Annotated in this window: 57 protein-coding genes and 5 pseudogenes (2 of these 62 cut by a window edge); 27 read left to right on the forward strand and 35 right to left on the reverse strand. The window is 69.4% G+C overall.

From position 1 onward, the window contains the following. On the forward strand, window positions 1–187 hold the final stretch of the coding sequence (locus ACWIHY_RS24095) for a hypothetical protein (RefSeq protein ID WP_454377735.1). It extends 335 nt beyond the left edge of the window; the window shows 187 of its 522 coding nt (coding positions 336–522); the start codon falls outside the window, past its left edge; the stop codon is at window positions 185–187. A 120-nt stretch (window positions 188–307) separates the two neighbouring features. Then, the gene (locus ACWIHY_RS24100; protein ID WP_454377736.1) at window positions 308–505 is read left to right on the forward strand and encodes a hypothetical protein; all 198 of its coding nucleotides are present in this window, start codon (window positions 308–310) and stop codon (window positions 503–505) included. Between the two features lie 96 nt (window positions 506–601). On the opposite strand, the pseudogene ACWIHY_RS24105 reads toward ACWIHY_RS24100, so the two are convergent. Together ACWIHY_RS24105 and ACWIHY_RS24110 are read right to left on the reverse strand one after the other, a co-directional pair. Next, a pseudogene (locus ACWIHY_RS24105) lies at window positions 602–1,294 on the reverse strand (DUF2252 family protein); the annotation flags it as partial. Between the two features lie 46 nt (window positions 1,295–1,340). After that, on the reverse strand, window positions 1,341–1,913 hold the full coding sequence (locus ACWIHY_RS24110; RefSeq protein WP_454377737.1) for a potassium channel family protein: 573 nt from the start codon (window positions 1,911–1,913) through the stop codon (window positions 1,341–1,343). A 207-nt stretch (window positions 1,914–2,120) separates the two neighbouring features. Between ACWIHY_RS24110 and ACWIHY_RS24115 the strand changes: the two genes are divergently transcribed. The 6 genes from ACWIHY_RS24115 to ACWIHY_RS24140 all read left to right on the forward strand — a co-directional run bounded on the left by ACWIHY_RS24115 (window position 2,121) and on the right by ACWIHY_RS24140 (window position 6,684). Continuing rightward, the gene (locus tag ACWIHY_RS24115; protein ID WP_454377738.1) at window positions 2,121–2,780 is read left to right on the forward strand and encodes an HdeD family acid-resistance protein; all 660 of its coding nucleotides are present in this window, start codon (window positions 2,121–2,123) and stop codon (window positions 2,778–2,780) included. Between the two features lie 137 nt (window positions 2,781–2,917). After that, entirely contained in the window at window positions 2,918–3,379 is a 462-nt protein-coding gene (locus tag ACWIHY_RS24120; protein WP_454377739.1) for an SHOCT domain-containing protein, read from the forward strand. Between the two features lie 34 nt (window positions 3,380–3,413). Beyond that, complete coding sequence (locus tag ACWIHY_RS24125) at window positions 3,414–3,833, forward strand: DUF7144 family membrane protein (protein ID WP_454377740.1); 420 nt, start codon at window positions 3,414–3,416, stop codon at window positions 3,831–3,833. 174 nt (window positions 3,834–4,007) lie between these two features. After that, the gene (locus ACWIHY_RS24130) at window positions 4,008–4,415 is read left to right on the forward strand and encodes a DUF7144 family membrane protein (protein WP_454377741.1); all 408 of its coding nucleotides are present in this window, start codon (window positions 4,008–4,010) and stop codon (window positions 4,413–4,415) included. A 27-nt stretch (window positions 4,416–4,442) separates the two neighbouring features. Further along, complete coding sequence (locus tag ACWIHY_RS24135; protein WP_454377742.1) at window positions 4,443–5,276, forward strand: class II glutamine amidotransferase; 834 nt, start codon at window positions 4,443–4,445, stop codon at window positions 5,274–5,276. 520 nt (window positions 5,277–5,796) lie between these two features. Beyond that, on the forward strand, window positions 5,797–6,684 hold the full coding sequence (locus tag ACWIHY_RS24140; RefSeq protein ID WP_454377743.1) for a GNAT family N-acetyltransferase: 888 nt from the start codon (window positions 5,797–5,799) through the stop codon (window positions 6,682–6,684). 71 nt (window positions 6,685–6,755) lie between these two features. On the opposite strand, the gene ACWIHY_RS24145 is transcribed toward ACWIHY_RS24140, so the two are convergent. Then, window positions 6,756–7,046 carry a hypothetical protein gene (locus ACWIHY_RS24145; RefSeq protein WP_454377744.1) on the reverse strand — a complete coding sequence of 97 codons (291 nt, stop codon included), beginning with the start codon at window positions 7,044–7,046 and terminating at the stop codon, window positions 6,756–6,758. Window positions 7,047–7,506: 460 nt separating this feature from the next. After that, a complete protein-coding gene (locus tag ACWIHY_RS24150; RefSeq protein WP_454377745.1) occupies window positions 7,507–8,310 on the reverse strand; it encodes a maleylpyruvate isomerase family mycothiol-dependent enzyme in 804 nt (267 codons plus the stop codon). 342 nt (window positions 8,311–8,652) lie between these two features. Between ACWIHY_RS24150 and ACWIHY_RS24155 the strand changes: the two genes are divergently transcribed. Beyond that, window positions 8,653–9,180, forward strand: coding sequence for a DUF485 domain-containing protein (locus ACWIHY_RS24155; protein ID WP_454377746.1), 528 nt, complete (start codon window positions 8,653–8,655; stop codon window positions 9,178–9,180). Continuing rightward, a complete protein-coding gene (locus ACWIHY_RS24160; protein ID WP_454377747.1) occupies window positions 9,177–10,796 on the forward strand; it encodes a sodium/solute symporter in 1,620 nt (539 codons plus the stop codon). Before ACWIHY_RS24155 ends, ACWIHY_RS24160 begins: the two co-directional genes overlap by 4 nt. A 123-nt stretch (window positions 10,797–10,919) precedes the next feature. Here ACWIHY_RS24160 and ACWIHY_RS24165 read toward each other — a convergent pair whose 3' ends face one another. The 5 genes from ACWIHY_RS24165 to ACWIHY_RS24185 form a co-directional block, all read right to left on the reverse strand. Further along, entirely contained in the window at window positions 10,920–12,035 is a 1,116-nt protein-coding gene (locus ACWIHY_RS24165) for an AI-2E family transporter (RefSeq protein ID WP_454377748.1), read from the reverse strand. 92 nt (window positions 12,036–12,127) lie between these two features. After that, complete coding sequence (locus ACWIHY_RS24170) at window positions 12,128–12,394, reverse strand: DUF4235 domain-containing protein (protein WP_454377749.1); 267 nt, start codon at window positions 12,392–12,394, stop codon at window positions 12,128–12,130. Continuing rightward, complete coding sequence (locus ACWIHY_RS24175; RefSeq protein ID WP_454377750.1) at window positions 12,394–12,822, reverse strand: DUF3618 domain-containing protein; 429 nt, start codon at window positions 12,820–12,822, stop codon at window positions 12,394–12,396. Before ACWIHY_RS24175 ends, ACWIHY_RS24170 begins: the two co-directional genes overlap by 1 nt. Further along, window positions 12,819–13,226, reverse strand: coding sequence for a phage holin family protein (locus ACWIHY_RS24180; protein ID WP_454377751.1), 408 nt, complete (start codon window positions 13,224–13,226; stop codon window positions 12,819–12,821). Before ACWIHY_RS24180 ends, ACWIHY_RS24175 begins: the two co-directional genes overlap by 4 nt. Before the next feature lie 411 nt (window positions 13,227–13,637). After that, window positions 13,638–14,735 (reverse strand): YihY/virulence factor BrkB family protein, encoded by a 1,098-nt coding sequence (locus ACWIHY_RS24185; protein WP_454377752.1) that lies wholly within the window; start codon window positions 14,733–14,735, stop codon window positions 13,638–13,640. Between the two features lie 212 nt (window positions 14,736–14,947). Here ACWIHY_RS24185 and ACWIHY_RS24190 point away from each other — a divergent pair, with 212 nt between their 5' ends. The 5 genes and pseudogenes from ACWIHY_RS24190 to ACWIHY_RS24210 all read left to right on the forward strand — a co-directional run bounded on the left by ACWIHY_RS24190 (window position 14,948) and on the right by ACWIHY_RS24210 (window position 18,579). Then, window positions 14,948–15,346 (forward strand): DUF3662 domain-containing protein, encoded by a 399-nt coding sequence (locus ACWIHY_RS24190; RefSeq protein WP_454377753.1) that lies wholly within the window; start codon window positions 14,948–14,950, stop codon window positions 15,344–15,346. A gap of 578 nt (window positions 15,347–15,924) precedes the next feature. Further along, window positions 15,925–16,149: a hypothetical protein gene (locus tag ACWIHY_RS24195; protein ID WP_454377754.1), complete on the forward strand. Its 225-nt coding sequence runs from the start codon at window positions 15,925–15,927 to the stop codon at window positions 16,147–16,149. Window positions 16,150–16,470: 321 nt separating this feature from the next. Further along, window positions 16,471–16,689, forward strand: coding sequence for a hypothetical protein (locus tag ACWIHY_RS24200; protein WP_454377755.1), 219 nt, complete (start codon window positions 16,471–16,473; stop codon window positions 16,687–16,689). A gap of 278 nt (window positions 16,690–16,967) precedes the next feature. Then, window positions 16,968–18,195 (forward strand): annotated as a pseudogene (locus ACWIHY_RS24205) (PP2C family protein-serine/threonine phosphatase). A gap of 249 nt (window positions 18,196–18,444) precedes the next feature. Then, the gene (locus ACWIHY_RS24210; protein ID WP_454377756.1) at window positions 18,445–18,579 is read left to right on the forward strand and encodes a hypothetical protein; all 135 of its coding nucleotides are present in this window, start codon (window positions 18,445–18,447) and stop codon (window positions 18,577–18,579) included. An 86-nt stretch (window positions 18,580–18,665) separates the two neighbouring features. Here the strand turns inward: ACWIHY_RS24210 and ACWIHY_RS24215 are convergent. Next, a pseudogene (locus tag ACWIHY_RS24215) lies at window positions 18,666–18,761 on the reverse strand (3-hydroxybutyryl-CoA dehydrogenase); the annotation flags it as partial. A gap of 13 nt (window positions 18,762–18,774) precedes the next feature. Between ACWIHY_RS24215 and ACWIHY_RS24220 the strand changes: the two are divergent. After that, window positions 18,775–18,882, forward strand: a pseudogene (locus ACWIHY_RS24220) (short-chain fatty acyl-CoA regulator family protein); the annotation flags it as partial. Window positions 18,883–19,077: 195 nt separating this feature from the next. Next, window positions 19,078–20,751: a hypothetical protein gene (locus ACWIHY_RS24225; RefSeq protein ID WP_454377757.1), complete on the forward strand. Its 1,674-nt coding sequence runs from the start codon at window positions 19,078–19,080 to the stop codon at window positions 20,749–20,751. A gap of 356 nt (window positions 20,752–21,107) precedes the next feature. On the opposite strand, the gene ACWIHY_RS24230 is transcribed toward ACWIHY_RS24225, so the two are convergent. The 12 genes from ACWIHY_RS24230 to ACWIHY_RS24285 form a co-directional block, all read right to left on the reverse strand. Then, on the reverse strand, window positions 21,108–21,860 hold the full coding sequence (locus tag ACWIHY_RS24230) for an SDR family oxidoreductase (protein WP_454377758.1): 753 nt from the start codon (window positions 21,858–21,860) through the stop codon (window positions 21,108–21,110). A gap of 276 nt (window positions 21,861–22,136) precedes the next feature. Next, complete coding sequence (locus tag ACWIHY_RS24235) at window positions 22,137–23,153, reverse strand: Rieske 2Fe-2S domain-containing protein (RefSeq protein ID WP_454377759.1); 1,017 nt, start codon at window positions 23,151–23,153, stop codon at window positions 22,137–22,139. A gap of 2 nt (window positions 23,154–23,155) precedes the next feature. Then, window positions 23,156–23,380 carry a recombinase-like helix-turn-helix domain-containing protein gene (locus ACWIHY_RS24240; protein ID WP_454377760.1) on the reverse strand — a complete coding sequence of 75 codons (225 nt, stop codon included), beginning with the start codon at window positions 23,378–23,380 and terminating at the stop codon, window positions 23,156–23,158. A 39-nt stretch (window positions 23,381–23,419) separates the two neighbouring features. Beyond that, the gene (locus tag ACWIHY_RS24245; RefSeq protein ID WP_454377761.1) at window positions 23,420–24,355 is read right to left on the reverse strand and encodes a PDR/VanB family oxidoreductase; all 936 of its coding nucleotides are present in this window, start codon (window positions 24,353–24,355) and stop codon (window positions 23,420–23,422) included. Between the two features lie 72 nt (window positions 24,356–24,427). Beyond that, on the reverse strand, window positions 24,428–26,053 hold the full coding sequence (locus ACWIHY_RS24250) for a thiamine pyrophosphate-binding protein (RefSeq protein ID WP_454377762.1): 1,626 nt from the start codon (window positions 26,051–26,053) through the stop codon (window positions 24,428–24,430). Between the two features lie 10 nt (window positions 26,054–26,063). Then, window positions 26,064–26,852 (reverse strand): SDR family oxidoreductase, encoded by a 789-nt coding sequence (locus ACWIHY_RS24255; RefSeq protein WP_454377763.1) that lies wholly within the window; start codon window positions 26,850–26,852, stop codon window positions 26,064–26,066. Between the two features lie 18 nt (window positions 26,853–26,870). After that, entirely contained in the window at window positions 26,871–27,626 is a 756-nt protein-coding gene (locus ACWIHY_RS24260; RefSeq protein ID WP_454377764.1) for an SDR family oxidoreductase, read from the reverse strand. Beyond that, window positions 27,619–28,140, reverse strand: a complete 522-nt coding sequence (locus ACWIHY_RS24265) for a cupin domain-containing protein (protein WP_454377765.1) — start codon at window positions 28,138–28,140, stop codon at window positions 27,619–27,621. The genes ACWIHY_RS24260 and ACWIHY_RS24265 overlap by 8 nt, the downstream gene beginning before the upstream one ends. A gap of 36 nt (window positions 28,141–28,176) precedes the next feature. Then, the gene (locus tag ACWIHY_RS24270; RefSeq protein WP_454377766.1) at window positions 28,177–28,965 is read right to left on the reverse strand and encodes an alpha/beta fold hydrolase; all 789 of its coding nucleotides are present in this window, start codon (window positions 28,963–28,965) and stop codon (window positions 28,177–28,179) included. Beyond that, window positions 28,962–29,759: an aspartate dehydrogenase domain-containing protein gene (locus tag ACWIHY_RS24275; protein WP_454377767.1), complete on the reverse strand. Its 798-nt coding sequence runs from the start codon at window positions 29,757–29,759 to the stop codon at window positions 28,962–28,964. The genes ACWIHY_RS24270 and ACWIHY_RS24275 overlap by 4 nt, the downstream gene beginning before the upstream one ends. Beyond that, window positions 29,756–30,730: a VOC family protein gene (locus ACWIHY_RS24280; RefSeq protein ID WP_454377768.1), complete on the reverse strand. Its 975-nt coding sequence runs from the start codon at window positions 30,728–30,730 to the stop codon at window positions 29,756–29,758. The genes ACWIHY_RS24275 and ACWIHY_RS24280 overlap by 4 nt, the downstream gene beginning before the upstream one ends. 30 nt (window positions 30,731–30,760) lie before the next feature. After that, window positions 30,761–32,245: an aldehyde dehydrogenase gene (locus ACWIHY_RS24285; RefSeq protein WP_454377769.1), complete on the reverse strand. Its 1,485-nt coding sequence runs from the start codon at window positions 32,243–32,245 to the stop codon at window positions 30,761–30,763. Window positions 32,246–32,547: 302 nt separating this feature from the next. Here ACWIHY_RS24285 and ACWIHY_RS24290 point away from each other — a divergent pair, with 302 nt between their 5' ends. Further along, the gene (locus ACWIHY_RS24290) at window positions 32,548–33,918 is read left to right on the forward strand and encodes an MFS transporter (protein WP_454377770.1); all 1,371 of its coding nucleotides are present in this window, start codon (window positions 32,548–32,550) and stop codon (window positions 33,916–33,918) included. A gap of 47 nt (window positions 33,919–33,965) precedes the next feature. Here ACWIHY_RS24290 and ACWIHY_RS24295 read toward each other — a convergent pair whose 3' ends face one another. After that, the gene (locus ACWIHY_RS24295; protein ID WP_454377771.1) at window positions 33,966–34,244 is read right to left on the reverse strand and encodes a hypothetical protein; all 279 of its coding nucleotides are present in this window, start codon (window positions 34,242–34,244) and stop codon (window positions 33,966–33,968) included. A 419-nt stretch (window positions 34,245–34,663) separates the two neighbouring features. On the opposite strand from ACWIHY_RS24295, the gene ACWIHY_RS24300 reads away from it, so the two are divergent. Next, window positions 34,664–35,203, forward strand: a complete 540-nt coding sequence (locus ACWIHY_RS24300) for a MarR family winged helix-turn-helix transcriptional regulator (RefSeq protein WP_454377772.1) — start codon at window positions 34,664–34,666, stop codon at window positions 35,201–35,203. A gap of 81 nt (window positions 35,204–35,284) precedes the next feature. On the opposite strand, the gene ACWIHY_RS24305 is transcribed toward ACWIHY_RS24300, so the two are convergent. Both ACWIHY_RS24305 and ACWIHY_RS24310 read right to left on the reverse strand, forming a co-directional pair. Then, window positions 35,285–35,662 carry a VOC family protein gene (locus ACWIHY_RS24305; RefSeq protein ID WP_454377773.1) on the reverse strand — a complete coding sequence of 126 codons (378 nt, stop codon included), beginning with the start codon at window positions 35,660–35,662 and terminating at the stop codon, window positions 35,285–35,287. Window positions 35,663–35,784: 122 nt separating this feature from the next. Next, window positions 35,785–35,906 (reverse strand): annotated as a pseudogene (locus ACWIHY_RS24310) (branched-chain amino acid ABC transporter); the annotation flags it as partial. On the opposite strand from ACWIHY_RS24310, the gene ACWIHY_RS24315 reads away from it, so the two are divergent. Further along, complete coding sequence (locus ACWIHY_RS24315; RefSeq protein ID WP_454377774.1) at window positions 35,881–36,276, forward strand: Lrp/AsnC family transcriptional regulator; 396 nt, start codon at window positions 35,881–35,883, stop codon at window positions 36,274–36,276. The pseudogene ACWIHY_RS24310 and the gene ACWIHY_RS24315 sit on opposite strands and share 26 nt — an antisense overlap. Window positions 36,277–36,355: 79 nt before the next feature. Here the strand turns inward: ACWIHY_RS24315 and ACWIHY_RS24320 are convergent, their stop codons facing one another. Continuing rightward, window positions 36,356–36,829, reverse strand: coding sequence for an MSMEG_6728 family protein (locus ACWIHY_RS24320; protein ID WP_454377775.1), 474 nt, complete (start codon window positions 36,827–36,829; stop codon window positions 36,356–36,358). Between the two features lie 283 nt (window positions 36,830–37,112). Next, window positions 37,113–38,309 (reverse strand): epoxide hydrolase family protein, encoded by a 1,197-nt coding sequence (locus ACWIHY_RS24325; protein ID WP_454377776.1) that lies wholly within the window; start codon window positions 38,307–38,309, stop codon window positions 37,113–37,115. Window positions 38,310–38,372: 63 nt separating this feature from the next. Here ACWIHY_RS24325 and ACWIHY_RS24330 point away from each other — a divergent pair, with 63 nt between their 5' ends. Together ACWIHY_RS24330 and ACWIHY_RS24335 are read left to right on the forward strand one after the other, a co-directional pair. Then, window positions 38,373–39,380 (forward strand): helix-turn-helix transcriptional regulator, encoded by a 1,008-nt coding sequence (locus ACWIHY_RS24330; RefSeq protein WP_454377777.1) that lies wholly within the window; start codon window positions 38,373–38,375, stop codon window positions 39,378–39,380. 339 nt (window positions 39,381–39,719) lie between these two features. Then, the gene (locus tag ACWIHY_RS24335; protein WP_454377778.1) at window positions 39,720–41,936 is read left to right on the forward strand and encodes a hypothetical protein; all 2,217 of its coding nucleotides are present in this window, start codon (window positions 39,720–39,722) and stop codon (window positions 41,934–41,936) included. A gap of 177 nt (window positions 41,937–42,113) precedes the next feature. Here the strand turns inward: ACWIHY_RS24335 and ACWIHY_RS24340 are convergent, their stop codons facing one another. The 4 genes from ACWIHY_RS24340 to ACWIHY_RS24355 form a co-directional block, all read right to left on the reverse strand. Next, a complete protein-coding gene (locus ACWIHY_RS24340; protein ID WP_454377779.1) occupies window positions 42,114–42,971 on the reverse strand; it encodes a geranyl diphosphate 2-C-methyltransferase in 858 nt (285 codons plus the stop codon). Window positions 42,972–43,005: 34 nt separating this feature from the next. Beyond that, window positions 43,006–44,256: a family 2 encapsulin nanocompartment cargo protein terpene cyclase gene (locus tag ACWIHY_RS24345; RefSeq protein WP_454377780.1), complete on the reverse strand. Its 1,251-nt coding sequence runs from the start codon at window positions 44,254–44,256 to the stop codon at window positions 43,006–43,008. 164 nt (window positions 44,257–44,420) lie between these two features. After that, window positions 44,421–45,833 (reverse strand): family 2B encapsulin nanocompartment shell protein, encoded by a 1,413-nt coding sequence (locus ACWIHY_RS24350; protein ID WP_454377781.1) that lies wholly within the window; start codon window positions 45,831–45,833, stop codon window positions 44,421–44,423. A 274-nt stretch (window positions 45,834–46,107) separates the two neighbouring features. Beyond that, complete coding sequence (locus ACWIHY_RS24355; RefSeq protein WP_454377782.1) at window positions 46,108–46,944, reverse strand: hypothetical protein; 837 nt, start codon at window positions 46,942–46,944, stop codon at window positions 46,108–46,110. Between the two features lie 289 nt (window positions 46,945–47,233). Here ACWIHY_RS24355 and ACWIHY_RS24360 point away from each other — a divergent pair, with 289 nt between their 5' ends. Next, window positions 47,234–47,545 carry a hypothetical protein gene (locus tag ACWIHY_RS24360; protein ID WP_454377783.1) on the forward strand — a complete coding sequence of 104 codons (312 nt, stop codon included), beginning with the start codon at window positions 47,234–47,236 and terminating at the stop codon, window positions 47,543–47,545. 326 nt (window positions 47,546–47,871) lie between these two features. On the opposite strand, the gene ACWIHY_RS24365 is transcribed toward ACWIHY_RS24360, so the two are convergent. The 4 genes from ACWIHY_RS24365 to ACWIHY_RS24380 all read right to left on the reverse strand — a co-directional run bounded on the left by ACWIHY_RS24365 (window position 47,872) and on the right by ACWIHY_RS24380 (window position 51,113). Next, complete coding sequence (locus ACWIHY_RS24365; RefSeq protein ID WP_454377784.1) at window positions 47,872–48,474, reverse strand: dihydrofolate reductase family protein; 603 nt, start codon at window positions 48,472–48,474, stop codon at window positions 47,872–47,874. Between the two features lie 278 nt (window positions 48,475–48,752). Then, window positions 48,753–49,694, reverse strand: a complete 942-nt coding sequence (locus ACWIHY_RS24370; RefSeq protein WP_454377785.1) for an NAD-dependent epimerase/dehydratase family protein — start codon at window positions 49,692–49,694, stop codon at window positions 48,753–48,755. Between the two features lie 9 nt (window positions 49,695–49,703). Further along, window positions 49,704–49,955: a response regulator transcription factor gene (locus ACWIHY_RS24375; RefSeq protein WP_454377786.1), complete on the reverse strand. Its 252-nt coding sequence runs from the start codon at window positions 49,953–49,955 to the stop codon at window positions 49,704–49,706. Between the two features lie 192 nt (window positions 49,956–50,147). Continuing rightward, on the reverse strand, window positions 50,148–51,113 hold the full coding sequence (locus tag ACWIHY_RS24380; protein WP_454377826.1) for a LysR family transcriptional regulator: 966 nt from the start codon (window positions 51,111–51,113) through the stop codon (window positions 50,148–50,150). 37 nt (window positions 51,114–51,150) lie between these two features. Between ACWIHY_RS24380 and ACWIHY_RS24385 the strand changes: the two genes are divergently transcribed. The 4 genes from ACWIHY_RS24385 to argG all read left to right on the forward strand — a co-directional run. Beyond that, window positions 51,151–52,044 carry a serine hydrolase gene (locus ACWIHY_RS24385; protein ID WP_454377787.1) on the forward strand — a complete coding sequence of 298 codons (894 nt, stop codon included), beginning with the start codon at window positions 51,151–51,153 and terminating at the stop codon, window positions 52,042–52,044. An 83-nt stretch (window positions 52,045–52,127) separates the two neighbouring features. Next, window positions 52,128–53,123 carry an MBL fold metallo-hydrolase gene (locus tag ACWIHY_RS24390; RefSeq protein WP_454377788.1) on the forward strand — a complete coding sequence of 332 codons (996 nt, stop codon included), beginning with the start codon at window positions 52,128–52,130 and terminating at the stop codon, window positions 53,121–53,123. 234 nt (window positions 53,124–53,357) lie between these two features. After that, on the forward strand, window positions 53,358–53,849 hold the full coding sequence (locus ACWIHY_RS24395; RefSeq protein ID WP_454377789.1) for a lamin tail domain-containing protein: 492 nt from the start codon (window positions 53,358–53,360) through the stop codon (window positions 53,847–53,849). Window positions 53,850–54,222: 373 nt separating this feature from the next. Beyond that, window positions 54,223–54,356, forward strand: the beginning of a protein-coding gene (gene argG / locus ACWIHY_RS24400) for an argininosuccinate synthase (RefSeq protein ID WP_454377790.1). Its footprint extends 1,315 nt past the window's final position; the window shows 134 of its 1,449 coding nt (coding positions 1–134); the start codon lies at window positions 54,223–54,225; its stop codon lies beyond the right edge, outside the window.

Below are 54,356 nucleotides of genomic sequence, written 5' to 3' on the forward strand. Positions count from 1 at the left end.
GCTGGGCCTCGACGTGCAAGGTGGTTTGTGGCTCGCGCTGTCGGTGGCCGTGGCCGGACAGGTGGGCTGGTCGGCGGCCGGGGCGCGACGTGCCGGCGGTTCCTGGCGCCTGGTGGCCGCCACAGCCTCGGTGAACCTCCTGCTCGGCCTGCTGATCATCTTGTTCAAGATCGTCCTGACGCACTGAAACCGGGATGCCCGCCGGCGGCATCACCTCCCCGGGGTGAGGCCGCACGGCACGCAAAGGCGGACGATCGAAGAGAACGCGAAATCCACCTGTCCCGGGCCGCCTGCGGGAGAGCCGCTCATGCGCTACGAGATCCGCGTCGAAGGACACATGACGGAGCCGCTGATCAAAGCCTTTCCGGAGCTGGAACACGTGGTGATGTCCGGTCAGACCGTCATGTTCGGGTACGTCGTCGACGAGGCGCACCTGTACGGGCTGCTGGCCCGCTGCCAGTCACTGGGACTGCGAGTCCTGGAGATGCGTCAGCTGCCGCAGTGACACGTCCTTACGACGGACTTCGTACGGCGGCCTTCGTACGACGGACCCGCGAAGGTACGACGGACTTCGAATGACGGGCGGGGTCGCGACGGCGCTGTCGGCGTAGGCCTGGGCGAACGCGATGCGAGCCCGGTCGAATCGGTCGCTGCCGCCCAGGTAGGCGGCGATGGCGACGAGGTCGCCGGAGCGGGCATCGGCCCGCGCCAGGCAGGCTCCGCACAGCTGCGCGAAGATGCGGAGCGGGCCGGGTGGTGTCCGGCCGCGCGATGCCCTTCCAGTCCCGCAGCCGGCGCACGTAGAAGTCCCGGCCCTGCCCTCGAGATCCTGGAGCGGTGTGACCAGCGGTGGGTCGGGCGCGATCCGACGGCCCTCGGCCGTGACGTGAGTATCCGGGATCCGCTGCCGGTAGGCCCGTACGCGCGTACCCACCGCGTTGTTCTGCTCCTTGACCGAGAAGCCGTTGGCCCGGCAGCCGGAAGTCGAGGAGGCGAGCGTCTCCGCGGAGCTGCACCGTCAGGCCGGTGTTCGTCAGAGCACCGATGTCGGCCGCCATGATCGCTGCCGCACCCCGGTAGGAGCGGAACGGGGACTCGAACATGCGACCGTAGCTGATGGACATCAACTCGGTCGGCCGCGAGGCCGATTGCCGCTGGATCACCGCCACGGGTCCGGCCGTACCGCGTCCCCTTCGAGCCGGGCATGCCACGAACGGGACGCACGCGTGAGCGCGTTCCTGCCGTACGCCGCCCTCTCGGCCGGTGAGGGTGAGGCGGTGAATGCGTTCGGTATGGCCTTGGCTCAAACTTCCTGGACCGCTGTTTCGTGCCGGGGAGTCTTACTCCGGCGGGGGTTCACGGCCCTGTCGCCGCAGCCCCGCCCGTACCGCGCCCGCCAGGATCCGCGCGGCGATGCTCACGAGCAGCAGCCCGCCGACGATCTGAAGCATCGCTACTACTCGCGCCGTCTGGGAGTCGGCGGTGATGTCGCCGAATCCGACGGTGGAGAACGTGGTCAGCGTGAAGTACAAGGCATCTGTCCTGGTCAGCGGTTCACTGAAGGAACCCGGGGTGGAATGCTCCAGCAAGTAGTACGTCCCGGCGAAGAGCACCAGAAACAGCGCCAGTGTCGCGGCCAGCGCCTCGACGGCTCTCAGCCGGGGATGGTGCGAGCGTGTGATGGCCCGCGCCTCCCACCCGAAGACCAGGACGACCGCCAGCAGGCCGCACGCGAGCACGGCCGAGGTGGCGCCCGTTCCGTCTCCGTCCAGGGGCAGCAGGTAGTACGCGATCACGAGGCCAGCCGCGACGCACACCGCTCGTGCGAGGGCCACCAGCGCCGCCCGCCGTCCCGGGCGCCCGAGTTCCGGAGCCCGTCCAGGCTCCGTCCGGGCAGCCGCTGAATCATTCATGCCGTGTCTCTTCGTCCGTTCCGCAGTGCGTCGGTGCGCATCTCGGCAGCCGACCTCTCCGCCTACCTCATCGCCCCGGCGGTGCGCGCGGATCACCCGCCGAGGGTGACCCTGCGGCCGGCGCGGGGCAGGACACTGGCCGCGTGGGATGCCCCGCACCGCCCGTGGGCGGGCCGCTTGGACCTGCCCGACACGCGAGGAGGAACCATGAGCGAGCCGCGTGGCCCGGCGCCGCGTACCGGACAGGAACACGTGCCCCGAGCGGACCGCGGGCCGGCCGGCGACCCCTCGCAAGTGCTGGCGAAGCTCGGGCGCTCCTGGACATGGATCCTCGGTTCGGCGGTCGCCACGCTCGTACCGGGCGTGCTGATACTGGTCTGGCCGGAGGGAACCCTGCACGTCGTGGCCGTCCTCATCGGCCTGTACCTGCTCGTGACCGGGGCCTTCCGCTTCGTTGGCTCCTTCGCCCGGCAAGAGGCCGGCGAACGGCTGCCCGAGCTGCTCCTCGCGGTGCTGTTCGTCCTGGCCGGGGTGCTGTGCCTGAGGAACCCGTTGCAGACCGTCGCCGCCCTCTCCCTGATCACCGGGATCGTCTGGCTCGTGTCCGGCATCCTCACCCTCTACACGGCTGTCGCCGCCAAGGATCTGCCCCACCGCGGCGTGATCCTCGGCGCCGCGCTGCTCGCCATCGTGGCGGGGATCGTGGTGCTGGCCCTGCCGGCCGAGTCGGCTCGGGCGCTGACCCGTCTGCTCGGTCTGTGGCTGGTCCTGCTCGGCGTCGTCGAGCTGGCGGTCGCCTTTGCCTGGCGGGCCGCGGTCAACAGGTCACGCCCCGCGGTGGAGCACGACCGCGCCGGCACGCTCTGAGACCCGGACAGCGCTGTCCGAGGACGGGCCCGGCCTGTCACTCACCCCCCTCGGGTGAGGCCCCGGACCCTCGCCGGGGGCAAGGTGATAACGGCACAGAACGACTGCCGGGCGAACGCCCGAGACGGAGGCAAGCCATGAACGAGCAGGTGTACCTCGCGTACGACTATCCGCTGCTGAGCGTTTTCTGGAGCATGTTCGTGTTCTTCCTGTGGATCGTATGGTTCATCCTGCTCTTCCGGATCATCACCGACATCTTCCGCGACGACACCCTGAGCGGCTGGGCCAAGACCGGCTGGCTCGTCCTCGTACTCGTCCTCCCCTTCCTGGGCGTCTTCGTCTACGTGATCGCCCGGGGCAAGAACATGGGCGGCCGCGAGATGGCGCAGGCACGCGCGCAGCAGGAGGCTTTCGACAGCTACGTCCGGGAGACAGCCAAGGGCGGTCACGGTGCGACCGACGAACTCGCCAGGCTGTCCGAGATCCGCGCCCGCGGCGACATAACGGACGAGGAGTTCCGCCGGGCGAAGGAACTCGTCCTGAGCGGCTCCGGCCCGTCGCAGCGGCCGGGCAGCGGCACGACCGCCTCCGGTCACTGAGGGCATCGGACGAGACTGAAGCGAGGGCAGCAGGATGAGCCACACACAGAGCACTCACACGGACACGGACGCGATCAGGCGTCAGTGGGCCGGGGGCCTGACGGTATTCGGAGCGGTCATGCTCATGATCGCGGGCGTTCTCGGCATCTGCCGGGGCATCATGGCGATCGCCGAGGACGATGTCTTCGTCACGACACGCAAGTACATCTTCGAATTCGACCTCACCGGGTGGGGCTGGATCCACCTCATCGTGGGCGTCGTCGCCCTGATCGTCAGTTTCGGGCTCTTCACAGCCATGACGTGGGCGCGCGTCGCCGGCGTGGCCATCGCCGCACTCCTGATCATCGCCAACTTCCTCTCCCTGCCGTACTACCCGGCATGGTCGCTCGTGGTGATCACTGCCTCCGCGTTCATCATCTGGGCTCTGTGCGTGGTGAGGCCGGACGACCTGTGATCAAAACCCGTTCCGTGACGCGGACGGGCGCCGACCGGTAGCACCGTGGAGAGGAGCCCGGCGGTGGGGAGGCGGAGAAGCGCAACGATCACCCGCGGCCGAGTGGCAGCGACTCAGAGAGGCGGGCGTGGAGCCCGCGACCACGACCCGTCCGAGAACGAAACGAGACACATCATGTCGACGATGCACATGCGCAGCAAGACCAGTGCCACCTTCGCCGGCGGTCTGGTGACGTTTGCCGCCGTGATGTTGCTTGTGGCAGGCATCCTCGACGTCTTCCGCGGCATCATGGCTGTCGCCGAGGACGATGTCTTCGTGGCCACGCCCGATTATGTCTTCGAGTTCGACCTCACCAGCTGGGGCTGGATTCAGCTGATCATCGGGGCTCTGGCCATCCTCGTGGGCCTCGGGCTGTTCAAGCCCACGCTGTGGGCCCGGATCCTCGGTGTGGCGGTGGCGTCATTGCTGCTCATCGCCAACTTCCTGTCCCTGCCCTACTACCCGTTCTGGTCGGTGGTCGCCATTGCCCTGTACGCCTTCGTCATCTGGGCTCTGTGTGTGGTTCGCACGGAGAAGCACTGACCGGAAGACCGGGAGAGGTGACCGCACATGTGCCGGTGGCTGGCGTACTCGGGGAGTCCCCTGCTCCTCGACACGATCCTCTACGAGCCCGCACATTCCCTGATCGACCAGAGCCTGCACTCCCGCCTGGGCGTCGAAACGACCAACGGGGACGGTTTCGGCATCGGCTGGTATGCGCAGGAGGCCGACATCGACAGCCCTGCCGTCGTACGCGACGTCGGGCCGGCGTGGAACAACCGCAATCTGCGGGAGATCTCCAACCACACCAAGTCTCCCTTGTTCTTCGCCCACATACGCGCCTCGACGGGCACGGCGGTCCAGCAGACGAACAGCCATCCCTTCCGGCACGGCCGCTGGATGTGGATGCACAACGGGGCCATAGCCGGGTTCTCCATGATGCGCAGGGATCTCTGCCTGGCTGTGGACCCTTCGCTGTTCGCCGACATCGAGGGGTCCACGGACTCGGAAGTGATGTTCTTCCTGGCGATCACTTTCGGACTGCACGACGACCCTCCGGGCGCGGTGGCCCGGATGGCCGGATTCGTCGAACGCACAGGTCGCGAGCACGGCATCGCCGCCCCGCTCCAGATGACCGTCGCGACGACCGACGGCGCGAGCGTCTGGGCGTTCCGCTACGCCAGTGGGGGCGATGCGCGATCGCTTTTCTACAGCAGCCGATTGCAGTCACTGCAGGCGCTTCACCCCGATGTGTCGTTCCTCCGGGGCTTGTCCGAGGAAACCCGCCTCGTCGTGTCCGAGCCCTTGGGTGATCTGCCGGGGGCCTGGAACGAGGTTCCTGAGCACAGCTACGGTGTCGTGCGGGCCGGTGCGGATGAACTGCGCCCGTTCGCGCCGGTTTAGGGGTCGAACTCCTGGGTGTCTGAAACGGGGCATCGGACACCTGCCGCCGCAGGGCGAGGAGTTGCTCAGTACGGTGTCCATGTGTGCCTCTACGCCATGACGTCCTACAAGCTGCATTACGCATGCGTGGCATGCCGGGTCAGCTTCAAGCAGCACGCGGATCCGGAGCGAAAGCGTCCGTGCCCCAACTGCGCTCGGCCACTTGTGTGCGCTGGGCAGGACTTCGCTCCGCCACGAAAGCGTGATGCCGGCAGGTGGTCCGTGGTGGTCGCGGTCCTGGGTGAAGGACTGCGCTACGAGGGGCGACCGGCTTGTGGCTGCGGCAAGGCGCCGAAGTTCCGACCGCGTACGCGCTCCGAACTGCGAACCCGTCGGATCGCCGCGTCAAGGGCCGGGCTGGCGCTGTCGGAGGCATTGTCCCGCGTGGACCCCTGACGCCGACGGCGGGCTGAGGCAGCGCCGGAGAAGCCCCTCAGGAAACCGGATGCGGGCCGGCGAAGGTGATCCCTACGCTGCCGTCATGGACTCCTGTCAGGTCAGGCGGATGTGCGGGGACGACCTTGTGTCGGCGGAACGGGCCTCGGCGGTGACTTTCTTCGAGGCGGAGCAGAGCACCAGGCGGGTCAGCGATCCTGAAGTCGAGCCGCGCTCGGCGGCCGCCTCGCAGCAGTGGATCGACCGGATGCGTTTCTGCCTGAGTGTCGATCCGGCCGGGTGCTGGGTCGCTACGGAGGAGGGCCGCGGTGCGGGCGTGATCGGATTCGCCATCGCGCAGAACCGCGGCCGTCTGTGGTTCCTCGCGACGTACGGCGTGCTGCCAAGCCATCAGGGGCAGGGCATCGGCCAGCGCCTGATGGACGCTGTCCTCACCCATGCCGCCGATCGCCCAGGCATCTTCTCCTCCAGTGTCCACCCCGGGGCAACCCGTCGGTACCGGCTGGCGGGTTTCTCTCTCCACCCTCAGATGCGGATGGTCGGCACCGTCGACCGCTCCACGCTCCCCGCGATCGACGGCCTGCGCGAAGGCCGGGCCGACGACTTCGAGTGGATGGACCGACTGGACCAGGACCTGCGTGTTGCGGGCCACGGTCCCGACCACGACTACATGCTCGGCACCCTGCGGCTGGTCGTGTCCCGGAACAGGGCGAGGCCGGGATACGCCTACATCAACGACCACGGACAAGCGTCGCTGCTGGCCGCTGCGCACCCGGAGACAGCGCAGAGTCTGTTGTGGGAAGCGCTGGCCTCGTCACGCGGCAGGACTTTGGTCAACTGCATCACCGCCCCCAACGAGTGGGCGATCGATGTCGGCCTGGCCGCCCGTCTCGACATCGGCCAAGAGGGCTACATCGCCGTACGTCGCATGCCGGTCCCGGCGCCGTACCTCGCCAGCGGGCACTTCCTCTGAGCGGCCTGCCGGCAGCACATCGCCCGCCCCGACGCGTGTTCGGGGCGGGCGACGACGTGCTGTGCTGCGGGTCAGCGGCCGAAGGGGCGCCCAGCGTTGTTCTCGGAGTCGATGTACTGCTGGATCCGCCGGTCGATGGCCGCCGCCTGGGCGCGGCAGCGCTGGGCCTCCGCGTGCGCGCCGAGGCCGTCCAACTGCCTGGCCTTGTTCTTCAGATCGTGGGACTGCTGCTGCAGCTCCGCGATGTTGACCTTGATGGCGCCGCGAGCGGACATGCCCGCCACGCTCTGCTGGCCGCCGGCCGGGGCGGCGTGGGCGGGCAGAGCCGTGAAGAGTACGCCGCCGGTCATTGCTGCGGTCACAGCGAGCGTAGAAATGCGTCGAAGCATGAGCTTCCCCCTAGTTCTGGTGCGAAAACAGGTCATTACCAGCTGGTAACCCCATGCTACGTGATCTTGTGACGTGCCTGCGCCACGACTCGAACCGTGAGCGGCATGCCTGCCTGACCGGCGGGGCGTCGCGCATGCCGCCCGGCCGATCTGCACCGACGAGCGGGAAGTGGAGGTTGGGCGGCTGCGCCGTGAACTCCTCGAGTCGTCGGTCCGGGACAGGGCCGCATCCTGGGCTGTGATGATCACCGCGCGCGAACTCGACCGGGCTGCCCTCAGCCGCCAACTGCTGCTGGAAGGTGAACGGTTGACCGTCGCCGACGGGATGCGTCGCGTGGTCGCGCTCCAGGCGCAGCACCCGCCTCGCCTACTCCGCCCTGTGGAACCGGCTCACCGGGTTCGTTCCGGCCGAGCTCGACACCGTCGCAGGAAGTCAGAACATGACCCGGGCCGCGGCGAGGGCGGCCGCGGCCGCCTCGTCGCCCTCGAGCGCCAGCTCACCGAGCGGCGGTCGGCCCGAGAGGTGACGCGCGAACACGATGGCATCGGCCCGCAGCGTGACTACCGGTGGACCGCTGCCGAGCCGGAATCGGCCACCGGCCGGGCCTGAGAGCTCCAGTAGACAGGATGGGCCGGTCCAGCCGAGCGCCAGATCCAGCAGCACTTGGTTCATGATCTCCTGGTCGTGCGCGCCCAGGACCAGCTCCGTACCGGTGGCGTCACTGATGTCGATGCGGTGCATCCAGGTGTCGCGAGCGATGAGGACGCTGTTCATGTACTCCATGGAGTCGTCGGGCAGCGCCTTCGCCTCCGGGAAGATCATGCTGGTTCGCATCCGCCGCCGTACCGGAGCCGGTATGCGGGCCAGTGAACGCGCTCCACGTGGGGCGAACCGAGCGAAATCCTCCACCAGTTGCTCTTCTGGCGATTCTCCGCGCTCTGCGACCTGACTTTCGTTGTGGCCGTCGAGCGAGCCCAGCCCGGGATGCGTACGCCGGGCCCGCCGAACCCGCGTGATCATGAGCCAGGGCTTGGGCAGTTCCTCGAACTGGCCAACCTCGTGGGCGACCACGTCCCGGACGGTCCAGCCGGTGCACGCGGTCGGCCTCGACCACGCCCCGGCGTCCAAGGAGCCCATCACGGCGAGCGAGGCTCGTATCTCCGCCTCGTTGACCGTGCGCGCCCGAGCTGCGGAAGTCCGGGGAATGTCCTGCGCGGAGACTGCGGGCGTGGCCATACCGCACCTCCTTGACCCCTCGGTGCAAGGCTACCCCGGTGGCCCTCTCCTGGCCGGGGGCCTTGTGGAGGAGCAGGCGAAGGGGGAACGCCGGCAGCAGTGTGTGGCGTATGGCGCATGGCCGGCCGCTGTGGAAGAACTCGCTGAAATGTAATGAAACCGGTCCGTCTTGATTCGGCTGACCGCAACAGCACCAGGCCCCCATCCAGCCCACCCAAGGTCTCCACCGACTCTCATCCAGTCCGTGGAAGCCTCTTACGTCATCGCACTACCGATGAGTAACATGCGCGCACCAACCGGCACCACCCGCCCGCCTCCCCCACGGCGGCAAGGAGCAAGTCGATGTCGTACCAACATCCCTTCCCGGACCCACCCCCCTCCCGCCACGCCTGGGGGGACGCGGCCGCGCAGACCTATGACGCGCCGCCGCGGCATGAAGGCCGCCGCGAGCAGCCGCACGACCACAACCCTCGTGGTGACGTCGACCCGCTCCGCTCCGGCTACCGCAAGCTGCGCCGCGTTTCGACGTTCACCGCACTCGGGTACTTCGTCCTGTTCCTCCTCCTCTCGGCCTTCACGCCCGGGCTGATGACCAGCGAGATCACCGGCGGGCTCAATGTCGGCCTGATGCTCGGGCTCTGCCAGCTGCCGGTGGCACTGGCGGCGATCGCCCTGTACGAGCGCATCGCACGCGACCGCATCGACCCGCTGTCGGCGACCATCCGGGAGCAGGCTCTGCAAGTGACGCACGAGACCCGCCGTCCCCGGGGCCGCGGCGGCTACCGGGCGGATGCCCCCGCGTACGCCGCTGGGCAAGCGCAAGCGTCGTGGCAGTGGCCGGACGAGCCCGCGGGAGGTGCCCGGTCATGACCGAGTTCAGCGCCGATGCCCAGACCATGTCGCTGGTCGCGTTCATCGCGGTCATCACGGTCACACTGCTGGTGTGTGTGACGACCGGGCCCGATCATGAGGACCTGGGCGAGTTCTACACCGGCTACCGCTCGCTGTCGCCCATACAGAGCGGCCTCGCCATTGCCGGTGACTACATCTCGGCCGGCACCGTGCTCGGCACCATCGGCATCATCGCGCTCCTCGGCTTCGACGGCATCACGCTCACCCTGAGCACCGTGCTGTCGCTGGTCCTGGTGATGTTTCTGCTGGCCGAACCTCTGCGCAACGCCAGCCGGTTCACGATGGGCGACGTCTTCACCCACCGTGCCCCCGGCTCCTTCGTGCGGATCATCGCGTCCATGGTCACGCTGGCCGCGCTGCTGCCTCTGGTGATCTTCCAGCTCGCGGGTGCGGGTGATCTGCTCGCCGTGGTCCTCGGGTTCCACGCCGACGCGTTCAAGACCGGGGCGATCGTGTTCCTCGGCCTGCTGATGATCGCGTACGCGGCGATCGGCGGGATGAAGGGCACGGCATTCATCCAGATCGTCAAGACAGTCGTCCTGCTCGGCGCGGCCACCGCCATCGCGGTGCTCGTCCTCAATCGGTTCGACTTCAGCCTGCCGTTGCTCCTGGACGCCGCCAAAAAGGGGAGCGGGGCGGGAGACGCGTACCTCGCCTCCGGGCTGCAGTTCGCGGGCGACGACTTCGACATGATCGGCACACAGTTGACGGTGGTGCTCGGTGCGGCCGTACTGCCGCACATCACGATGCGCATGTTCAGTTCGCGCAGTGCGACAGCCGTGCGGCGCTCGCTCTCCTGGGCCGTTTCGACCGTCGTCGTCACCTGCCTGCTGCTCGCCGTGATCGGCTTCGGCGCGGCCGCGCTCGTCGGGCACAACGGCCTCGTCGCCGGTGACCCGCAGGGCCAGACGGCATTCCTGATGGTCAGTCAGGTCCTCATCGGTACGGATCCGAACATCGTCGAGACGCTGCTGTTCACGGCGGTGGCCACTGCGGTCTTCCTCACCCTGCTCGCATCGGTCGCCGGGATCACCCTCGCCTGCGCCAACACACTGGCGCACGACCTCATCGCGCACGGGCTGCGGCGCAAGCGCGCCCTGAAGCACTCCACGGAGATGGCCATCGCCCGGGCCGCCGCGGCGGGCGTCGGGCTCGTCGCGATCGCGTTCGCGGCCGCCGCCCGGAACCTGAACCTCCAGGCGCTGCTGACGCTGTCCTTCTGCGTCGGTGCATCCGCGATCGCCCCGGCGCTCGTCTACAGCCTCTTCTGGCGCCGCTACACCCGTACGGGCCTGATCGCCACCCTCATGGTCGGCACCGTCGCCAGCATTGTCCTGATGGCCGGCAGCAATCTGGTGTCCGGATCACCGCAGTCCATTTTCCCCGACCAGGACTTCAACTGGTTCCCGTTCACGACGAGCGGCATCGTCTCGGTCCCGCTCGGGTTCCTGGCCGGCTGGCTGGCCACCGTCCTCTCCGACCGGGACGCGGCCGACCAGCGCCGCCGCTACGAAGAGCTGGAACCGACGATCCTGGCCGGCACTCCGGCGAAGGTGGGCGGCAACGTTTCCTGACCCCGGTTCCCGGCACAGGTAGGGCGCCCGGCCTGGTCAGCAGGCCGGGCGCCCCTCGTCCCCTCGTACTCACCAGTGGCGGTGCCAGAGCGTTCCGCTCGCCCAGGGGGCCGGAGCGAGACGCTACGACGAGGCGGCGGCACCGGTGTGCGCCGCGTCGGTGTCCGGCTCCTGCGTCGGGTCGCTGAGCTGCTCGCGCAGATAGTTCCAGACCACCGCAATCAGCGCGGCTGCCGGTACGGCGAGCAGGCTGCCCACGACGCCGGCCAGACTGCCGCCCAGCGTCACCGCCAGCAGGACGACCGCCGCATGCAGGCCGAGCCCACGACTCTGGATCATGGGCTGGAACACGTTGCCCTCGAGCTGTTGCACCACGACGATGATCGCCAGCACGATCAGCGCGTCTGTCATGCCGTTCGACACCAACGCGATGAGCACTGCGACCAAACCGGCGAACAGGGCACCCACGATCGGCACGAACGCGGATACGAAGGTCAGTACCGCCAGCGGGAGCACCAGCGGCACCCCCAGGATCCACAGACCGAGGCCGATGAAGACGGCGTCGAGCAGGCCGACGAATGCCTGCGAACGAACGAACGAGCCCAAGGTGTCCCAACCGCGCGCGGCCACGACCGGGACGTCGGTGGCGAGACGGCCGGGGAGGTGGCGGGTGAGCCACGGCAGGAACCGCGGGCCGTCCTTGAGGAAGAAGAACATCAGGAAGAGCGCCAGGACGGCGGTGACCACGCCGTTCAACACGGTGCTCATGCCCGTCGCGACAGCGGTGACCATGCTGCCGACGCTGTCCTGAACGCGCTTGACGCCGGCGTCGAAGGCACCTGCGATCTGCTCGTCGCCGATATTCAGCGGCGGCCCGGCGGCCCACTCGCGCAACTTCTGGATGCCTTCGACCACGCCGTCGGCCAGCTCGCCGGACTGGGACGCCACCGGAACCGCGATCAGTGCCACGATTCCCGCGACGACCAGCAGGAACAACACGGTCACAACCGACGCGGCCAGGGCGGGCGGCCAGCCGCGCCGGCGCAGGATGCGAGCCAGCGGCCAGGTCAGCGTGGTGAGGAACAGGCCCACTATGAGCGGCCAGACGACCGACCACATCCGGCCCAGCACCCACAGGGCCACCGCAGCCGTCACGAGGACCAGAAGCAACTCAACGGAGACACGCGCCGATGTTCTGAGCGCGGCAGTGGTTTTTGTGGAGCTCAACTTGGCAGACATGGGGAAACCTTATGGGCACTCCACTGCCGGGCCGGAAGCAGCCTTGCGAGCCTTGTCGGGCGACTGTGCACACCGGGGGGCTCGTAGGAAAATCAGCCGGGCCAGGTGCCGGTCAGACGGTGCACCGCTGTGGCACCCCCGCGGTCGACGGCAGCCTTGACGGCGGCGAAGATCGCGCCTTGGAGTGTGGCGGCGAGCAGGATCTCCTGCCAGCTGCGGGCCTCATCGGTGGCGTCCGGGGCGTCATCGTCGTGCCCGATGACTTTCCACGCCTGCTTGAAGACCGCGCCGGCCAGGGCACCACTCATGACGCCGAGCGCCAGACCAACGGGCTTGTACACGATCTTGGACGCTTTCATCAGCGCCTCCGGTTACGGCGTACGAGGAGGAGCGCCGCCAGCGCGGCCACCCCGGCGATGAGCAGGCGACGGTTGCCACGCGCGGACTCCGCCACCTGGTAGGCCTTCTCCATCACCGGATCCGGCGCCTTCTCCTGGAGTTTGTCCGCCACGGCCGTCGCCGTTTGTGCGATCTGTTCCTTGGCCTGTGCCGCCTTCTCACGTACCGGCTCGGGAGTCTTGTCCTGCGCCAGGTGGAGGGCCTGGGCGGCCTTGTCCTGCACCTGGCTCTTCACCTGCGCGGCCTTCTGCTGTGCCTGGGCTTTGACATCGGCTTTGGCGGCCAGCGCCTCGACCGTCCGGCCGAGTTCCTCGCGGGTTCCTGCCACCTGCTCGCGCAATTCTTCCGGGGTGGGCGTGGGTTCGTTGTCCTGCGGGTTGATGGTCATCGGTGTGCCTTCTCCTTGATTTCGGCCACGTCGGCCTTGACGCTGTCGATGGCTTGCTCGGGGGTGGGCGGGGTGGCCCGGCTGATCTGTTTCTTGCCGCCGGCGGCAAGACCGGCCGCCAGTGCCCCCAGGAGGATGGTGATGGTCAGAGCCGCGGCCCACAGGGGCCAGAGGAGGTTCAGTGCCACGATCGCGGTGGCTGCGAGAGCCTGCAGGGCGAGGAAGCCGACCACGCCGGCTCCGCCGAACAGGCCGCCGCCCATCCCGAATCGTTTGCCCTTCTCCTGCATCTCGGCCTGCGCCAGGCGCAGTTCCTGCCGCATCAGCTGCGAGATCTGCTCGGATGCCTGCTTGACCAGCTCACCCACCGGCTCCGCGGTGCCATTGCCGGGCGGGGGACTCATGGACGTGCTCATCTCGTCGTACCTGCCTTTCACATGCCGTGCCAGGGCGTTTCAGCGGCATGACTGTCGGTGGCCGAGTGCGCTTCCGTTTCCCTTCGTGTCGGGCTTCCCGCCGCGTACCCGAGCCCTGCCCTGCCATGCCGCTCCTTTTCACTGACACAGCAACGGAATGTGACCGCAACCTGCGGAGCAGTGGCCCAGGTGCTCGGTGGACGAGCCAAGCGCTCGCCGGGGTAGTGGGCTCCACTGCGGACACGCTCGCGGCCGCGGTGTGCCCGGAGGGGAAGGACGAGCTGTCCGGCCGGTCCTCGACATCGTCGTGCGGAATCATGTCCGCCGGGGGTCTGCGGCGCTCGTAGGGGAGAAGATGCATGGTCACCTGGTTCCCCTCGCCCGGTGTTCGACGCTCGGCTACAGCGCGGGGCGTGGGTCGGTCGATCCCATGTCCTTGCGGTCCTCCTCGCTCCATGCGCGGGTGTCGCGGGGCTGGACGTACGGTTCCTCGTGCTCGGGGTGGCCGCCGATGATGGCCCGCTCGCGGGCCATCTCCGCGTCGAACTCCAGACCCAGCAGGATCGCCAGGTTGGTGATCCACAGCCAGACGAGGAAGATGATCACTCCGGCGAGGGCGCCGTACGTCTTGTTGTAGGAGCCGAAGTTCGCCACGTACAACGCGAACCCGGCCGACGCGATCATCCAGATGGCCAGGGCCAGGACGCTGCCGGGGGTGACCCACTTGAAGCCGCGGCCCTTGGCGTTGGGGGAGGCCCAGTAGAGGATCGCGACCATGATGGTGACGAGGAGGACGAGGACGGGCCACTTGGCGATCGACCAGATCGTCAACGCCGAGTCCCCAATGCCCATTGCCGACCCCAGTTGCCGGGCGATACCGCCGGTGAAGACCACGATGAGCGCGCTGACGCACGCCATGACCATCAGCACTAGAGTGACACCCACCCGGACCGGCAGTACCTTCCACACCGGACGCCCCTCGGGCATGTCGTACACGGCGTTGGAGGCGCGGATGAATGCGGCCACATAGCCGGACGCCGACCACAGTGCTCCCAGCAGACCGACAACCGCGAGCACCGAGCCGGTGCCGCCGTTGCCCTGCAACTGCTCGACCGCGCCGGTGATGACGTCCCGTGCCGAGCCGGGTGTCATCTGCTTGAGGTTGTCCAGGATGCTCTTGGTGGCCGATTCACCGGCTATGCCCAGCAGAGAGACCAGCACCAGCAGAGCGGGGAAGAGTGCCAGCACTCCGTAGTACGTCAGTCCGGCCGCGCGGTCGGACAGTTCGTCGTCCTGGAACTCAGCCACCGTGCGCCTGAGAACAGCCCACCACGACTTCTTGCGCATCTCGGTGGGCTGATCCGGTGCGTTCTGCTCCACCTGCGGACCGGGACCCACATCGGGCTCCGTCTCGGTGTCCGGGCGGGGGTGGGGAGGGGGATGCCGGTCGTCCCGGTGCCGGGTATCGCCGTGCTGTCGCTGCCAGATCGGTGCCATGGCCTACGAGTAACCGGAAATGCGTCCTGGACACCGTTTTCCGTCCTCAACGCGTCACGAGGGGAGCGACAGTCCGATGGTGCCGGCGAGTTCGGCCGACTCGTGCTCGGTGGGGGAAAGGACTGCCGGCCACTCCTCGGCGAACGACCTGATCACCCCTCCCGTCAACGTAGGGAGGCGTGCGGGCAGGTGTCCGGGGCAGGCGTGTGGTCATGGAAACGTTGAACCAGTGGGAACAAGCCCTCGATCGCTGGCAGAGCGCGCTGTTGGCCAAGGCTTTCCACAGCGAACCGGTCGAGCTGCTCGAAGCCTTGCGGCGCGAATGCGACGAGCACGCAGTGGTGTGCAGCGAGACCCGCGTGGTGGTGCCCAACGCCTATGAGGTGGGCATCGATGATCGCGTGTACGAGGAGTTGGCCCGGCACGGCGCTCAGGTGGGACAAGCGCTGACGGACGATCTGGCGCGTCATGGAGAGAAGAAGGGCTACGAATGGGCGGGCCCGCTCGCCGTGCGTGTCACCACATCCACGCACCTTCCCAACGGCCGTTACCGCATCGCCAGCAGCGCCATGCCACACGTTCGCGCCGGCGCTTTCCCGCAAGAGAGCTGAGCGTGCCGTCTCGCAGTGCTCGGTGTGTCCGGCCCAGACCGTCACACCACACATCAGCACCAGCAGAGCGAGCGCGGACCATCGCCAACACCACTGTGTTCGTGCGGACGCGGACGGGTCCGTTGTGGGCGTGGTGCCGCCGGCCTCGGCTTCGCACCGAAAGTTGTGCGACGAAGCGACTTTCGGTGTACGAACGGCTTGCTCACGCTGCCTAGGGTTCGCCGTATGCAGCAGATGAATGAGTTCCTCATGACGCAGAAGATCACCCCGCTGGTGAACCGGTACGTCGTCACCGACGGAATGGGCCGGGACGTCGTCGCGTTCGCCGAACAGAAGCGTCTGAAGCTCAAGGAGCAGGTCACGCTCTGGACGGGCGAGGACCGTTCCACCGTGCTCGCCGGGTTCAAGGCGCGGCAAGTGATCGACTTCGGTGCCACCTATGACGTCAGCGGTCCGGCGGGGGAACCCATAGGTCACTTCCCAAGGACGCCAAGGCGTCCCTGCTGCGCTCCACCTGGCATCTGGCGCAGGGCGACGCGCCCTCGGCGAGGGGGACCGAGCGCAGCGCCGGCATTGCGATGGCCCGCCGTGCCGTGGAGCTGGCGGACGCCGTACTGCCCATACCGCTGCCGGTGCCGTTCGTGTACCACTTCGACTTCGCCCGCGACGGTCATCCGGTGATGTCGGTGGAGCGCAAGGTGGGCATCAGGGACCGTTACGTCGTGCGGATACAGGACCCGCAGCTCGACCGGGGGCTTGCTCTCTGTATGGCGGTTGCTCTGGACGCACTTCAGTCCCGCTGAGGACACCCATGCCTCCCGCCGGCGCCAGGGTCCGGCCCGTCGATGTCCGCCTCCGTACCCGTTCCCGAGTCCGCGCCAACGGGCTGACGGATGGTCAGAAGTGATGGCCCGCAAGGTCCGATGCCGCCGTAGGAGCGCACCCTGTCCCCGACGGCGCATCGCGCTGGAGACACCGGCTCCGGCAAAGCTCGTCGAGTGAACCGGACGCCGGGCCTCAGGTACGAACGCCGCGTGGTGGAACTTTTCTTCGCGCGCAACCGTCCTTCACGGTGAGAACAGATGGCCCTCGTGCGCATGTTGTGTCCACGGAAGTGAGTTGCCATGCAGGCGAACGAACCGAGCAAGCTCGAGACCACATTGGCGGACGGCAGGCGTATGACGCTGGCCCTGCCGCGGACGAACGCGTTGTGGGCCGCCGGCGGCATCAACGCTCTGCGTGCTGTTCCGGCCACGCACACCGGCCGCCGCCAAGATCCTCCCGCCCTGCCGGCACGGCCCGCCCTCCCCCTTGAGGTGGCTCTTCTCGGCATAGGGGCCTAGCAGTGCCTGGCTAGCGACGACTGCCGTACTGTCCGGCCGATCATGGGCGGAGCCGTCCGGTGCCCCGCCGGAGCCGCTGCAGGCACCTCGTCGGCGAGGCCCTCGGCTTTCCGTGCAGTGCCCACGCGCCGGTACAGGAGGGAACGACTCTGCCGGGGTATCAGGCTCCCCGGCAGAGGGCCAATCGGCCCACGGGGGCGTCCGTGACCGGCCGGCCTCAGCGGTCGTGCCTATCGTGAGAGCACCAGATCTCAACGATCTCGCGCGGGCAGGTAATCATGAACAGACCCGGAATCGACTACCAGGCGGTCTTCCACGCTCTGCCCGGCGCGGTGGCACTGCTGACACCGGACCTGGTGTACGCGGATGTCAACGAGGCGTTTCTGTCCATGTCCGGACGCACTCGCGACCTGGTGATCGGCCGTTACCTGTTCGATGTCTTCCCCGACAATCCCAATGATCCGGTCGCCACCGGCATGCGCAATCTGTGCGTTTCCCTGCGGCGGGTGGCGGCCACGGGGGAGCGCGACACCATGGCCCTGCAACGCTACGACGTGGAGATTCCCGACCGGCCCGGGGCGTGGGAGGAGCGGTACTGGAGCCCGGTCAACGTCCCCATTTTCGCCCCCGACGGCGACGTGGCGCTGCTGCTGCACCGTGTGGAGGAGGTCACCGAGCTCATCCGCGCCCGCGGCGCCCGCGGTGACGGGTACCGGGCCCAGGTTTTGGAAGCCGAGCTCTACACCCGCGCCCGGGAGCTCCAAGAGGTCAACGAGCGCCTGCGCCGGGCCCACGCCCGTGAACGCGAGGTCGCCCTGCACCTCCAGGAAGCGATGCTGCCCGCGCACCGCCCGCTCGGCCACCACCGCGCAGCCGTGCGCTACCGGCCCGCCGCCGGAGCCCTGAACGTGTGCGGCGACTGGTACGACCTCGTCGACCTGCCCGACGCAGGCCGTACCGCCGTGGCCGTCGGGGACGTCGCCGGCCACGGACTGCGCGCAGCCGGCGTCATGGGCCAGCTGCGCAGCGCGCTGTCGGCCGCCTCCCGGGTCGCCGCCGGCCCCGCCCAGGCCCTGGAAGGCCTCGGCCTGTACGCACGCTCTGTCGCCGACGCGGAGTCCACCACCGCCGTGTCGGTCTTCATCGACTGGAACAGCCGCACTCTCATCTACAGCAGCGCATCCCCCGCCCGCGCTCTGTCACCCCGACGGCACCGTCACCTTCCTCGACCGGGCCACCGACCCCCCACTCGGCGCCCGCCCCGAGCACACGTCCCGGCCGCAGGCAGAAACCTTGTTCGCGAACGGATCCGTCCTCGTCCTCTACACCGACGGACTCATCGAACGCCGCAGAGAGGACATCGACACCGGCCTCCACAGGCTCGCCGACTCCCTCGTACGACATCGCGCCGCCGATCCGGACACCCTTGCCGACGCCCTGCTGAGTGACCTGCTCCCGCCCACGGGTATCACCGACGACACAGCCCTGGTCGTCCTCCGCCTGTGAGCTCACGCCGGCACCCGCAAGCCGGCGGGCTGTCCTGACGGCCGCTCGGAGGAGGCCGGCCTGCCCGACCACGGTCGCGCGGTTGTTGCTGACGTCCTCGACGAGTGCCACCCCGGGTTCCCTGCGCGCATGAGGCCGACCAGGAAGCGGGCCACCTTGTCCCGGCCGACGACCGGGCGCAGGGCAGCCCGTACCCTGCCGTCTCCGTCGCAGTTCGGCCCGGCTTGGGTGCGCTGTCCGGTTTTTATCGTGAATCCCGCTGAACGGCCTCGCCTCGAACACATCCGGAACAACCTGCACGAACGGATCATCGAAGCCGAGCACGAAGGCTGGCTCGGCGAAGCCGAAGGTCTCAACGTCAGTCGCGCGGCTGCGGAAGCGTGAGGGGCACGGAACAGACCACCAGTCTGGTTCCGCGCCCCTCTCCACAGAGGCCGCAGGGTCCTCGGCACGCGACGGACCAGGGCGCCTCAGCCCCCGTCGCAGGTGTGGAACCCGCGACCGCACTTACGGCCGAGAAGCCCCGCCTCCACCACGCGGTGAGGCAGCGACGGCGGTACGTACAGGGACCTCGACAACGCTCCCTCCGTCATGCCCATCGGCATGGGCTGCCGCCTCTGCGAACGTACCGACTGCCCTCAGCAGGCCGTACCGCCCCTGGACCGCCGGCCGGGGATCGCAGCCCATACCCGCGGAACCCGTACGCACGCGTGCGTTTCCCGGCCGGGCGAGATCGGTTCTACCCTCGGCCACAGGTGTCCCCTAAGACCCTCACCACGTTGGGACAGTGCGTGCCGGTCGCGGCGCGTCCACATGTCCGGCCGGGCCGAACGGCTCGTACGCGCCACCTGGCTGACCGGACCGTACCTTCAGGAGAGACGGATGGACTACTACGACCTCGGCACCCACACCCGCCCCGTGACGACGTCCTCCCCGTCCGCCCAGATGTGGTTCGACCGCGGGCTGCTCTGGTCGTACGGCTTCCACCACGAGGAGGCGGTCTCCTGCTTCGAAGCCGCCGCCGCGGCGGATCCGGACTGTGCGATGGCCTACTGGGGCATCGCCTACGCCCTCGGTCCGAACTACAACAAGCCCTGGGAGTTCTTCGACGGCGAGGACCTGGCACGAACCGTCGAACGCACCCACGCCGCCGTCGAACGCGCCTACGAGAAGGCGGCCGGCGCCACTCCCGTCGAGCAGGCCCTGATCCAGGCATTGCGGTACCGCTATCCGCAGGCGGAAGCGGTCGAGGACTGCTCGGTGTGGAACAAGACCTACGCCGACAGGATGCGCGCCGTGTACGAACTCGCTCCCGACGACCTCGATGTCGCCACACTCCATGCCGACGCACAGATGAACCTCACGCCATGGCAGCTGTGGGACCTGCCGACCGGGCTGCCGGCGGAAGGCTCCCGCACGCTGGAGGCCAAGGCGGTCCTCGATCGGGCGATCGGCACCGCGCCCGGGAAGACGCACCCCGGCCTTCTGCACATGTACATCCACCTCATGGAGATGTCCCCGACCCCCGAGGCCGCCCTGCCCGTCGCGGACCGGCTCCGCGGCCTCGTGCCGGATGCCGGACACCTGCAGCACATGCCCACGCACCTGGAGGTGCTCTGCGGGGACTACCGGCGTGTGGTGTCGGACAACACCACCGCGATCGCCGCCGACGAGAAGTACTACGCGCGGGCCGGCGCGATGAACTTCTACACCCTGTACCGATCGCACAACTACCACTTCAAGATCTACGGTGCGATGTTCCTCGGTCAGTCGGCGACCGCCCTGGAGACCGCCGCACAGCTCCAAGCCTCCATCCCCGAGGAACTGCTGAGGGTGCAGAGTCCGCCCATGGCCGACTGGCTGGAGGGTTTCCTCGCCATGCCGGTACACGTGCTCATCCGCTTCGGCCGCTGGACCGACATCCTGGAACTGCCGCTGCCTGCCGACCCGGAGCTGTACTGCGCGACCACGGCGATGCTTCACTACGCTCGCGGCGTCGCCTTCTCGGCGGCCGTTCGGATTCCCGAGGCGGAGACCGAACGCGAACTGTTCCGTCTGGCCGTCTCCCGCGTACCCGAGTCACGCATGTTGTTCAACAACACCTGCGTCGACATCCTCGCGATCGCGTCGGAGATGCTCGACGGCGAACTGGAGTACCGCAAGGGGAACCACGACGCCGCCTTCGCCGCACTGGAGCGATCGATCACACTCGACGACAGCCTTCCCTACGACGAGCCGTGGGGATGGATGCAGCCCACACGGCACGCGTACGGCGCCCTGCTTCTCGAACAGGGACGTGTGGAGGAGGCGGAGGCCGTCTACCGGGCCGACCTGGGTCTCGACGACACGCTGCCGCGTCCTTCGCAACACCCCGGCAACGTATGGGCACTGCACGGGTTCCACGAGTGTCTCCTGCGTCTGGGCAAGAGCGCGGAAGCGCAGATCGTGGCCCAGCAACTGAAGCTCGCTTCCGCCATGGCGGACGTACCGATCAACGCGTCCTGCTTCTGCCGTCTCGAAGCCGTCGCCGGCGCGGCGGAAGGCGGCTGCTGCTGACGACCCGCGAACTGCGGCCCCACGCGTACCCGACGATCATCAGGACCCATCAAATCTCGCCCTCGTCCTGACACCCGGACACTACGGTGACGGGCCCCAGCTCGAGGGCGTGCTGGAGCAGGTCTCCGTGCCCCGAGCCGGAGTCGGACGCCCGAGAAACAGTGCCCAGGCCGCCGACTCTCGCACGCCTCGCGGAAGGCGGAGACGTCTGCCGGTGCTCCTGCGCCGTACTGCTGACGGGCCGTCGGTGGACGAGGCGGCGGCGTACGGACGCGGCGAGCTGCCGGCAGGCCGCAGGTGTGCGGCCCACCGTCTCGGTGAACGGAATGCCGACCGATGCGAGGTGGTCGAGGTCGTCATCCTCCCTGGGTGACGCTCTGGGCAAGCCATTCGTCGAACGTTTGGCTGCCCCGCGGCCCGGGCCCGGTCGGGAGCTGGCCGCCGTCGGCCATGGCCGCGCCCCTGGCGCCGGGATACCTGACCGGCAGCACCAGCCGGTGCTGGTTCCGGGCCCGCAACAGCCGGCGCACGAGGTCGACGAGCTGCTCGACATGCGGTCCGGCGAGCTCGGGCGCCATGCCCTGCGCCGGGGCCAGGGCGAGCTGCACGAGATGCTGGGCCACCTCGCGGGCCGCGACCGGCTGCGTCCGCATCCTCGGCACCACCGCGAACGGTTTGGGGACCAGGTCGAGTATCTGCTCCGCGAACTCGTGGAACTGCGTGGCACGCAGCACCGTCCACGGCGCCCGACCGTTCTTCAGCACATCTTCCTGCCGCAGTTTCCCCTGGTAGTAGCCATGGCCGACCCGGTCGATGCCGACGATCGACAACGCGACGTGGTGTCGTACGCCGGCCCGCGCCCCGGAGTCCAGGAGATTGCGGCTGACGCTCTCGAAGAACGAGCACGCCTTCCTGGCGCTCGAGGTCGTCACGTTGCTCACATCGACGACTGCCTCCACGCCCGCCATGGCGGCGTCGAGGCCCACGCCCGAGACCAGGTCCACACCTCGTGACCGGGCCAGCACCACTGGCTCCTGACCGGCCGCCGCCAGCTCCTCGACCACGAACCGTCCGACCAGTCCGGTCCCGCCTGCCACCGCTATCCGCATGCCGGGCCTCCTCTTCGCTCTCATGGTGCCCTACGTCATTGCGTGCCGTCCCGACGAGCGGGCCCGTGCCACTCTCTCGGCGAGAAGCAGGCCCAAGCGCCTGTGTACAGGGCGACCACGGCCGACAGGCCGAGACAGGCGTACCGGATTTTCGTGTTCATGCCGTATGACGAGACAGCGCCCGCCGATGTGCGGCGAGCCGCCGCCTCGCTGGAAGCCGGCAGGCCTCAGGGTGCCGGGCTCGCGGGGCGCTCTCCCGAACCACAGGCGGGCGGCTCAAGCGCCGACCGACGACTGGGCTTCGGCCGCCGCCCGGTAGAGCCGGCGCAGCCGCACCACACCGAGGTCGTGCTGGTAAAGGTTCTCCCGCTGGTCGGCGTCCGAGGGCATGGCCTCGAGCATGACGCGGTCCTGCTCGAGGACGTCCCAGTGCCGCTTCTCGACCAGCGTCTTGTACAGGAAGCGCCAGGAGTCGCGCTGCCAGTCCTCGACCTTGCGGTAGCGCCAGAAGAAGACGCCGGTGTTGTGCGCATCCACCGGGCTGACCATGCCGACGATGCCGAACGGGCCGCCGGGGCCCGCCGAGGGCGGGTACGGGATGGACAGGTCCACCCAGTCCACACCGGTGCGGCACAGCTCCACCCAGTCGAAGTTGACGCCTCGCTGGTCGGTCTTCTCGAAGTAGTAGCCGCGGTCGGTCTCGCGGATGCGGAACTTGGCCGTGGTGTCGCCGTCGAACATGGTGTGCGACTCCTGGTGCAGGAAAGCGCCGTGCATCGGGTCAAGGAGGTTCTCCACCGCGTACCGCCACGGCACGTTCCACTCGGCGTAGCACAGGAACGCGTCCGTCTGCGGGTCGGTGAGCGGCTCGGGAAGCGTCAGCGGCGCCGGCTCGGGGTGCTCCTCGTCACCGAAGTACGCAAGCACCGCGCCCGCGACCTCCCGCACCGGTAGCGAGGTGACCAGCTTCTTGCCCTCCAGGTTGCAGCCCGGCAGTCCCGGTACGGAGGAGACCGTGCCGTCCGTCTCCACCTCGACGCCGTGGTACCAGCAGGCGACACGGTCACCCAGGTGCTTGCCGAGGGACAGGGGCGCTCCGCGGTGCGGGCACCGGTCGGCCAGCATCGAGAGGGTGCCGTCGGAGCGGCGGAAGAGGAGCCACTGCTCGCCGAGGGCGGTGACCTTGCGCATGGCCCCGGGGGCAACGAAGTGTGAGGGGACGACGGCGTGCCATTGGTTGCGCAGGCCGTGGGCGTAGATGTGGTCCGCGGATGCGGTGGTCGACAGCGTCATGATCAGGCTCCCAGTCGGTGCATCTCGGCGCGGAAGGACTTCTCGGTCCACGGCTGCCCGTCGGGCGCGTGCACCTGTCGGGCGTTGAGCCCGCGTACGACGTCGGGCAGTTCATGCCCGTCGTTCGTGTAGACGTCCTCGAGCGTGGCGGCCAGCTTGTACGCGTAGGGACTCGGCTCGTGCGTACGGCTCTGGTGGATCTCCAGGTACGGCCAGGTGTCGGTCACGGGTGTCTCCAGTACGGGAGGAAAAGGGGGAGGGGGTTGTCACAGGTCGAGGACGAGTCGGCCGGATGCGCACCGGGAGACGCAGATCATCATCGTGGCGTTCGCGGTGTGCTCGGCCTCGCTGAGCAGGAAGTCGCGGTGGGCCGGGGCGCCCTCGAGCACCCGGGTCTCGCAGGAGCCGCAGATGCCGTCACGGCACGAGCTCCGCACGTCCAGCCCCGCCGCCTCCGCGGCCTCGAGTATCGAGGTGCCGGCGCCGACACCGAACGTCACTCCGGAGGCGCGGCATTCGACCTCGAACGCCTCGTCGCCCACGGCCCGCTCCACCACCGGGGCGGCGAACCGCTCCAGCCGCAGCTGCCCCGCCGGGCAGCGCTGTTCCACGGCGGTCAGCAGCGGCTCGGGACCGCACGCGTAGACAAGCGTGCCCTCGGGCAGCTCGCCGAGCGCGGCGTCCAGATCGATGTGCCCCTGCTCGTCCTGCGGTACGAGGGCGAGGTCGCCGTCCAGCGCGGCGAGTTCCCCGGTGAACGCCATCGAGCCGCGCGTGCGGCCGCCGTACAGCAATCGCCATGGGGCGCCGCGGCGGGACGCCTCCCTGGCCATGGCGAGCAGCGGGGTGATGCCGATGCCGCCTGCGACGAACACATAGCCCTCTGCGTCCTCCAGGGCGAAGTGGTTGCGCGGTTCGCAGACGGTGACCTGCTGGCCCGGGCGCAGCGCGGTGTGCACATGGCGGGAACCGCCGCGTGAGGCGGGCTCGTTCAGCACACCGATCCGGTAGACGCCGACTGATCGCGGGTCGCCGCACAGGCTGTACTGCCTTGTGTGGCCGCCCACCTGGACGTCGAGATGGGATCCCGGCGCCCACGCCGGCAGCGGCTTGCCGTCGGGGTGGACCAACTCGACGGAGAGGACACCTTCCGCCTCCCATGTCATGCGGTGGACGACCAGCCGCAGGGAGTTCTCGCTCATGACCTGCTGCCTCCTGACTGTCTTACGGGAAGGATTTGGAGAAGGGCTCGGGGAAGGGTTTTGCGGGAGGACCTACTGGCCGGGGATCCGTACGGGCGGGGTGAACGGCGTCTTCATCGGACCGAGCGCCGCGAGGTCCACCTCGACGAGCGTCGGCCCGGCGGAGTCGACCGCCCGGTCGATGACGGGCGCCGCGTGTTCCGCCGCGGAGATCCGCAGATACGGCAGCCCGCAGGCGCGCGCCAGCAGTTCGAAGTCGGGTGTGACCAGGTCCACGCCGGAGCGGCGCTCGGCGTACCGGTCCTGCATGTTGCGCAGAACCCCGTACCCGCCGTCGTTGAAGACGATCAGCGTGAGGCGCGGCCGTTCCTGCGCGAGGGTGAGGAGTTCGCCGAGGTGTACGGCGAGACCGCCGTCACCGGCGAGGACGACGGTGGGCGCGTCGGCCCGGGCCAGGGCCGCGCCGATGCCCATGCCGAGCCCCTGGCCGATGCCGCCGCCGCGGGGGAAGACGTTGTCCCGGGCGTCGTACATCTCCAGCAGGCGGTTGCCCCAGCTGCTGGAGGGGATGGTGACGTCCCGTGCGACGACCGCCTCGCGGGGGAGCGCGGCCCGGATCGCGTCGCAGATCGCGGCCTGCGGGCCGATGCTGTCGTGCAGGTCCGCCCGTACCCCGGTGCGTACGGCGGTGACGCGGTCGCTCCAGCCGGCCTCGGCGGGCCGTGCGTGCGGCAGCAGCGCGGCCAGCGTGGCCTGCGCGTCGCCGTGCAGGGCGTGATGGACCGGGTAGACGCGGCCGAGCGCGGCGGCGTCGATGTCGATCTGGATGTGCGCCGCGGGGAGCCGCAGTGTGTAGTCGGCGGTCTCGTTGGAGCGGAAGTGCGTGCCGATCGTGAGCAGAAGGTCGGCGTCGTCGAGCAGGGCACGCACGGCCGTGGCGGTGGCGAAGTTGCCGATGACCTGCTCGTGGTCCTCGGGTACGGCGCCTCGGCCGGAGTTGGAGGTGAGCAGCCCCGCTCCCGTCGCGGCAAGGAGGGAGGCCAGTTCGGTGCGCGCCGTTACGACGCCTCCACCGGCCCAGACCAGCGGACGGCGGGCGGAGGCCAGGAGAGCACCGGCGGCCTCCAGTTCACCGTCGGTGGGAGCCGGGGCGGCGGGTGCGGGGAGCTCGGCGGTTTCGTCGGTCTGCGCCGCGTACTGGAGGTCGATCGGCCACTCGACGCTCGCCGGGCCGCCCGGCGCGGCCAGCGTGGTGCGAGCCGCCTCGCGCAGGATCCGCCCCGCCTGCTCGGCGTCCGGCACACTCGCCGCGTACGCCGAGACGGCGGTCAGCATGCCGAGCTGGTCCTTGGTCTCGTGGATGAAACCCCGGCCGCTGCCAAGGAATTCGCTCTCCACCTGTCCGGTGATGTGCAGCACGGAGCTTCCCGCGCTGAGCGACTCGATGAGCGATCCGGCGGCGTTGCCCGCGCCGGTGCCGGTCGAGGTCAGTGCGCAGCCGAGGGTGCCGCGGGCACGGCCGTACGCGTCGGCGGCGTTCACCGCGGACGCCTCGTGCCGCACGGGGACGAAGCGCAGTTCCCGGTCGACGGCCTCGACGAGCGGCAGATTGTGCACACTGACGATGCCGAAGACCGTGTCGATGCCGAGTTCGCGCAGGACGGCGACGAGGAGATCGCCTCCGTTGTCGTAACGCATGGGTGTCTCCTCAGAGGATGGAGCGGCCGATTCCGCCGCAGACGTCGATGCTGGTGCCGGTGATGTACGAGGCGCGGGGCGAGAGCAGCGCGACGACCGCGTACGCGACCTCGTCCGCCCGGCCGAGGCGTCCCAGGGCGACGCCCCGGTCGGCGGCCAGCTCCGCCTGCCAGTCCTCGTACGTCGTGCCGGAGCCGGCGGCGGCGTGGCGGCGGGTCCACTGGCCGGTGTCGATGAGGCCGAGGCAGACGGAGTTGGCCCGGATGCCGTCGACGGCCAGTTCGGCCGACAGGGACTTGGAGAGGTTGAGGATGCCGGCGCGGGCGGCGCTGGTGGTGATCAGGCGGGTCTCGGGCTGCTTGGCGAGGACCGCGTTGATGTTGACGATGCTCGCCGCGTCCGATGCGGCGAGATACGGCCGGGCGGCGTGCAGCGGGTTCAGCACCCCGGCGAACTTGAGCTCCAGCTCGTCGCGCCAGTCCTCGGCAGTCGAGTCGTCGAGCCCTTTCATCCGGGACTGTCCCGCGTTGTTGACGAGTCCGTCGATGCCGCCGAACTCCCCGGCCGTACGCCGGACGAAGCCGTTCACGGCATCCGCGTCGCGTACGTCGCACACCCCGGTCAGCAGCCGGCCGTGTCCGGCGCCGAGCCGGCCGGCGACCTCGGCCAGCCGGTCGGCGTCGCGGCCGCAGGTGGCGACGCGGGCGCCCTCGTCGAGCAGGGCGCGGACCGTGGCCAGGCCGACGCCCGAGCTGCCGCCGGTGACCACGATGGTGCGGTCGGCGAGGCCCAGATCCATAACTCGGTACTCCTGTGGTCAGTTCATGGTGAAGCCGCCGTTGACGGCGATCACCTGTCCGGTCAGATAGCGGGAGTCCTCGCCGAGCAGGAAGGCGACGATCCCCGTGAGGTCGTCGGGCTGCTGCGGCCGCGAGATGGCCCGGTTCATGCGGTAGAGGCCGTGCCGCTCGGCGGGCACGCTCTCGGTCGCCTCGCACTCGGTGAGCCCGGGGGCGACCGCGTTCACGGTGATCCCCCTGTCACCCAGCTCACGGGCCATCGCCCGGGTGAGGGCGATGACCGCGCCCTTGGAAGCGACGTAGTGCGCGAGGCGCGGAGAGCCGTACAGGGCGGCGTCCGAAGCGATGTTGACGATCCGCCCGGACTTGGCGAAGAGCGGGTACAGCGCCTTCGACACCAGCCACGGGCTGCGGGCGTTGACGGTCATCAACCGGTCCCAGACCTCGATGTCGATGTCCTGGAACTCCTTGCCGCCCACACCGTTGGCCAGCGCCGCGTTGTTGACGAGTCCGTACAGCGGGCCCAGCTCTCCTACGGCGGCCGCCAGCGCGTCCACCGATGCCGGCTCGGCGACGTCGCAGCATACGAAGTGGGCATCGACGCCCTCCCCGCGCAGCTCCGCGACAGCGCGCTCGCCTCGCTCCGGGTCCAGCTCGGCGACGACGACCCGGAAGCCGTGGGCGCCGATCCGGTGGGCCATCGCCAGTCCGAGGCCACGGCCCGCGCCGGTGACGACGACCGTGCGCACGCCGCTCACGGGCTCGTCAGCCACGGGTGACGCCGTGCATCGGCGAGTACTCGGGGTAGGTAGGCACCTGCGGCTTCTGCGTGCCGATGACGACACAGAACAGGGCGTCGGTGTCCCCCTCGTTCTTCAGCGAACGGGTCACGCCGGCCGGGACGACGATCATGTCGCGGTAGCCGAGCGTGCGGTACTCGACCTCGTCGGAGCCGCGGTGGATGCCGACCTTGACCTCGCCCTCCAGGACGAAGAAGGCCTCTTCGACATCGTGGTGGGTGTGTGCCGGGCCCTCGGCGCCGGGCGGCAGCAGCATGTTGGAGAAGGTGAATCCGCCGGACGGGAGGATGCGGCTGTCGCCCTCGTGGTTGCCGGTGGCGCCCGAGCCGACGTAGCGGATCTGGCCGCGGCGGAACTGCGGGCCGGCCTTCTCCTGGAAGGAGAGCGTGTCGAAGTCGGCCACCCGGGAGTCCTTGGTGGCGATGAGGGAGTCGGTGTACGCGGCGAGGTCGCTGCCGTTGTCGTACGCGGTGGTGGTCAGAGGCATGGTGACTACTCCTGATGTGCTCGGGCTTGCTCTGGCTTACTCGGGGATGCGTGCGGTGATGCGGAGGTGGGCGAGCACCCAGGCGTTGAAGTGGCCCGGCTGCTCCTGGTTGGCCAGGTGACCGGCGTCCTTGACGATCACGTAGGCGGTTCTGGGGACGGCCCCGGCGACTGCTTGGCTCGCCCCGGGGCCGGTGACGGTGTCCTGGTCGCCGCAGAGCACGAGCGTGGGAGCGGCGACGCGGGGCAGTTCGGCGCGCAGATCTGCCGCGGCCATGGATTCGGCGGCGTACGCGTAGCCCGGCAGCCGTACGGAGGCCGCCATGGTGTCCACGACCCGCCGGACCAGTTCGTCCGGTGCGCCGGACGACACCAGCCGCGGGCCGCGTGCCTCGGCGAAGGCGCGTGGGCCCCGCTCGGCCAGCTCGGCGGCCCGCGCCCGCATGGCCTCGGCCTTCGTCTCGTCCGTGCCCGACCCCGGACTGGAGTCGGCGACGATCAGTGAGTCCACCAGGCCGGGGTGCCGGGTGGCCAGCCGCAGCGCGATCACGCCGCCCCAGGACACGCCGAGGACATGGGCGTTGGTACCGCGCGCCCGGATGACGGCGGCCGCCGCGTCCGCGAAGTCGTCGAGCGTGAGGGCGGATTCGGGGTCGGGGGACTTGCCGTAGCCGGGGGCGTCCCAGGCCACGACGCGCAGGTGCGCGGAGAGTGCGGCGAGCTGCGGGGCGAAGGCCGCCGAGGACGATCCGATGCCGTGCAGGCACAGCAGCAGCGGCCCCCGGTCGCCGGCCTCCTCGACATGGACGTCGGCGGGCGTGCTCACAGGATCTGTCCGGTTCGTCCGGCGAGCGCGGCGAGGCTGCGCAGGACCGCGTACGGCACGACCTGGCTGGTCGCCGGGTTGCCGGGGTCGGGACGGTGTGCGACCTCGAAGCGGTACGCGCCGTGCGGACCGGACGCCTCGATCACGTGCCGGGTCCGGTGCGCCGAGGGGTCGGCGAAGACCCGTACCCGCACAGCGTCCAGGTCGCCGACGGCCAGGGCCACCGACGCGGCCACGTTCGTCGACTTGGGGAATTTGACGGGCACATCGCGGGCGGTTCCCGACATGACCTCGACGGGTCCGGTCGCCGTCCGCATCCGGTGCAGCAACTCCTCGTCCATCCAGGGCTGTTCGAGCGTCGCGGGGAGCTTCGTCGTGGTCAGGCCGACCTCTTCCAGCGGGCCCATGGAGCGCGCCGCCTGGAGCAGGTCGAGTCCGCCGAGAGCGCCGCCGGTGAAGTACACCCGGCCGGGCCCGGCCGCGAGCAGTCGCTCGGCGAGCTCGTCGTCGGTCAGCGCCCCGGTGGAGGCGATCAGCAGATCAGTACCGGAGGCCAGGACCCGTTCGCCGTACTCGCGCACGACCCCCTGGCCCGCGGCCTCCACGATCAGGTCGCAGCGCTCCAGCGCCTCCTCGAAGGTGACCTGCTGCACGGGTGCGGCCTCGCCCAGCGGACGGTTGTCGACGACGCACACCAGCTCGGCGCCGCCCACCTGCCCGTCGGTGAGCGCGGCGCCGACGACCCGGCCGATCGCTCCCCAGCCGACGATGCCCACCCTGCGTACGGTGCTCATACGGCTCTCTCCTCTGCGTGTGTGTCTGCGGGTGCGGGCGCGTGTACGTCGGTGGGGGCGAGCGGCCCGGGGTCCGGCGTGCCCGCCATGCGGCAGCGGATCTCCTCCGACGGCGGGCCGGCCGTCCCCCACAGGTCGGACAGCTCCGGGACCCGCCGCCACACCCGGGCGATCCAGGCGTCCTCGACGATCTGGGCGACCTCGGAGGTGTATTCGCAGACCAGGCCGGACGGGTCGGTGAAGTACGAGAAGGTGTTGTTGCCGGGGCCGTGCCGCCCGGGGCCCCACTTCGGCGTGATGCCGTGGTGGCGCAGCCGGCCGAGGCCCCGCATGAAGTGGTCGACCGAGGACATCTCGTACGCCACATGGTTGAGCGACGTCCACTCGGCCTGATTGAAGGCGATGCAGTGGTGGTCGGTGTTGCAGCGCAGGAACGCCATCTGGTGCTCGGACCAGTCCGACACCCGCAGTCCCAGCACATCGCAGTAGAAGGCGACGGCTGCGTCGATGTCGGTGGTGTTCAGCACGGCGTGTGTGACGCCGACGGGCACGGCACTGTCCCGGCCGCGCGGGACGACGGCCTCGACCTGCGCGCTGATCTCGATGAGGCGCTGTTCGGGGTCGGTGAACCGCAGTCCGTAGCCGCCCCCCGCCTGATCCAGCGGACCCGGCCCGGAGACGGGGACGATGCCGCGGGCCTCGAGGCGCCGGGCGGCCTCGTCGACCTCGGCGGGGGTGGTGACGGCGAACGCGAGCCTGCCGAGGCCGACGCGCTCCCGCTCGGTCAGGTGCAGTACGTGGTGCTCGTCGCCCGTGCCGCGCAGCCAGCGATCGCCGGCGTCCGACTCGACGGTCGTCAGGCCCCAGACCTCCTCGTAGAAGTCGGCGGCCTCGGCGAAGGCGGGGGTGTGCAGCTCGACGTAACGCAGAGAGCGGAGCCGGGCTATCGGACCGGGCGGTGATCGGTGCATGAATCTCTCCAGAGGGGCAGGCGTGCCGGGTCAGTTGGCCCAGGGGAGGGGGGAGCCGGAGGCGCCCCAGTACAGGGACTTCTGACGTTGGTAGGCGCGGATCGCGTCGCGGCCCTTCTCCGTGCCCAGGCCGCTGTCCTTCCAGCCGGTGAACGGGGTCGAGGCGCTGAACTGCTTGTACGTGTTGATCCAGACGGTGCCCGCCTCGATGCGCCGGGCGAGGCGCCACGCGGCACGCGAGTCACGGGTCCAGATGCCGCAGGCCAGCCCGTAGACGGAGTCGTTCGCCTGGCGGACCAGGTCGTCCTCGTCGTCGTAGGGGAGGGCCACGAGGACCGGGCCGAAGATCTCCTCCTGACATGTGCGGGAGGTGTTCGCCAGCCCGTCCAGCACGGTCGGGAGGTAGTACGCGCCGTCTGCGTAGCGCTCGCCCTCGGGCACGGACCCACCGCACAGCACCCGTGCGCCTTCGGAACGGGCGAGGTCGACGTAGGCGGCGACGGCGTCGCGATGGCGATGGTGGACGAGCGGGCCGACCTGGGTGCCCGGTTCGGTGCCGGGTCCCACGCGCAGTTTGCGTACGCGTTCGACGAGTTCGCCGACGAAGGGGTCGTAGATCTCACGGGCCACGAACAGCCGCGAGCCCGCGATGCAGGACTGGCCGCTGGACGAGAAGATCCCGAACAGGACGCCCGCCAGGGCCTGCTCGACATCGGCGTCGGCGCGCACGATCGTCGGTGACTTGCCGCCCAGTTCCAGCGAGACGGGGATCAGCTTCTTCGCCGCGAGGGCGGCGATCGAGCGCCCCGTCTCGGTGCCCCCGGTGAATCCGATGCGGGCGACGAGGGGGTGGCGCACGATGGCGTCGCCGACCACCCGGCCGCTGCCCGGCAGCACCGACAGCAGCGCGGCGGGCAGCCGGAACTCGTCGAGCGCCTGGGTGATCAGCCGGCCGAGAGCGAGGGAGACGAGCGGCGTCCAGGCAGCCGGCTTGAGGAGGACGGCGTTCCCGGCGGCGAGCGCGGGGGCGATCTTCTGCGCATCGCTGGCGACCGGGGAGTTCCAGGGATTGATGGCGCCGACGACACCGACCGGTTCGTGGACGCTCATGGTGACGTAGGCACCGCGGGACGGAGTGACGACGTCCTCGGCGGTCTCCAGGACGGCCGCCAGGTAACGGAAGGTGCCGGCCGCACTGAGCGCGAGCGCCCTCGTCTCGGCAAGGGTCTTGCCGGTGTCGGCGGTCTGCAGCGCCGAGAGCTCACCGGCGGCCTGCTCGGTCAGCTCGCCGATCCGGTGCAGGAGCCGGGCGCGCTCGTGGGGGAGCAGGTCGCGCCACGCCGGGTCCGCCATGGCCTTGGCCGCGGCCTCGGCCGCTTCGGCGACCTCGTCGGCGGACGCGCCGTGGACGGTGGCGAGGACGTGGCCGGTCGCGGGGTCGACGGTGTCGACGGGCTCACCGGCGCCGCGCCGCCACTGGCCCGCGATCAGGATGTCGGTGGGGAAACGGGACACGGCTGGACCTCCGGGCGAGGCGGTGGGAAGGGCGGAACTCCGGCGCGGACACGCCCAGACCGAGGGCCTGTTGCTTCGGTGTCCGTTGTTCTCGAAGTGCTAGGAATCTAAGGGCTTAAATATATCGGCGCAAGACCCCGAGGTGAAATCGTTGTCGAACATCCCTTGAGCGCTACCTCTGCAGGGGCGAGGGTGGAAGGCGGCCGCACGGCTCTGAAGTTCCTAAGCTCTTAACCATTGACCACTTAGATACCGCACCCTACTGTCGCCGCAACTCCTCTGTTGGCGGAAGGACCCCCTCCATGACGACTGTGGCCGGCAAACCAGCCCTTGGCTCCATAGCCGCGAGACTCGAACGACTGCCGCACTCGCGCTGGCACGTCAAGGTGCGCTTCCTGATCGGCGCCGTCACCTTCTTCGAGGCGTTCGACCAGTTGTTGGCCGCCTCCGCTCTGCCCGTCCTGATGAAGGAATGGCACCTGACCACCGGGCAGGCCACCTTCGCCGTCACGTCCGCCTCCATCGGCATGCTGCTGGGTGCCCTGGCCGCCGGCTGGCTGGGTGACCGGATCGGCCGCGTCCGTACGGTCGCCCTCGGTGTCGCCGTCACCGGTCTCGCGAGCCTCGCCGTCGCCTTCTCCGGCGGCATCGAGATGTTCTCGCTCTTCCGGTTCGTCCAGGGACTCGGCATCGGTGGCGTGGTCCCCGTCGCCGCTACGTACATCAACGAGATCGCCCGCTCCGACAAGCGAGGCCGGTTCGTCCTGCTGTACGAGATGATCTTTCCGGCCGGTCTGGCGGCGGCCACCCTGGTCGCCGTGTGGGTCGTCCCCAACCTCGGCTGGCGCGCGATGTTCGTCATCGGTACCCTCCCGGTGCTGATCGCCGCCGCGCTTCCCCGTCACGTCGAGGAGTCCCCGCGCTGGCTGCTGGCCCGTGGGCGTACACAGGAGGCCGAGGCGGCCATCACCCGCATCGAGGCCCAAGTGGCCCACGCCACCGCCGAACCGCTGCCGCTGCCGCTGCCCGAGGCAGACGTTCCCCAGGACACCTCCCGCGGCCGACTGACCGACCTGTTCCGGGGGCGGTATCTGCGGCGCACGGCGGTACTGTCCGGGATGTGGTTCGTCGCGTACTACGTCAATCACGGCATCTCCACCTGGCTGCCGTCGCTCTACACCAAGCAGTTCGGCCTGGATCTGACCACGGCTCTCACCTACACCCTGCTCAGCAATGTCACCGGCCTGCTCGGCACGTTCGTCGTCGCCCTGCTCATCGACCGCATCGGACGCCGCCCCGCACTGGTGGCCGCACTGGTCGGCACCATGCTCTCGCTGGGCGTGCTCGGGCTGGCCGGCGCGACCTCGGGCGGCCAGGTGGCGGTCTTCGCCTCCTGCACGACCTTCTTCCTGTACGCCGTCAACGCGGGGCTCTACCTCTACTCGCCCGAGCTCTACCCCACATCCAACCGGGCCAAGGGCGCCGCGTTCGGCGGCCTGTGGAACCGGCTGGGCGTCATCATCGGCCCGATCACCGTCGGCGCGATGATCGGGGCGGGCGCGAGCCTGTCCCTCGTCTTCGCGCAGCTCGCGGTCGTGGCCGCAGTGGGTGCTGTGATCGCCTGGTTCGCGGTCGAGACGAAGGGCAGGACGCTGGAGGAGCTCAACTCCTGACACGGCCGACCATCACCGCTGAGGGGCCGGTGGCCCGGGACAGCTGATCACTGCTCCGGGCCACCGGCCCCCAGCGTGCTGTCGAGAGCGCCGACGAGCGCGGCGAGCCGGCGCCGGTCCGCCGCGCCCAGAGCCGCCAGCAGCTGCTCCTCCTGCGCGTCCCGCGCGCCGCGGACCCGGCGGGCCGGTTCGAGACCGTCCCGGGTGAGGGAGAGGTGCAGTCCGGCGGTCGCCGTCGTCGCGCTCCGACGGATCAGCCCCGCCGTCTCCAGGCGGTCGGCGTGCTGGGTGAGTCCGCCGGCCCGGACCCCCGCGACCGCCGACACCTCGTGCGAACAGGGCCGAGGGGGAGGCGTCCGCGCGGAGGCCCACGCCGTCCGGTGCGGATTCCGGGCGCGCGGTCCCGGGGCCCGTGATGTCGGGCCGCGTCGCGGCTCCTGTCCCGTCCCGGCGCGGGACCGGCGTCACGGAGGAGGTGCTCACGGCGGCCGCCGCCGATGCCGGAGGCCGTGGACCTCGGAGCCGCCGCGCTGCCCGGCCCGTGCTGCTCAGGAAGGCCGCCGCACCGCGGCAGCCGCGCTGATCACCGTCGTACTGTTCCGGTGGCTGACGCGGCGCTCCCGCGAACGATCCCGGCGGCGGCACTCGCCGCCGTCCGCCCTCATCTCCTCAGCGGTAAGATTCTCAGCGCCGTGAGAAGTTGGACGGGCGCCGACGCGGGCGGGAGTCGTACGAGGGGATGACGATGGCGGGATCAAGGCCGACGGAACGGGACGCCGTGGCGAAAGTGATCGACGACTGGGCACGCGAACGCCCGGAACTGGACACCAGCCCCCTCGAGGTCCTGGCCCGCCTCCACCGCTCCTTCCTGCGCTACAGCACCAAGCTCACCACGTCGATCGAACGCCACGGGCTGTCCGTGGCGGGCTTCGACGTGCTGACCGCGCTGCGGCGGTCGGGCCGGCCGTACCGACTGACCGCAGGCCAGCTCGCGGACTCCGGCCTGGTGTCGTCGGCAGGAGTGACCCTGCGGATCGACCGTCTGGAGAAGGACGGCCTGATCGTCCGGGAAAGGGACGCCGAAGACCGCCGGGTCGTGTACTCACGACTCACCGACAAGGGACTCTCGACGGTGGACACCGTGTTCGCCGAGCACCTCGACAACGAAAGCCGGATGCTCGCCGGGCTCTCGCCTGCCGAGCGCCGCCAGCTCGCGCGGTTGCTGCGCAAGCTCGAGAACTCCATTCTCGCGTCCGACGAGGAAGCGCCCGGCTCGGCGGTGTAAAGCCGCACACCGCGCGATGGGCCGGCGTACCGGGGCAGGCGCCGTCCCTTCGCGTTGCGCACGCACGACTGTCCGAAGGCGTCAGCCGTTCTCCCGCTCCGCCGCGCCGCGCTCCACGCAGAACTCATTGCCCTCGGGGTCGTACAGCGTCACCCAGCCCGTGCCGTCGGCATTGCGATGGTCGCCCTGGAGCGTGGCGCCGAGGGAGAGCAGACGCTCCACTTCCTCGTCCCGGGTGCGCTCCTGGGGCTGAAGGTCCAGGTGCACCCGGTTCTTGACCGTCTTGGAGCCGTCGACCCTGACGAAGAGGAGCGTGTCCCTGGAGGCCTTCACCGTGGCTTCCGGATCTCCTGGGAAGTCGTCGTCGGCGAGTGAACCGTCGAGGGCTTGGGCCCAAAAGCCCGCCAGGGCATAGGGGTCGGCGGAGTCGATGGTGATATGGCGGATCAATGAGGTCATGCCTGACACACGATCATGGATCCGTCCGGTTCGTCCAGAGACTGTCGTACGAGGTGTGCAAGCCGTGACGGGTGGGGTCCCCGGACCGTTCGCCGACCGGTGCGTGGCCGCTCGGGTGAGTCTCAGCGCGTGAAGACCGCACCGATGAGGATCACGTGGGCGGTGGTGCCGCCGAGGATGCTCAGCAAGGCGTTGCGGCGCCACAGATGCAGCCCACGGTGACGGCCAGGGCCGAGGCGGGGGCGAAGCTGGTCGGCCTGACCCCGCCGCCGTGTCTGCGCCGGGTCAAGCGCCTGGAGGAGACCGGGGTCATCTCCGGCTATCGCGCGGTTGTCGACCCGGCGGCGGTCGGACGCGGCCTGGAGGTCCTCGTCGACGTCCGGGTCTACGCCAGCGACCGCAAAAGCGTCGAGGAGTTCGAGGAGACTGTCGCCTCCTATGAGGAGGTGATCGAGTTCCGCCGCCTCTTCGGCCGCCCGGACTACTTCCTCCGTGTCGCGGTGGCAGACCATGCCGTGTACGACGCCTTCATCACCGGAAGGCTCACCGGACTGCCCGGGGTCCTGCGGACCGAATCCCATCTGACCATGAAGAAGATCAAGGCCGCCCCCTGAGCCACAGCTCGGGCCCGGCTGCCGCCACTCATGGGGCCGCCGACGGCCCCGACCGCACGAGCAGGGCGTTCGCGTCAGGTCACGGCTCCGGGTCACGGTCCGACGTCGGCCAGACGTACGGCAGGTCTTCGGGGACCCCTGGAAACAGGTCGCGGTAGAAGCCCGGCTCTTTGCGTACCAGTGCCGACTGGTGGCTGCGGTGAAACGCCGGGGCGCCGAACCAGGGCGGGAGGTCTCCGTCCGACGACAGACCGTCCTGGGAGCGCACCGTTACGCCCGGCCTCCAGGCCAGGAAATCGTTCACCAGGGTGGCGGCGCAGGTGTCGGCGCGCCCCTGGGCCGTCCACTCCGTGCAGATGTCCAGCCCGTATCTGACCAGCGCCTCCTCATAGCCGGTCCACATGCGCACCGCCGGATGCCTCCGCCAGCCGTATCCGGGCACGGTGAGGCCGCGGAGTACTTGCAGCGCTTCGACCCGCTGCTTGCCGAGCCGTCTCGGGTCGAGCGCGGAGGCGGATTTCGCAAAGTCGGGAAACGGGAGAAAGGTCTGCATATGGGGTGTTTACCCGGGTGGGTATGTGAGAATCACGAGACAGTGGCCGGAGAGGGAGGCGGCGGCTCCAGTCGAAGTCCAGACCGGTAACGACCCAGCTGATGCCCTGTTCCACTTGCTCATTGTGCCGTCATGAGGTCTGCGTTTTTGACGGGTGGTCGGAACAGGCGCGGGCACGGCCGGTGAACGCCTGTCCCGGCCTCACATGGCGAAAGCCCGTCCCCGTCCTCCTGTTCGGCAGCGCCGCCCGGGACCCGCCCCGGACGGCGACCGTCCCCGCGTTCTACGCGTCCTGCGTGGCGAGGCTCGCGAAGAACTCGCGGATGTCCTGAACGAGCAACTCCGGCTGCTCCAGGGAGAGGAAGTTCCCGCCCCGCTCGAACTCGGTCCAGCGCACCACGTGGTGGTCGCGTTCGGCGAACCGGCGGATCGCGACGTCGGTGGGCAGGGCGACGGCCACGGCGGTCGGGACCGTCCCCTTCGCCTTCGGCGCCCAGGCGGCGGGGTCGTGGGCCATCTCGTAGTACAGGTGGGCGGACGATGCGGCTGTTCCGCTGAACCAGTAGACGCTGACGTTGGTCAGCAGGGTGTCGCGGTCGACGGCGTCCTCGGGCAGCTCGTTCGCGGGGTCCGTCCACTCCTTGAACTTCTCCACGATCCAGGCGAGCTGGCCCACCGGCGAGTCGTGCAGGCCGTGGCCGACGGTCTCTGGGCGCGTCGACTGGATGACGTTGAAGCCCATCTTGTTGTCACGGAAGTCCTGCAGGCGCTCGAGCCGGGTTTGCTCGGCCTCCGAGAGGCCCGCGAAGTCGGCGGGGTCGTCCGAGGGGAAAGTGACCAGCCCGTTCAGATGCGCGCCCACCACCCGGTCGGGCGCGCTCCGGCCCATCTCCCCGGCGATCCACGCTCCGCCGCCGTTGCCCTGCACGCCGTAGCGGTCGTAACCGAGGCGGCTCATGAGGGTGGTGAAGGCCCCGGCGATACGGCCGGTGTTCCAGCCCGTGGAGGACAGCGGCCCGGAGAAGCCGACGCCGGGGGTGGAGGTGACGACGACATGGAAGTTCCGCGACAGCGCTCCGATGACGTCGGCGAACTGGACGAAGGAGCCCGGCCAGTCGTGGATCAGCAGCAGCGCGACGGCGTCGGGGTCGGCCGAGCGGACATGGGCGAAGTGGATGTCCTGACCGTCGATCGCGGTGATGTACTGCGGGAACTCGTTCAGCCGGGCCTCCTCCTTGCGCCAGTCGAAGCCGTCGGCCCAGTAGGCGGCCAGATCCTTCAGGTACGGCACGGGGACACCGCGCTCCCAGCCGTCTACCCCGGGGACGCCGGTGCCCCAGCGGGCGCGGGTCAGGCGGTGGCGCAGGTCGTCGAGGTCCGCCTGCGCGATGTCGATCCGGAAGGGGCGGACCTCGTCCCCGGCCGGGGCGGCGTCGGCGTGCGGGGAGGATCCGGCGGGGGTGTTGCTCTTGGTCTCCATGGAGAGAACTCTAGGATCCTTATAGGAAGACTTCGTTCCTAAAAAGAAGGCAGAGTGCCAGCCATGCTGGAAACTTCCGCACGCCTTCTCAAACTCCTGTCCCTGCTCCAGTCGCCGCGCGACTGGCCCGGGTCCGAACTCGCCGAGCGGCTCGGGGTGAGCGGCCGGACCGTACGCACCGACATCGAGCGCCTGCGCGAGCTGGGCTATCCGGTGAATGCCACACGCGGTGCGGCCGGCGGCTACCGGCTGGCCGCGGGGGCCGCCATGCCGCCGCTGCTGCTGGAGGACGACGAGGCGGTCGCGGTCACCGTGGCCGTACACACGGTGGCGCAGGGCGCGATGGCCGGGATGGAGGAGGTGTCGCTGCGGGCGCTGGCCAAACTGGAGCAGGTACTGCCGTCACGGCTGCGGCGCCGGGTGCGGGCCCTGCAGCAGTACACGATGCCGGTGTCCGCCGACCGGCCGTCCCCGGCGGTCGACACCGAAGTCCTGATGACGCTGACGGCGGCGTGCCGGGACCACGAGCGCCTGCGCCTGGACTACCGCGATCACGCCGGGGCCGTGACCCGCCGGCTGGTCGAGCCGCAGCGGGTCGTGAACTGGGGGCGCCGCTGGTACCTCGTGGCCTGGGACGTCGACCGTGACGACTGGCGCACCTTCCGGGTGGACCGCCTCACGCCGCGTACACCGGCCGGACCACGTTTCGCGCCCCGCGAGGACCCGGACGGCGACGCGGCGGCGTACGTCGCGGGCAAGGTGTCCGCAGCGGCGTGGCGGTACCGGGCCCGGGTGACGGTGCACGCCCCCGCCTCCGCTGTCCTGGAGAGGATCAACCCGGCGGTAGGCATGGTGGAGGCGACGGATGCCGATACGTGCGTGCTGGACACCGGGGCCGATTCGCTGGACAGCCTCGCCGTACACCTGGGGATGCTGGGCCACGACTTCACCGTGACCGGCCCCCCGGAACTGGTCGGCCACCTGCGGGAACTGGCGGACCGGTATGCCAGGTCGACACCACCGCGGGACACGGACCCGTCCGCCAGCGGGCCCGACGCGTCCAGAGGCTAGGGCGAGACCCTCGTGATCATCTGTTGTCAGGCGCACCCCACGGGGTGGCATATGCCACCTGGACGGGCGCACGTGGCGTGAAGGTTCAGCCTCGCTGTGGTGGGCTGAGGAAGTCGGCCGGCAGATCCAGCCCGGCGCGCTTCCCTTCCCTCGCGCCCATTCCACGACGGCGGTGAACGCGGTCACCCCTGCGCGCCGGCTGTCGGTTCCCGCACGGCGCGGTTCCTGTGACAGACCGCCCAGGTGACGGCCGTGCCCCGGAAGGCCGAGAAGAAGCCCGAGAAGAACACGAAGAGAAGGCGCCCGAGGAGAAAGCCCGACGAGAAGGAGCACGAACCGATGACAATGATCAGCGACCCCACGGCTCTCGACGGCCAGCCCCAGTCGTCACGGGAGATCGAAATCGAGGACTTGACCGTGCGGCAGGAGTTGGCGGAACTCCAGGAAAAGACCGCGGCCGCGGAGCTCGAAGGCGGTGAACAGGCTGTCCAGCTTCAGGCGAGGCTGGCGCGGCTGGAGGCGCACGCCGCGCTCAGGGCGACGGATCAGCCCGAGAGGCGCCTGGTGCGCGGCCGGTACCGCAGCGCCGGAGCCGGAACCCAGCTGGAACTCCGAGTCGACGTGGACGGCATCCGGCCGACCATGTGCGTGAGCGGTGACTTCTTCGAGAACAGCGGATCCACCTCCAGCTACGCCGGGTCGTTCGTCGTCGAGGCGCCGACGATCACACAGGTACCCGGCACGGTGAAGCTGGAAGGGCAGGGGAGGTTCAGCTTCTCCAGCGGCTCCCGGCACGTGCGGGTGACCATCCCCCGCGGGGCGAACGTTCCCCCCGCGCCGGGCACCGCCACGGTGCAGTTCTCGGCGGGGCCGGGGGCGGCGCCCAGCGCGACGTACCTCTGTTCTTTCGTCTCACCGCACTTCCGCAGCGTTCAGCTCGAGCAGGACTCCGTCGCCGGGACTGTTCCGTTCATCTCCTACGACACCGGCTCCCTGCCCCAGCCGCCGTCCAGCCTCCCGCGCACCCTCACCGTGCCGAAGGCGTACGAGGAGGCGGGCATCGAGATGCAGGTGGCCGGCGCTCCCAACGTCATCCCCTTCCATGAGGCCGGCCCCGACGCGAAGTGGGACCCGTCCGAGCTGCACAACGCGATGGTCAACCACTTCAGCCTCTGGAAGGACGCCCCGCTGTGGCGGGTGTGGACCCTGGTGGCCACCGCGTACGTGCAGGACGGCACCCGCGGGATCATGTTCGACTTCGGCGGAGCCTTCCAGCGGCAAGGCTGTGCGGTCTTCCACAACGCGATCCAGGGAACCGACCCCGCCAGTCAGCGCGCGCAGCTGCGCACCCACATCCATGAACTCGGCCACGCCTTCAACCTGTACCACTCCTGGCTGAAGAACAGCGCGAGCCCTCCGCAGCCGTTGGGTCCCAACGGGGGCCTGGGCGACCTGTCATGGATGAACTACGCCTGGCGGTACCAGCCCCCGCCTCCGGCGCCGGGCGGGGAGCCGGCGTACTGGGCGGCCTTCCCGTTCCAGTTCACCGACAACGAGCTGGTTCACCTCAGGCACGGCTTCTACCGCGATGTGGCCATGGGAGGGAACCCCTTCGGTGTCGGCGCCGCCGATACCGACGCCGATCTGTTCGGCAACCCCGTGGTGAACAACTCCGGCCTCGCCCTGGAGCTTCGCTCGCCCAGCACCTTCCGCTACGGGCAACCGGTCGTCGTCGAACTCAAGCTGTCCACCACGGACCTGAACGGACGGACCACGCACGGGCGCCTGGACCCCGAGGAGGGCTTCGTCACCATCGCCATCTGTACCCCCTCGGGCGATGTCAAGACCTACCGGCCACCGCTGACCCGCTGTGTGGACCACGCCGACGAGGTCCGGCTCGACAGCGAGCGGCCGGCGATCTACAAGAGCACGTACATCGGCTACGGCAAGGACGGCTTGTACTTCCAGCAGCCCGGCCGGTATCAGCTGCGCGCCCAGTACGTCGCCTCGGACGGATCCCGGGTGCTCTCCCAGGTCCACCATCTGACGGTCCGTTCGCCCCGCACCGACGAGGACGAGAACGTGGCCGAGCTGATGATGGGCGACGACCAGGGCATGCTTTTCTACCTTCTCGGTTCGCCCAGCGAAACGCTCGCCTCCGGGCGGGACGCGCTGGACGAAGTACTCGCCCAGTATCCGGACCACCCTCTCGCCGTCTACCCGGCACTGGTCAAGGGTGTGGACTCCTCCCGGGACTTCAAGTACCTGCCCGCGGACCGGAAACCCTTTATCAAGCCGGCCGCCCACCAGGAGAGCATCGACCAACTGAACAAGGTCGTGAGCGCCTCGTCGGAGAACCGTGGCGTCGACAACCTCACTCTGGGCTGGGTGATGAAGCGCCGCGCCCGCATGGAGGCCAGAGCGGGCCGCCTCGAGCAAGCACGGCAAACCGCGGACGACATGGTTTCCATCCTCAGCGAGAGGACACACAACCCTTCGGTCCGGCGGGACATCGAGGCCCAGGCACAGCACCTCAAGGACACGCTGCACCGGTGAGTACTGGTAGGGCCTGCGATCGAGTGTGACCAGGAGCTCTCGAACTCGGGAGCCGTGCGTTCACCCCCCCCGGCGAAGCACCATCAGCATGACGAGGGTGTTCGCGACGGGGAGGGGTGTGGGCCGCGACCGGTGGTCGCGGCCCACACCCCTGCAACGGCAACGGCTCCGGGCCGGTCAGACCTTGTCGGCGGCGATCAGCAGATACTGGAAGCTGCCGTCCTTGTAGGCGTCCAGGAAGGCCTTCTCGATGCCGGTGGCCAGCGGGGACTTGGCGCGCAGTTCCCAGTAGGGGATGGTGGCCGCTGTGAGGTCGACGACGCTGACGGGGACGAGGCGGTTGGCGGCCATTTCCTTGAAGTAACTGCTGCGGGGATGAATGTTGCAGATGTAGTGGGCGTTGATCTCGCTCACGGCCCGGGACGGCAGTCCGTAGGCGTCGTTGTAGCAGCCGGTGATGGTGACATAGCGGCCGCCGTGCTTGAGCAGCCTGGCGTATTCGGGGAACAGCAGGGCCAGGTCCACGTACATGGTGCTCTCGTTGTTCCAGATGGCCTGGAAGCTGTCGCTCTCGAAGCCGGTGTGGAGCATGTTCTTCAGGTGGAAAGCGACCTTGTCGTCCACGCCGCGCTCCTTGGCCTGGGCGTTCGCGAAGGCGACCTGGGTTTCGGAGATGGAGACGCCGTCGACGCGGCAGCCGAAGCGGCTGTGGGCGACGAAGCTGCTGCCTCCGCGGCCCGAGCCGGAGTCCATGAGACGGTCGTCGGGGGTGATGTCGCCGAGGTGGGTCATCAGCAGGTCGGACTGGGCGCATTCCAAGCGGTGGAGCTCCGCGGTGAGACGTTCCTGGCGGGTCTCTTCGGGGCCTTCGAGGACCGACCAGTTCACGTCGCCGATGCCGTAGTGGTGGTGGTAGATACCGTCGACCTCGCCCAGACGGAGGTTGACGGGGTTCTTCTCCTGGTTCCAGTAGTTGGCGACGGACTTCTGGTAAAGGCTGCGCAGGGGATGGGCCGTGGTGTTCTGGACGGACATGGGCTTCTCCTTCAATACGGGTTTCTTCACGGGTTCAGTTGGCTTCGTGGTAGCGGGCGCTGGTGGCGTGCCACTGCTTGCTGCCGCCCATCCATCCCCACAGGCCGGCCAGGTAGCGGCGCAGCTGGGGGGAGCCGGCCGCTGCCAGGACGGCGCAGTCGGCCTCGACGGTGTGCATGAGCTCGTCGTGGATGGCAGCCGTGCGGTCGACGGCTTCCTGGAGCGAGCAGTTCTCCTCGGCGGCGATGAGGTTGGGCAGGTTGGTGTCGCCCGGGTCTTCCTTGGCCATCGAGTAGACGTCGTTGAGCAGGACGTTGGCCATACCCGCATAGAGGTAGGTGCGGCGCACGGTGGGGTCGGCGAACTCGTGGGCGGGCAGTTCGTAGCCGCCGACCGGGTCGATCAGCACCATGCAGGGGTAGAAAGCGTTTTCGTAGCGGTGCAGGAGGTACTCCCAGACCGCGGGTTTGCGCCCGCTGCTGCGCCATTCGGCTTCCTGTCCGTATCCGACGAACATGACGGCGAGTTCGTGGCGCAGGCGTGCCATTTGAGTGGTGCTGGCGATCTGGGACAGGTGGGCGAGGCTGGACCGGAAGGCACGCAGGACGGGCTGCTTGTGGACGATTTCCTCGAATTGCGCGAGGTACCGGGCGGGGAGGCGGACCGGGTCGACCACGGCGTGGGCCATCGCCAGGCGGGAGCCCAGGAGCTCCGGTTCTGTGTCGTCTCCTTCGTCGACCCAGTGGTCGTCCACGGACCATTCCGCGAGCCCGCAGCGGGCCGCGGCCATCAGGCGATCGGGGTCGTCGCAGTCGGGGTGGGCGAGCATGAACAGGCGCCCGAACTGGTGCGAGCGCAGGCGTTCGAGGCGGCCGGTGAAGATGCCGACCTCCGCGGCCCAGTCGACCAGGCGATTGTTCACCTCCTCCCCGAGGGCGGGGTCGTCCCGCACCGCGTCGGGGCAGTACAAGGGCGGAATCCGCACCGCCGTGTCCTGGCCGGCCGCGGGGCCTTGCGTGGCGGACGGTGGGGCCTCGTCCTGTCCTGCGGGCAGCGCCGCTCTCGGTGCCGCGGGCGGGGTGAGGGACTGGAAGGCGCGGGCGGCGGCCGTGCCCAGCCCGCCGGGGCCGGCCAGGAGGCGCTCGAGCGCGCCGTGCGAGGACGGGACCGGTAGGGCCTCCCCGGCCGTTCGGGGTGCCGGCGCTTTGGGGAGTACTGGTGGGTGGGCGGCCGGCGGCCCGTTCCACGTCCACGGCGGGACGCCGGCGCCACTGCTTCGGGGCATGCGAGGAGTGCCTTTCGGGTGGGGGTGGTTGGGCGTCTGATGGCAGACGGGCGTGCCCGCTCAGGGGCCCGGAACGTGCGTGCAGGTCCGGCCGGACGCGAACGCCGTGCGGTCGGCCCGCGCGCCGGGGCCGGCGGGGAGGGTGATGTGTCGGTCGGCTTCGGTCAGCGCCAGCGGCCGACTTCGACGTCCTCCAGGATGCCGAGGGCGTCGGGGACCAGGATCGCGGCCGAGTAGTACGCGGTGACCAGGTAGGAGATGATCGCCTGCTCGTCGATGCCCATGAACCGCAGAGACAGGCTCGGCTCGATCTCGTCGGGGATCCCCGACTGCCGCAGCCCGATCACGCCCTGGTCGTCCTCGCCTGTGCGCATGCACAGGATCGAGGTCGTACGAGCCGCACTGACGGGGATCTTCCCGCACGGATAAATCGGCACACCGCGCCAGGACGGGATGCGGTGCCCGCCGACGTCCACCGGCTCCATCGGCAGGGCACGCTTGTTGCACTCACGGCCGAACGCGGCGATGGCCCGGGGGTGGGCGAGGAAGAACTTGTTGCCGCGCCGCCGCGAGAGCAGCTCGTCCATGTCGTCGGGACTGGGTACCCCGTCGTGGGGCTGAAGACGCTGCGCGTAGTCGCAATTGCTGAGCAGCCCGAACTCCGGGTTGTTGACGAGCTCGTGTTCCTGGCGCTCGCGCAGCGCCTCAAGGGTGAGGCGGAGCTGCTGCTCGGTCTGGTTCATGGGCTCGTTGTAGAGGTCCGCGACGCGGCTGTGGACTTTCAGGACCGTCTGCGCGACGGAGAGCTCGTACTCGCGCGGCTCGGGCTCGTAGTCGACGTAGGTGTGGGGGACGACCGGCTCGCCCACGTGCCCCGCCGCGAGGTCGATCGCCGCCTCGCCGTACCTGTTGGTGCGCTGCTGCGGGAGCGCCGCGATCGCGTCCAGGTGGCTGCTCAGCGACTCGGCGCGTGCGGCGAGGCTGTCGACGTCGCTCCTGGACAGGACCAGCAGCGTGCAGGCGGTGGTGGCGCGGAACGTGCACTCCCAGGCCTGCTCCGTCCCGGTCAGGCACTGGTCGCCGAAGTGGGCGCCGTCGGCCAGGAAACCCAGAACAGGGTCTTCGTCGTACGAACCGGTGCCGACCTTGTCCACGCGCCCGTGCGCGAGTAGGAAGACACGATCCTTCGGAGCGCCGGCACGGGCCAGCACTGTGCCCGGTGCGCAGTCGACCTGCTCGCAACGGTCGGCCAGCTCGCTCAGCACGGCATGGTCGCCGTACCCCCTGAGCGCCGGCAACTCCCCGAGCTCAGCCGGGATGACCGAGACCCGCCCGCCGGTCTGCACGAAAGTCACCCGACCGTCACCCACGGCATGGCTCAGCCGCCGGTTCACCCGGTAGGTGCCGCCCTGGACGTCCACCCACGGCAGCATCCGCAGCAGCCACCGCGAGGAGGTTTCCTGCATCTGAGGAACGGACTTCGTGGTTGTCGCCAGGTTCCGCGCGGCGGAAGTCGACAGACTTTGTTGCCCGGACGCCTGAGCTTGCACGTCTTCGCGGTCGGCTTCAACTGCCATATGTCTTCCTCTGCTCACCTGCGGGTACGCCGACTCACACTCCCTCTGGATCACTTCGCTTGTCATCACACGAAAGAAGGCGAATGCGCCCTTACTGTCTGGGTAGCCGGACAGCCGTGTCGTTTCTTCGCACAAAGTTCCACAAGAGAGTTCTCTGACCCTCAAGTTCGGCGTGACGCCGCAAGAGCCGGGCCGCTGCCCGCATCGGCCGAGATGCGTCACCTGCGAACGCCATGTCGACAGCCCCCGGGGGCTGTCGACATGGCCTGTGGCTTCAGGCGGGACGCGGAGCGTCCAGGAACCGGTGGAGGGAGGCCGTCATGCTGGTCACGAAGGCGTCGCGGGTCCGCTCGGAGACCAGGTCGAGGGAGAGGTAGGGGTTGAGGTCCTCCAGCTCGACGAGGAGCAGGTCGCCCTCCGGGGTGCGGCAGGCGTCCACCCGCTGGATGCCGTGGTCGAGGGTGTTCCAGTCGATGAACCGGCGGGCAAAGGCCAGGTCGGCATCGGTGGGCTCGTAGGGCTCCAGGACCCAGCGCCGCTCGGGGTCAGGGGCGTGGAGGGCGTACTGGAAGTGATCGTCGATGTAGTAGAAGGACACCTCGTATCGGAAGTTGATGCGCGGCTGCACGAGGATGTCGCCGTAGGGGAGGGCGCCCAGCTGGTCCGGAGGGACGAAGGTCAGGCCGATGGAGTCCGCGCCTGCCTTCGGCTTGACCGCGTACTGCCCGGCTTCCGGCAGGAGATTCAGGTCCTGAGGCCGGTCGACGGTGGGGATGACCGGGTATCCGGTGGCGGTCAGGTCGAGGAGGTACTGCTTGCCGGCCATGTCGCCGCGGCCGGACAGTGGGTTGTAGACCCGGACACCGCGCTCGGCGGCCTGCTGCCGGAAGGCGTCGTACTCCTTCTGGTAGTGCAGTACGGGGCCACTGTTGCGGACCACGACCGCGTCGAAGGCGTTCATCAGCGCGGCGGCATCCAGCGGGTGACACAGGGCAAAGTCGAAGTCGTTGCGCAGCCTGGAGGTCAGAAAGATGTCTTCGTCGCAGTAACGCCGTCCCCGGGCCTGGTAGGCGAGATCGGTCACGAACAGAACGCTGGGGCGGACGGGCAACGTGCCATCTCCTTATGCGGTGGCCACCAATTTACCCGTCCTGTGGACCGGTCCTCCTGCGAGGCCGTGCCCGCTCTTCGTCCCGACCGTCGCTGACCCGTGACGCTCGGAGTGGCCAACCGGCCGCTCGGCCGAACGCGGTGACACCGACCGTTCCAGTTGCCCCTTTCGCGTGCAGGTTGGCCCGGTTGAGGGCTGGGACATGCCGCCCTCTGGTAGGACACGGTGGGGATGTCCCGACGGTGTGCCTCCACGAGGCGACCGCTCATCGAACGAACCAGGAGATGTCATGAGCCTCACCGCGCGAACGGCACTACGCATCGCGGCGCTCCTTGCGGCCACCGCCCTCGCCCCGGTCCTCACTGCCGCCCCCGCCCATGGGTCGGAGCCCCGGGTCATGGGCACTGCGCCGTCCTGCGTCAAGCGGGACGTCATCAAGCACGACAAGTACGTGAAGGTCACCAATACGTGCGGCGAGGCGATGCACCTGAAGGTGGTCATCGACTGGGGTCCCGACTCCCGTTGTCTGACGTATCAGCCGGGACAGCAGTGGGAGTGGAACTGGGGTCGCGGCTCGTACGGCAAGGTCGTCACCTGCTAGACCCGCTGCGAGGACGCGCCGTTCCTGGGCCGTTGCGGGTCCACCGTGCGCAGAGACTCGTGGGGTTCCCCACGCCTGCTCACCTGGGCACCCGCCCCGACCCGGCGCGGACCGGCCGACGGCCCTGGACGGCCCATGCTCGGGCGGTGCACGCGATCGACCGTCCGGCCGTGTGGGCACCGCCTCGCTGAGCGTCTCACGCAACCGCCACCGACGCCGCGACCGCCGCCCCTGCCACGCCCGCCCCCGAGCCGATGAGCGAAGCGCACGTCGACCACATTCGGGGGCGGGGGCGGGGGCCGGGTGTGGCAGGGGGCGAGACGGCCTTACGCGGTGGCGGTCTTGCGGGCGTAGGTGAGGAAGGCTGCGCCGGACTTCAGGACGGTGTGGTCCGTGAGCTCCCAGCCGCACGGGTCGAACGCCGCCTTGTGGGAGAACAGCGGTATCCCGGAGCCTATGGTCATCGGGCTCAGCTTGATGACCAGCCCGTCGATCTCGGAGTACAGCGCACCGGCGAGTTCGCCACCGCCGATCAGCCAGATGTCCTTGCCGTCCTGCTGCTTCAACTGCCGTACTGCCGCTACCGGATCGCTGGCGACCAGCTCCACGCCCGGGTCCGGGCTCTCGCTCAGCGTCCGGGAGAACACCAGGTGCCGCAGATGCGGATAGGCGTTGGCCATGCCGGCCTTGAGGCCGAGCTCGTAGGTCCGCCGTCCTTCGACGACGGTGTCGAAATGCGTGCCTTCGGCCGTGATGGACAGTGCGGCACGCGCCGGGGCGGGCAGTGTTTCCGGGTACTCGGTGATGATGTGCTGGATGTAGTCCTCAGCGATCGGCCAGAAGCCGTCCGGACCAGTGGGGTCGCTACCGTCAGGCCCCGCGATGAAACCGTCGAGGGTGGACGCGATGTAGTACACAAGCTTGCGCACGGACGACCTTCCGTTGATCAATGGGCAGCGGCCAGCAGCGAGCGGCGTGAAGCGGACATGAGCCGTACAGCCCCCCAGCCGGCCCCTGGATTCTCCATGATCACTGCATGCCTGTCATGGAGCAAGGGGTTACTCGACGGTGCCAGCCAGACAGAGGTCTGCCGAGAGCCGGGCGCCGTACGCGCCGAAGGGGAAGACACCGATTCCACGGCCGCTCGTCCATGCGCCTTTCTCGGTCACGGCAGCCCGTCACCGTGCGGACCGTCTCCCGCCGGACGTCACCCGGCGGCGGCCAGTCGCTCACGCCACCAGTCCACCGTCGCCTTGACCTGCTCATCGACGGGGGTGGCTCGAACCGTGAATTCGGCTTCGTAAGCGCTTGAATCAACTACGAAAGGATGGTCGAACTGATAGCGAATCTCCTTGAGTTCGCGGATCAGCGGCGAGAATACCGATGCGACACCGAGCGCCGCCGACGGCAGCCTGCGCACCGCGACCGGCCCCGTCTCCGCCTGAGCGGCAAGGCGGTCGACCATCTCCCGGGTGGAGAGCGCGGGCCCCGTCGGAACGTGCCAGGCGCGTCCCCAGGCCCGCTTCTCGTCCGCGACCTCGACCAGGGCCCTGGCCACATCGGGGAGGTAGCTCCAGCTGTGCGGAGCGTCCGGGTCCCCGAGCGTGGAGATCGGCTTACCGCGCAGCAGCCGTGGCACGACCCGCGCGGCCAGGTGCCCGCCACCGGTCACGCCGGGTCCGAAGAAGTCCGAGGCCCGCACCTCGACCGCCTTGATACGACCCCGCTCGTGGAGTTCCTGTACCCGCTCCCAAACGGCGGCGCGCACAAGCCCCTTGGGGCCGGTCGCCGCGAGTGGAAGTTCCTCGGTCATGGGACCGTCGACCGGACCGTAGCCGTAGAGGTTGCCCAGCATGACCAGAACGGCTCCGGTCGCCTCGGCCGCCGCACAGACGGACGAGGTCAGGGGCGGCATTTGCCGCGCCCAGCGATGGTAGGGCGGTGCGGCGCAGCCGTAGATCGCGGCCGCGCCCTGCGCGGCGTCGGTCAGCCCTTGGCTGTCCGACGCGTCCAACGTTACGTGCTCGATGCCGGGCTCCGGGCTTCGGCCCGACTTGGTGACGACGCGTACTGAATGCCCCTGTCCGGCCAGGAGCCGAGCAGTGGCCGCCCCGGCGGGCCCGAAACCTATGACGACATGAAGGTTCACGCGCACACACTAGCGCGCGTGCGCGTGCTGATGCTGTGTCAGGAGCGGGTGCCGGTACGATCTCCGGCCCCGCACCGTGCCTTCGCTGAGGAAGAGGCGGGCCGCGATCTCCCGGTTGGTCGATCCAGGGGCGATCAGGCGCAGCGCTTCGGTCTCGCGTCCGGTCAGTACGGAACGGGTCGGCGCGGCCGGCGGCCAGTTCGGCCGAGGGCAGGTTCTTGCGCAGTATCCGACCACCCCTGCCTGAAGCGCCTGCGCCACTTACGTGTCGTCGTCAATGTCGCGGACCACCCGGGGTGCCACGCCGCCTCGCAGCCACACCGTGCCCGCACCCACGCCCGGGGTGGACCCGGTGAGCGCCTGCACGCTGTGGGGCCGGGGTGAGCTCTGCCGGACGACGTGCCGGTCGGTGTCAGGTGTACATCCCGGGGCCATGCTCCGGGATGTACATAACTACCCGTACACCACCGACCACGGGCGGGGCTGACCGTCCGGCGGGTGCGGGTGCGGGTCATTGCCGGGGCGCGGGGCCGCCGTGCGGTCGCGGGCGAGCACGTCGGCTGCGAGGTCCGCGAAGTGAGGGGCGGCCGGGTGGGCAGACCGGCCGGCGGGCCAGGCGCCGGTGATCCGTCGGGTGAGGGGGCGGCCTGCCAGGGGTCGCCAGGCGACGCGGGCTTCCTTGCGTGCCACCGGCCCCTGGTCGAAGGCGATTCCGTGACCCGCGGCGACCAGGGCCAGCAGGAACTCGGGGTTGGAGGCGTGCCGCAGGCGGCCGGGTACGAAGCCCCCGGCGCGGCACGTGTCGAGTATCCGGTCGTACCACCCGGGGGCATGTGCGCGCGGGAAGAGCACCAGATCGTGGCCGGACAGTTCGCCGAGCGCGACCTCGGGAAACCGGGCCAGCGGTGACGTGCGGGGCAGCACAACTCCGAGGTCCGCGCAGACCTCCGGACCGAGGCGAAGTTCGGTGGCGTCCACGGGCTGGTGGACGAGGCCGACGTCGAGTCCGCCGGAGGAGAGCAGGCGCAGTTGTTCCTCGGTGGTGACCTCCTGCAGATCGACGGCCAGGCCAGGGGAGTGCTCCGCGCAGGCGGCGAGCAGCGTGGACAGCGTCGAGGCCGTGGTGTCGGGTGGTACGCCCGCGCGCAGAGTGCCCAGGCCGCCGTCCCCGGCACGCCGGGCCAGCGTGCGTAACCGGTCCTCACGAGCCAGGAGGTCGCGTGCCTCGTCCAGCAGCACCACCCCGGCGGCGGTCAGTCGTATCTGGCGGCGTGACCGGTCGAACAGTTCGGCGCCGAGATCCTTCTCCAGTCTGCGTACGGCCTGGCTGAGCGGCGGCTGAGCCATGCCCAGTTGGTCGGCGGCCCGGCTGAAGTGCAGCTCGTCGGCGACGGTGACGAAAATACGCAGGTGGCGCAAGAGATCCACACCAGAACCTTACGTGAGGGGCGAACCGGTGGTCGAGGACAGGATCCGAGAGGTGTTCGCGGAGGCGGGCGCAGAGGGAGCGCTGCACGCGGTCCCTGTCGGAACGGAGTGGGGGAGCGAGGAGGTGGCGGTCGGCGCGGATGATCCCGTCGTGATCGCCTCGGTCTTCAAGGTGCTGCTGGTTCTGGAGTTCGCCCGGCAGGCGGCCGCCGGCCAGCTCGACCCCCGCGAGCGGATACGGGTGACGGCGGGGGACCGGCTCGGCGGCTGGGGCACGGCCGGTTGTATGGACGACGTCGAGCTGTCGCTGCGCGATCTGGCGTTCTTCGCGATGTCGGTCAGCGACAACTCGGCGGCGGATCTGCTGCTGGCGCGGGTCGGCCTGGACACGGTACGGCTGCTCACCGGGGAACTCGGTCTCGACGGGACCGTGATCGTGGGCGGTCCTCGTGACGTCCTGGAGTCGATGCTCGCCGAGGTGGGGGCACGCGACGAGGCGGAGTTCGCCGTCCGTTACCCGGCTCTGCCGGACGACCGCAAGAGACGGCTGAGCGTGCTGGACCCCCGGCGGACCAATGCCAGCACGCCCCGCGAGATCACCCGGCTGCTGCGTCTGATCTGGCGCGATGAAGCGGGCCCGCCGGAAGCCTGCGCCCAGGTCCGTGATTTGATGGTCCGTCAGGTATTCAGACACCGGTTGGTGTCGGGGTTCCCCAACGACGTGACGGTCGCGGCAAAGACCGGCACTCTGCCGGGGCTGCACATGGAGGCGGGGGTCGTTCAGTATCCCGACGGCAGCCGCTACGCCGTCTCCGTCTTCGCCCGTACCCGCGAACTGAACGCCTCGCGGCCGGCGGTGGACGCCGCGATCGGTGCCGCGGCCAGGATCGCCGTCGAATCCCTCCGCGGCGCAGTAGCGTGACCTGGTCTCATATACATTTTCGTATAAGGGCGGCAGGGTTTTGATCTTGGACGAGGAAGGTCGGATCCTGATCTCCTGGCGCCATGAGCGACGAAACAGACGCACAGCGCATGCACAGGTTCGGCCGACGTACGGTGCTGCGTGGCGCCGCGCTCGGCGTCGCGGCCGCCCCGCTGCTTCCCTCCATTTCCGCCGCGTCCGAGGCGTCCACCCGCGGGGCCCCGGCGGCCGGCTCGGCGTCCTTCCGCTGGCTGGGCACCTCCGGCTGGCGCATCGACATCGGCGGCCGGACCGTGCTCTTCGACCCGTACCTCACCCGGTTCAAAACCGGCCTGTTCGAAGGCGCCTTCAACCCGGCGACAAAGCTGACAACCGACCCTGCGGTGGTACGGGAACACATCGGCCGCCCCGAAATCGTCCTGGTCAGCCACTCCCACTGGGACCACCTCGCCGATGTGCCGTACATCGCCCGGTCCACCGGCGCCCGGATCGTCGGCACCGAGACCACCTTTCATCTGCTGGTCGCGTTCGGTGTCGACCCCGACCAGATCTCGGTGGTGAAGGGCGGCGAGGTGTTGGACCTCGGTGGGTTCACCATCGAGGTCGTGGCAAGCCTGCACAGCCGCAACAAGCGCCACTCCTATTTCGCCCCGGGCACCTTGAACGCGCCGCCTGCGGCGGCCCCGGGCACGATCTCCGACCTGCCGGAGGGCGACACGCTCGCCTTCCAGGTGAAGGCCGGGAGCAGTGGCCCCTCGGCGTTCCTGATGGGCGCCAGTGACTTCTCCGAGCGCACCGCGCAGGGACTCCGACCCGATCTGGCAATGATCGCGGTCCCGTCCAGCACCGCCACGCACCACTATGTGCGTCGGCTGCTACGGGCACTGGGCGAACCCCGTGTCGTCGTGCCCGTCCACTGGGACAACTTCGAGGAGCCGTTGAGCGAGCCCCCACGCCGCGATCCGGCGATGGACCTGGACGCATTCCTCGCCGAGGTCCGCCGGGAGTCTCCGACGAGCCGCATCGTCGTCCCGGATTACCGCACCCGGTACGGCGGCGACATGCGGCCCAGGCGCTGAACGGGCCGTGTCGCCGTACGGGTCGGTGAGCGCCGGGCGTCCCCCTCGCCCGGTCGCGGTCGTCGCCGGGGTGACCCGCAGGAAGTCGGGCCGCGGAGCGCGGCAGCCGGCGTCGGCGTCGGCAGCTCACCGGGGCCACGAAATGTCCGATCAGATACTTGAAGCGGTAACCAAAAGCTCGCCGGATCGGTAGGCTTCTGCTGCTCATCAACGCTCTTGAGGGGGGACCTCACCTTGCGCATTACCCACGTCGCCATCGCCGCTGCGATCACGGTCGGATCGCTCGCCGCTGTGGCAGGCCCGGTTCAGGCCGCCGAATACTCCTCCGCACTGAAGGTCCGCGGAGTCCAGTACGACGCGCCGGGCCGCGACTCGAACAGCTGCTCCTCCGGCAACACCCGCGAGGAGTACCTGACGGTCAAGAACTACTCGTCGTCCGCGACTGTGAACCTCAAGGGTTACGTCGTCAAGGACGCGACCGGAAACCGCTTCGCCTTCACGGCGAACCATTACCTGCAGCCCGGTGACTCGGTGAAGCTCCGGGGCGGCAACGGCACCGACTCCGACGCCAACAACGTCGTCTACCGCGACAACTGCAACTTCATGTGGAACAACGACCGCGACACGATCTACCTCTACAAGCCCTCCGGCAGCCGCGCGGACGTCCACTCCTACAGCAAGAGCGGCAACGACCGCGACGGCAACGGCTACATCACCTTCCACTGACCCGGACGCGCTCTGGCTCCCGACGTCTCCGGGCGACGGGAGCCAGAGCCGCCCCCCGGCCGGGCCGGCCCGTCGGCGCGGGGCCGGCGAAGTGGCGGAGAACCGCAGAGCCGTAGCGGAGGCGTTTCCCGTCACTGAGGCCCACCACCTCCAGCCCCTGGATGTCGCGGAAGGCCGTGCCGGCGGCTGGGGGCTTCTCGCAGCGGAGCCGGGCAGGCCGAGCTCCTTCCTCGCGCCCCGGCTTTGCTCTCGACGTGTCATGACCGCGTTGCCCGTGCCGCGCCTCGGTGAGCTCATCGGACCCGACCGCACAGCACGTGAACACCTCGACGCAGCCTTTGCATGAAAATGCGCGATCGTGCATACTCTTCCTATGTCTAAGGTCCTCACCTCCCTTCCCGTCGGCGAGCGCGTCGGCATCGCCTTCTCGGGCGGCCTCGACACCTCGGTCGCGGTCGCGTGGATGCGCGACAAGGGCGCCGTCCCGTGCACGTACACAGCCGACAT

The sequence above is a fragment of the Streptomyces sp. NPDC055287 genome, assembly GCF_053646035.1.

Bases quoted from the DNA above. Each gene is read 5' to 3' on its own strand.
- ACWIHY_RS24100 (WP_454377736.1), top strand. From the start codon at position 308: ATGCGCTACGAGATCCGCGTCGAAGGACACATGACGGAGCCGCTGATC.
- ACWIHY_RS24110 (WP_454377737.1), bottom strand. From the start codon at position 1,913: ATGAATGATTCAGCGGCTGCCCGGACGGAGCCTGGACGGGCTCCGGAA.
- ACWIHY_RS24115 (WP_454377738.1), top strand. From the start codon at position 2,121: ATGAGCGAGCCGCGTGGCCCGGCGCCGCGTACCGGACAGGAACACGTG.
- ACWIHY_RS24120 (WP_454377739.1), top strand. From the start codon at position 2,918: ATGAACGAGCAGGTGTACCTCGCGTACGACTATCCGCTGCTGAGCGTT.
- ACWIHY_RS24125 (WP_454377740.1), top strand. From the start codon at position 3,414: ATGAGCCACACACAGAGCACTCACACGGACACGGACGCGATCAGGCGT.
- ACWIHY_RS24130 (WP_454377741.1), top strand. From the start codon at position 4,008: ATGTCGACGATGCACATGCGCAGCAAGACCAGTGCCACCTTCGCCGGC.
- ACWIHY_RS24135 (WP_454377742.1), top strand. From the start codon at position 4,443: ATGTGCCGGTGGCTGGCGTACTCGGGGAGTCCCCTGCTCCTCGACACG.
- ACWIHY_RS24140 (WP_454377743.1), top strand. From the start codon at position 5,797: ATGGACTCCTGTCAGGTCAGGCGGATGTGCGGGGACGACCTTGTGTCG.
- ACWIHY_RS24150 (WP_454377745.1), bottom strand. From the start codon at position 8,310: ATGGCCACGCCCGCAGTCTCCGCGCAGGACATTCCCCGGACTTCCGCA.
- ACWIHY_RS24155 (WP_454377746.1), top strand. From the start codon at position 8,653: ATGTCGTACCAACATCCCTTCCCGGACCCACCCCCCTCCCGCCACGCC.
- ACWIHY_RS24160 (WP_454377747.1), top strand. From the start codon at position 9,177: ATGACCGAGTTCAGCGCCGATGCCCAGACCATGTCGCTGGTCGCGTTC.
- ACWIHY_RS24165 (WP_454377748.1), bottom strand. From the start codon at position 12,035: ATGTCTGCCAAGTTGAGCTCCACAAAAACCACTGCCGCGCTCAGAACA.
- ACWIHY_RS24170 (WP_454377749.1), bottom strand. From the start codon at position 12,394: ATGAAAGCGTCCAAGATCGTGTACAAGCCCGTTGGTCTGGCGCTCGGC.
- ACWIHY_RS24175 (WP_454377750.1), bottom strand. From the start codon at position 12,822: ATGACCATCAACCCGCAGGACAACGAACCCACGCCCACCCCGGAAGAA.
- ACWIHY_RS24180 (WP_454377751.1), bottom strand. From the start codon at position 13,226: ATGAGTCCCCCGCCCGGCAATGGCACCGCGGAGCCGGTGGGTGAGCTG.
- ACWIHY_RS24185 (WP_454377752.1), bottom strand. From the start codon at position 14,735: ATGGCACCGATCTGGCAGCGACAGCACGGCGATACCCGGCACCGGGAC.
- ACWIHY_RS24190 (WP_454377753.1), top strand. From the start codon at position 14,948: ATGGAAACGTTGAACCAGTGGGAACAAGCCCTCGATCGCTGGCAGAGC.
- ACWIHY_RS24195 (WP_454377754.1), top strand. From the start codon at position 15,925: ATGGCCCGCCGTGCCGTGGAGCTGGCGGACGCCGTACTGCCCATACCG.
- ACWIHY_RS24200 (WP_454377755.1), top strand. From the start codon at position 16,471: ATGCAGGCGAACGAACCGAGCAAGCTCGAGACCACATTGGCGGACGGC.
- ACWIHY_RS24225 (WP_454377757.1), top strand. From the start codon at position 19,078: ATGGACTACTACGACCTCGGCACCCACACCCGCCCCGTGACGACGTCC.
- ACWIHY_RS24230 (WP_454377758.1), bottom strand. From the start codon at position 21,860: ATGCGGATAGCGGTGGCAGGCGGGACCGGACTGGTCGGACGGTTCGTG.
- ACWIHY_RS24235 (WP_454377759.1), bottom strand. From the start codon at position 23,153: ATGACGCTGTCGACCACCGCATCCGCGGACCACATCTACGCCCACGGC.
- ACWIHY_RS24245 (WP_454377761.1), bottom strand. From the start codon at position 24,355: ATGAGCGAGAACTCCCTGCGGCTGGTCGTCCACCGCATGACATGGGAG.
- ACWIHY_RS24250 (WP_454377762.1), bottom strand. From the start codon at position 26,053: ATGCGTTACGACAACGGAGGCGATCTCCTCGTCGCCGTCCTGCGCGAA.
- ACWIHY_RS24255 (WP_454377763.1), bottom strand. From the start codon at position 26,852: ATGGATCTGGGCCTCGCCGACCGCACCATCGTGGTCACCGGCGGCAGC.
- ACWIHY_RS24265 (WP_454377765.1), bottom strand. From the start codon at position 28,140: ATGCCTCTGACCACCACCGCGTACGACAACGGCAGCGACCTCGCCGCG.
- ACWIHY_RS24275 (WP_454377767.1), bottom strand. From the start codon at position 29,759: ATGAGCACCGTACGCAGGGTGGGCATCGTCGGCTGGGGAGCGATCGGC.
- ACWIHY_RS24280 (WP_454377768.1), bottom strand. From the start codon at position 30,730: ATGCACCGATCACCGCCCGGTCCGATAGCCCGGCTCCGCTCTCTGCGT.
- ACWIHY_RS24290 (WP_454377770.1), top strand. From the start codon at position 32,548: ATGACGACTGTGGCCGGCAAACCAGCCCTTGGCTCCATAGCCGCGAGA.
- ACWIHY_RS24300 (WP_454377772.1), top strand. From the start codon at position 34,664: ATGGCGGGATCAAGGCCGACGGAACGGGACGCCGTGGCGAAAGTGATC.
- ACWIHY_RS24305 (WP_454377773.1), bottom strand. From the start codon at position 35,662: ATGACCTCATTGATCCGCCATATCACCATCGACTCCGCCGACCCCTAT.
- ACWIHY_RS24320 (WP_454377775.1), bottom strand. From the start codon at position 36,829: ATGCAGACCTTTCTCCCGTTTCCCGACTTTGCGAAATCCGCCTCCGCG.
- ACWIHY_RS24325 (WP_454377776.1), bottom strand. From the start codon at position 38,309: ATGGAGACCAAGAGCAACACCCCCGCCGGATCCTCCCCGCACGCCGAC.
- ACWIHY_RS24330 (WP_454377777.1), top strand. From the start codon at position 38,373: ATGCTGGAAACTTCCGCACGCCTTCTCAAACTCCTGTCCCTGCTCCAG.
- ACWIHY_RS24335 (WP_454377778.1), top strand. From the start codon at position 39,720: ATGACAATGATCAGCGACCCCACGGCTCTCGACGGCCAGCCCCAGTCG.
- ACWIHY_RS24340 (WP_454377779.1), bottom strand. From the start codon at position 42,971: ATGTCCGTCCAGAACACCACGGCCCATCCCCTGCGCAGCCTTTACCAG.
- ACWIHY_RS24345 (WP_454377780.1), bottom strand. From the start codon at position 44,256: ATGCCCCGAAGCAGTGGCGCCGGCGTCCCGCCGTGGACGTGGAACGGG.
- ACWIHY_RS24350 (WP_454377781.1), bottom strand. From the start codon at position 45,833: ATGGCAGTTGAAGCCGACCGCGAAGACGTGCAAGCTCAGGCGTCCGGG.
- ACWIHY_RS24360 (WP_454377783.1), top strand. From the start codon at position 47,234: ATGAGCCTCACCGCGCGAACGGCACTACGCATCGCGGCGCTCCTTGCG.
- ACWIHY_RS24390 (WP_454377788.1), top strand. From the start codon at position 52,128: ATGAGCGACGAAACAGACGCACAGCGCATGCACAGGTTCGGCCGACGT.